The organism is Microvirga sp. GCM10011540, assembly GCF_042650665.1.
Classification (GTDB): Bacteria; Pseudomonadota; Alphaproteobacteria; order Rhizobiales; family Beijerinckiaceae; genus Microvirga; species Microvirga lenta.
In genome coordinates this window covers 55,839-111,248 of the sequence record NZ_JBHSBQ010000140.1, presented here as the reverse complement: position 1 = coordinate 111,248, position 55,410 = coordinate 55,839, and the positions used below count along the sequence as shown (strand labels likewise).

The 55,410-nt window shown below is 66.8% G+C and carries 54 protein-coding genes (1 of these 54 cut by a window edge); 22 read left to right on the top strand and 32 right to left on the bottom strand.

Going from position 1 to position 55,410, the window contains the following annotated elements:
* The 11 genes from thiL to ACFOYU_RS22915 form a co-directional block, all read right to left on the bottom strand.
* Window positions 1-765, bottom strand: the 5' portion of a protein-coding gene (gene thiL, locus ACFOYU_RS22965; protein WP_377035358.1) for a thiamine-phosphate kinase. 219 nt of this gene lie to the left of the window's left edge; only the first 765 of its 984 coding nucleotides appear in the window; it begins with the start codon at window positions 763-765; the stop codon falls past the left edge of the window.
* Between the two features lie 8 nt (window positions 766-773).
* Window positions 774-1,256: a transcription antitermination factor NusB gene (gene nusB, locus ACFOYU_RS22960; RefSeq protein ID WP_377035357.1), complete on the bottom strand. Its 483-nt coding sequence runs from the start codon at window positions 1,254-1,256 to the stop codon at window positions 774-776.
* A gap of 2 nt (window positions 1,257-1,258) precedes the next feature.
* Entirely contained in the window at window positions 1,259-1,750 is a 492-nt protein-coding gene (gene ribH, locus ACFOYU_RS22955) for a 6,7-dimethyl-8-ribityllumazine synthase (RefSeq protein ID WP_377035356.1), read from the bottom strand.
* 125 nt (window positions 1,751-1,875) lie between these two features.
* Complete coding sequence (locus ACFOYU_RS22950) at window positions 1,876-2,508, bottom strand: riboflavin synthase (RefSeq protein ID WP_226741894.1); 633 nt, start codon at window positions 2,506-2,508, stop codon at window positions 1,876-1,878.
* Window positions 2,509-3,648, bottom strand: a complete 1,140-nt coding sequence (gene ribD / locus ACFOYU_RS22945) for a bifunctional diaminohydroxyphosphoribosylaminopyrimidine deaminase/5-amino-6-(5-phosphoribosylamino)uracil reductase RibD (protein ID WP_377035355.1) — start codon at window positions 3,646-3,648, stop codon at window positions 2,509-2,511.
* On the bottom strand, window positions 3,648-4,154 hold the full coding sequence (nrdR, locus tag ACFOYU_RS22940; protein WP_226741892.1) for a transcriptional regulator NrdR: 507 nt from the start codon (window positions 4,152-4,154) through the stop codon (window positions 3,648-3,650). Before nrdR ends, ribD begins: the two co-directional genes overlap by 1 nt.
* Window positions 4,155-4,169: 15 nt before the next feature.
* The gene (gene glyA, locus ACFOYU_RS22935; RefSeq protein WP_377035354.1) at window positions 4,170-5,474 is read right to left on the bottom strand and encodes a serine hydroxymethyltransferase; all 1,305 of its coding nucleotides are present in this window, start codon (window positions 5,472-5,474) and stop codon (window positions 4,170-4,172) included.
* Between the two features lie 211 nt (window positions 5,475-5,685).
* On the bottom strand, window positions 5,686-6,948 hold the full coding sequence (locus tag ACFOYU_RS22930; RefSeq protein WP_226741890.1) for a murein L,D-transpeptidase: 1,263 nt from the start codon (window positions 6,946-6,948) through the stop codon (window positions 5,686-5,688).
* 295 nt (window positions 6,949-7,243) lie between these two features.
* Window positions 7,244-7,447 (bottom strand): hypothetical protein, encoded by a 204-nt coding sequence (locus ACFOYU_RS22925; protein ID WP_377035353.1) that lies wholly within the window; start codon window positions 7,445-7,447, stop codon window positions 7,244-7,246.
* Window positions 7,448-7,643: 196 nt separating this feature from the next.
* Window positions 7,644-8,099 carry a DUF6163 family protein gene (locus ACFOYU_RS22920; RefSeq protein WP_226741888.1) on the bottom strand — a complete coding sequence of 152 codons (456 nt, stop codon included), beginning with the start codon at window positions 8,097-8,099 and terminating at the stop codon, window positions 7,644-7,646.
* A complete protein-coding gene (locus tag ACFOYU_RS22915; RefSeq protein ID WP_377035352.1) occupies window positions 8,099-9,151 on the bottom strand; it encodes an enoyl-CoA hydratase/isomerase family protein in 1,053 nt (350 codons plus the stop codon). The genes ACFOYU_RS22920 and ACFOYU_RS22915 overlap by 1 nt, the downstream gene beginning before the upstream one ends.
* Before the next feature lie 190 nt (window positions 9,152-9,341).
* On the opposite strand from ACFOYU_RS22915, the gene hemB reads away from it, so the two are divergent.
* The 5 genes from hemB (at window position 9,342) to ACFOYU_RS22890 (ending at window position 14,361) form a co-directional block, all read left to right on the top strand.
* The gene (gene hemB, locus ACFOYU_RS22910; protein WP_377035351.1) at window positions 9,342-10,385 is read left to right on the top strand and encodes a porphobilinogen synthase; all 1,044 of its coding nucleotides are present in this window, start codon (window positions 9,342-9,344) and stop codon (window positions 10,383-10,385) included.
* 13 nt (window positions 10,386-10,398) lie between these two features.
* A complete protein-coding gene (locus tag ACFOYU_RS22905) occupies window positions 10,399-11,748 on the top strand; it encodes a hypothetical protein (RefSeq protein WP_377035350.1) in 1,350 nt (449 codons plus the stop codon).
* 28 nt (window positions 11,749-11,776) lie between these two features.
* On the top strand, window positions 11,777-13,018 hold the full coding sequence (locus ACFOYU_RS22900; RefSeq protein ID WP_377035349.1) for a threonine ammonia-lyase: 1,242 nt from the start codon (window positions 11,777-11,779) through the stop codon (window positions 13,016-13,018).
* 10 nt (window positions 13,019-13,028) lie between these two features.
* Complete coding sequence (locus tag ACFOYU_RS22895) at window positions 13,029-13,511, top strand: RDD family protein (protein WP_377035348.1); 483 nt, start codon at window positions 13,029-13,031, stop codon at window positions 13,509-13,511.
* Window positions 13,512-13,614: 103 nt separating this feature from the next.
* The gene (locus tag ACFOYU_RS22890) at window positions 13,615-14,361 is read left to right on the top strand and encodes an arginyltransferase (RefSeq protein WP_377035347.1); all 747 of its coding nucleotides are present in this window, start codon (window positions 13,615-13,617) and stop codon (window positions 14,359-14,361) included.
* Between the two features lie 53 nt (window positions 14,362-14,414).
* Here the strand turns inward: ACFOYU_RS22890 and parC are convergent, their stop codons facing one another.
* Together parC and recO are read right to left on the bottom strand one after the other, a co-directional pair.
* Window positions 14,415-16,661, bottom strand: coding sequence for a DNA topoisomerase IV subunit A (parC, locus tag ACFOYU_RS22885; protein WP_377035346.1), 2,247 nt, complete (start codon window positions 16,659-16,661; stop codon window positions 14,415-14,417).
* 66 nt (window positions 16,662-16,727) lie between these two features.
* Entirely contained in the window at window positions 16,728-17,459 is a 732-nt protein-coding gene (recO, locus tag ACFOYU_RS22880; protein WP_226741878.1) for a DNA repair protein RecO, read from the bottom strand.
* A 193-nt stretch (window positions 17,460-17,652) separates the two neighbouring features.
* Between recO and ACFOYU_RS22875 the strand changes: the two genes are divergently transcribed.
* Complete coding sequence (locus tag ACFOYU_RS22875) at window positions 17,653-19,671, top strand: OmpA family protein (RefSeq protein ID WP_377035345.1); 2,019 nt, start codon at window positions 17,653-17,655, stop codon at window positions 19,669-19,671.
* Between the two features lie 57 nt (window positions 19,672-19,728).
* On the opposite strand, the gene ACFOYU_RS22870 is transcribed toward ACFOYU_RS22875, so the two are convergent.
* The 6 genes from ACFOYU_RS22870 to ACFOYU_RS22845 form a co-directional block, all read right to left on the bottom strand.
* Entirely contained in the window at window positions 19,729-21,504 is a 1,776-nt protein-coding gene (locus tag ACFOYU_RS22870) for an adenylate/guanylate cyclase domain-containing protein (protein WP_377035344.1), read from the bottom strand.
* Window positions 21,505-21,662: 158 nt separating this feature from the next.
* The gene (gene era / locus ACFOYU_RS22865; RefSeq protein ID WP_226741875.1) at window positions 21,663-22,577 is read right to left on the bottom strand and encodes a GTPase Era; all 915 of its coding nucleotides are present in this window, start codon (window positions 22,575-22,577) and stop codon (window positions 21,663-21,665) included.
* Window positions 22,564-23,274, bottom strand: a complete 711-nt coding sequence (gene rnc, locus ACFOYU_RS22860) for a ribonuclease III (RefSeq protein WP_377035343.1) — start codon at window positions 23,272-23,274, stop codon at window positions 22,564-22,566. The genes era and rnc overlap by 14 nt, the downstream gene beginning before the upstream one ends.
* A gap of 4 nt (window positions 23,275-23,278) precedes the next feature.
* Window positions 23,279-24,055 (bottom strand): signal peptidase I, encoded by a 777-nt coding sequence (gene lepB, locus ACFOYU_RS22855; RefSeq protein WP_226741873.1) that lies wholly within the window; start codon window positions 24,053-24,055, stop codon window positions 23,279-23,281.
* Between the two features lie 99 nt (window positions 24,056-24,154).
* Complete coding sequence (acpS, locus tag ACFOYU_RS22850) at window positions 24,155-24,556, bottom strand: holo-ACP synthase (RefSeq protein WP_226741872.1); 402 nt, start codon at window positions 24,554-24,556, stop codon at window positions 24,155-24,157.
* A gap of 31 nt (window positions 24,557-24,587) precedes the next feature.
* The gene (locus tag ACFOYU_RS22845) at window positions 24,588-25,334 is read right to left on the bottom strand and encodes a pyridoxine 5'-phosphate synthase (RefSeq protein ID WP_377035342.1); all 747 of its coding nucleotides are present in this window, start codon (window positions 25,332-25,334) and stop codon (window positions 24,588-24,590) included.
* 360 nt (window positions 25,335-25,694) lie between these two features.
* Between ACFOYU_RS22845 and rpsF the strand changes: the two genes are divergently transcribed.
* From rpsF to ACFOYU_RS22790, 11 genes are all read left to right on the top strand, one after another.
* Entirely contained in the window at window positions 25,695-26,105 is a 411-nt protein-coding gene (gene rpsF, locus ACFOYU_RS22840; protein ID WP_226741870.1) for a 30S ribosomal protein S6, read from the top strand.
* A gap of 2 nt (window positions 26,106-26,107) precedes the next feature.
* Window positions 26,108-26,362, top strand: coding sequence for a 30S ribosomal protein S18 (rpsR, locus tag ACFOYU_RS22835; protein WP_114769591.1), 255 nt, complete (start codon window positions 26,108-26,110; stop codon window positions 26,360-26,362).
* Window positions 26,363-26,489: 127 nt separating this feature from the next.
* Window positions 26,490-27,461 (top strand): DUF2232 domain-containing protein, encoded by a 972-nt coding sequence (locus ACFOYU_RS22830; RefSeq protein WP_377035341.1) that lies wholly within the window; start codon window positions 26,490-26,492, stop codon window positions 27,459-27,461.
* A 25-nt stretch (window positions 27,462-27,486) separates the two neighbouring features.
* On the top strand, window positions 27,487-28,050 hold the full coding sequence (gene rplI, locus ACFOYU_RS22825) for a 50S ribosomal protein L9 (protein WP_226741858.1): 564 nt from the start codon (window positions 27,487-27,489) through the stop codon (window positions 28,048-28,050).
* Window positions 28,051-28,317: 267 nt separating this feature from the next.
* On the top strand, window positions 28,318-29,811 hold the full coding sequence (locus ACFOYU_RS22820) for a replicative DNA helicase (RefSeq protein WP_226741857.1): 1,494 nt from the start codon (window positions 28,318-28,320) through the stop codon (window positions 29,809-29,811).
* Window positions 29,808-30,971: an alanine racemase gene (gene alr, locus ACFOYU_RS22815; RefSeq protein WP_377035340.1), complete on the top strand. Its 1,164-nt coding sequence runs from the start codon at window positions 29,808-29,810 to the stop codon at window positions 30,969-30,971. Before ACFOYU_RS22820 ends, alr begins: the two co-directional genes overlap by 4 nt.
* Complete coding sequence (gene radA / locus ACFOYU_RS22810) at window positions 30,971-32,371, top strand: DNA repair protein RadA (protein ID WP_226741856.1); 1,401 nt, start codon at window positions 30,971-30,973, stop codon at window positions 32,369-32,371. The genes alr and radA overlap by 1 nt, the downstream gene beginning before the upstream one ends.
* 154 nt (window positions 32,372-32,525) lie before the next feature.
* Complete coding sequence (locus tag ACFOYU_RS22805; RefSeq protein WP_377035339.1) at window positions 32,526-33,776, top strand: calcium-binding protein; 1,251 nt, start codon at window positions 32,526-32,528, stop codon at window positions 33,774-33,776.
* Between the two features lie 252 nt (window positions 33,777-34,028).
* Window positions 34,029-34,652: a CvpA family protein gene (locus ACFOYU_RS22800; RefSeq protein ID WP_226741854.1), complete on the top strand. Its 624-nt coding sequence runs from the start codon at window positions 34,029-34,031 to the stop codon at window positions 34,650-34,652.
* A gap of 113 nt (window positions 34,653-34,765) precedes the next feature.
* Entirely contained in the window at window positions 34,766-36,253 is a 1,488-nt protein-coding gene (gene purF / locus ACFOYU_RS22795; protein WP_377035338.1) for an amidophosphoribosyltransferase, read from the top strand.
* A 6-nt stretch (window positions 36,254-36,259) separates the two neighbouring features.
* Entirely contained in the window at window positions 36,260-37,003 is a 744-nt protein-coding gene (locus ACFOYU_RS22790) for an SDR family NAD(P)-dependent oxidoreductase (protein WP_377035337.1), read from the top strand.
* A 94-nt stretch (window positions 37,004-37,097) separates the two neighbouring features.
* Here ACFOYU_RS22790 and der read toward each other — a convergent pair whose 3' ends face one another.
* From der to ACFOYU_RS22775, 3 genes are all read right to left on the bottom strand, one after another.
* Window positions 37,098-38,444, bottom strand: a complete 1,347-nt coding sequence (der, locus tag ACFOYU_RS22785) for a ribosome biogenesis GTPase Der (protein ID WP_377035336.1) — start codon at window positions 38,442-38,444, stop codon at window positions 37,098-37,100.
* Window positions 38,445-38,467: 23 nt separating this feature from the next.
* Window positions 38,468-39,139: a tetratricopeptide repeat protein gene (locus tag ACFOYU_RS22780; RefSeq protein ID WP_377035335.1), complete on the bottom strand. Its 672-nt coding sequence runs from the start codon at window positions 39,137-39,139 to the stop codon at window positions 38,468-38,470.
* A gap of 165 nt (window positions 39,140-39,304) precedes the next feature.
* Window positions 39,305-39,898, bottom strand: a complete 594-nt coding sequence (locus ACFOYU_RS22775; protein WP_226741849.1) for an NnrU family protein — start codon at window positions 39,896-39,898, stop codon at window positions 39,305-39,307.
* Between the two features lie 317 nt (window positions 39,899-40,215).
* Here ACFOYU_RS22775 and ACFOYU_RS22770 point away from each other — a divergent pair, with 317 nt between their 5' ends.
* Window positions 40,216-40,842 carry a TRAP transporter small permease subunit gene (locus ACFOYU_RS22770; protein ID WP_377035334.1) on the top strand — a complete coding sequence of 209 codons (627 nt, stop codon included), beginning with the start codon at window positions 40,216-40,218 and terminating at the stop codon, window positions 40,840-40,842.
* A 44-nt stretch (window positions 40,843-40,886) separates the two neighbouring features.
* Window positions 40,887-42,788, top strand: coding sequence for a TRAP transporter large permease subunit (locus ACFOYU_RS22765; protein ID WP_377035333.1), 1,902 nt, complete (start codon window positions 40,887-40,889; stop codon window positions 42,786-42,788).
* A gap of 75 nt (window positions 42,789-42,863) precedes the next feature.
* Here ACFOYU_RS22765 and ACFOYU_RS22760 read toward each other — a convergent pair whose 3' ends face one another.
* Genes ACFOYU_RS22760 through ACFOYU_RS22745 form a run of 4 tightly spaced genes read right to left on the bottom strand, consistent with a single transcriptional unit; the run spans window position 42,864 to window position 46,907 of the window.
* Window positions 42,864-43,607 (bottom strand): hypothetical protein, encoded by a 744-nt coding sequence (locus ACFOYU_RS22760; protein WP_377035332.1) that lies wholly within the window; start codon window positions 43,605-43,607, stop codon window positions 42,864-42,866.
* Window positions 43,608-43,641: 34 nt separating this feature from the next.
* Entirely contained in the window at window positions 43,642-43,998 is a 357-nt protein-coding gene (locus ACFOYU_RS22755; protein WP_377035331.1) for an ArsC family reductase, read from the bottom strand.
* Between the two features lie 4 nt (window positions 43,999-44,002).
* A complete protein-coding gene (gene guaA / locus ACFOYU_RS22750; protein ID WP_377035330.1) occupies window positions 44,003-45,559 on the bottom strand; it encodes a glutamine-hydrolyzing GMP synthase in 1,557 nt (518 codons plus the stop codon).
* 49 nt (window positions 45,560-45,608) lie between these two features.
* A complete protein-coding gene (locus tag ACFOYU_RS22745) occupies window positions 45,609-46,907 on the bottom strand; it encodes an RsmB/NOP family class I SAM-dependent RNA methyltransferase (RefSeq protein WP_377035329.1) in 1,299 nt (432 codons plus the stop codon).
* Window positions 46,908-47,030: 123 nt separating this feature from the next.
* Between ACFOYU_RS22745 and ACFOYU_RS22740 the strand changes: the two genes are divergently transcribed.
* Window positions 47,031-47,180, top strand: coding sequence for a hypothetical protein (locus ACFOYU_RS22740; protein WP_226741842.1), 150 nt, complete (start codon window positions 47,031-47,033; stop codon window positions 47,178-47,180).
* Window positions 47,181-47,223: 43 nt separating this feature from the next.
* Here ACFOYU_RS22740 and ACFOYU_RS22735 read toward each other — a convergent pair whose 3' ends face one another.
* Window positions 47,224-47,655, bottom strand: coding sequence for an MAPEG family protein (locus ACFOYU_RS22735; RefSeq protein WP_226741841.1), 432 nt, complete (start codon window positions 47,653-47,655; stop codon window positions 47,224-47,226).
* Window positions 47,656-47,663: 8 nt separating this feature from the next.
* Entirely contained in the window at window positions 47,664-49,157 is a 1,494-nt protein-coding gene (guaB, locus tag ACFOYU_RS22730; RefSeq protein WP_226741840.1) for an IMP dehydrogenase, read from the bottom strand.
* A gap of 177 nt (window positions 49,158-49,334) precedes the next feature.
* Here guaB and ACFOYU_RS22725 point away from each other — a divergent pair, with 177 nt between their 5' ends.
* Entirely contained in the window at window positions 49,335-50,771 is a 1,437-nt protein-coding gene (locus tag ACFOYU_RS22725; RefSeq protein WP_377035328.1) for a DHA2 family efflux MFS transporter permease subunit, read from the top strand.
* A gap of 104 nt (window positions 50,772-50,875) precedes the next feature.
* The gene (locus tag ACFOYU_RS22720; RefSeq protein ID WP_226741838.1) at window positions 50,876-51,730 is read left to right on the top strand and encodes a dienelactone hydrolase family protein; all 855 of its coding nucleotides are present in this window, start codon (window positions 50,876-50,878) and stop codon (window positions 51,728-51,730) included.
* A gap of 94 nt (window positions 51,731-51,824) precedes the next feature.
* Here the strand turns inward: ACFOYU_RS22720 and ACFOYU_RS22715 are convergent, their stop codons facing one another.
* The 4 genes from ACFOYU_RS22715 to ACFOYU_RS22700 form a co-directional block, all read right to left on the bottom strand.
* Window positions 51,825-52,331: a calcium-binding protein gene (locus ACFOYU_RS22715; RefSeq protein WP_226741837.1), complete on the bottom strand. Its 507-nt coding sequence runs from the start codon at window positions 52,329-52,331 to the stop codon at window positions 51,825-51,827.
* A 280-nt stretch (window positions 52,332-52,611) separates the two neighbouring features.
* The gene (locus ACFOYU_RS22710) at window positions 52,612-53,547 is read right to left on the bottom strand and encodes a Gfo/Idh/MocA family protein (RefSeq protein ID WP_226741836.1); all 936 of its coding nucleotides are present in this window, start codon (window positions 53,545-53,547) and stop codon (window positions 52,612-52,614) included.
* 41 nt (window positions 53,548-53,588) lie between these two features.
* A complete protein-coding gene (locus ACFOYU_RS22705) occupies window positions 53,589-54,287 on the bottom strand; it encodes an RlmE family RNA methyltransferase (protein WP_226741835.1) in 699 nt (232 codons plus the stop codon).
* Complete coding sequence (locus ACFOYU_RS22700; protein WP_377035327.1) at window positions 54,284-55,405, bottom strand: Ppx/GppA phosphatase family protein; 1,122 nt, start codon at window positions 55,403-55,405, stop codon at window positions 54,284-54,286. The genes ACFOYU_RS22705 and ACFOYU_RS22700 overlap by 4 nt, the downstream gene beginning before the upstream one ends.
* Window positions 55,406-55,410: the final 5 nt, after the last annotated feature.

Sequence of the window (55,410 nt, the reverse complement as noted above, 5' to 3'; positions counted from 1 at the left end):
CTGCTCGACCGCCCTGCGAACGGCCGGCGACAGGGGAACCAGCTCCGCCTCCACCACGGCCGAGACGCCGCTGACGCGCATCATCTTGGCGAGATCCCCCGCCAGACCGTCCGAGACGTCCATCGAGGCCCGGGCGAATCTTCGCACGGCAGGCGCCAGGAGATGGCGCGGCCGGGGGTGCAGGTAGCGATCCGCCAGGAACTCTCTCTCCTCCGGCGACAGTCCCGCGGCCCAGCCCGGCTGGGAGCGCAGCTTGAGCCCCAGAGCCGCATCGCCGACGGTGCCGGTCACGCAGATCACGTCCCCCGCCTGGGCTGCGGTGCGCCGGACCATGGTGCCGGCCGGCAATTCCCCGATTGCGGTAACGGAGAGGGTGAGCGCTCCCCTCGCCTTCACCGTGTCTCCGCCGAGGAGCGGGCAGGAGAAGTCGCGGGCGGCCTCCCCGAGCCCGGCGGCGAAATCTTCGAGCCAGGCTTCGGTCCAGTCATCCGGCAGGGCCAAGCTGAGGAGAAAGCCCTTCGGGTCCGCCCCCTTGGCGGCCAGATCGGAGACGTTGACCCCCAGGGCCTTGCGCGCCACGGAACCGGGCGCGTCTCCGGGCAGGAAGTGAACCGACTCGACGACGGCGTCGGTCGTGAGGACGAGATCGTGCCCCGGGGTCGGGGACATGGAGGCCGCATCGTCCTTGAGCCCATGCCCGCCTTCCGCGGCCAGGGGCGCGAAGAAGCGGGCAATCAGGCTGTCCTCGCCGGGGCGTCCGCTCATGCCGGACGCTACCGCTTCGTCTGTCCCGCCGCCTTGCGCTCGAGCTCGCCGGCGCGAACCTCGCGAGCAAGACTGTCGAGAACCGCGTTCACGAGGCCCGGTTCATCCTCGCTGTAGAAGCCATGGGTCACGTCCACGTATTCGGTGATGACCACGCGCACGGGCACGTCCTTACGGAACATCAGCTCGTAGCAGCCGGCACGCAGGATCGCGCGCAGGACGGCCTCGATCCGCTTGAGGGGCCAGCCGGCGGCGAGCGCCTTGTCGATCCTCACGTCGATGTCGCGCTGGTTATTGACCACGCCCGAGAGGATGTTGCGGAAGAAGTCGTTGTCGGAGGGCTGGAACTCGATGCCTTCGACCTCGCGGCCGATCCAGAACGCCTCGAATTCGGCCAGGGCATCGACGACGCTCTTGCCGGACAGATCCATCTGGTACAGGGCCTGAACTGCGGCGAGACGAGCAGCCGAGCGCTCTGCGGGCTTCGTCATGGTCAGGCCTCCTCGACGTGTTGTTTGATGCGAAGCACGGCGAGCGCCGCGTCCACCGCTCCCCCGCCCTTATTCAATTCATTCACCCGCGCACGGGTCCAGGCCTGCTCGTCATTCTCCACGGTCAGGATGCCGTTGGCGAGCGGGATCCGCCGCGCCACCGACAGGTCCATCAGGGCCCGCGAGCTCTCGCCCGCGACGATGTCGTAGTGCCCGGTCTCGCCGCGGATGACGCAGCCCAGGGCCACGACCGCGTCGTACGGCCGGCCTGCCTCCTCGGCGGCATCGAGCGCGATGGCGATGGTGGCGGGGATTTCGAGCGCCCCGTCGACCGTCAGCACGTCCATCGTGGCCTGCGCCGCTTCGACGACCCCGCGGGCTCCCCGCAGCAGCTCGTCGGCAATGTCGTCGTAGAAGCGCGCCTCGACCACCAGGATGCGGGCTCCGGGAACGGGCGGACGGTTGTTGGGAGACTTGGCGGAATGCGAGACCATGGAAAACCGTTTCGGACCTGAAACGCACCCTGTCTCGTCCCGATGCGCAGCCGCGTGGCTGCGCCTTCTGGAAGAAAGAGGGTGCTCTGGAGATGTTCTTCGGACGGGTTGAACGTTGTGGGTCCCTACCCCGCCCGGCGCGCGTCCGCAAGCCGTGCCGCGTAGCGGGCCATGAGATCGACTTCGAGGTTGAGGCTGTCGCCGACCTGCCGCTCGCCCCAGGTGGTCACGGCGAGGGTGTGCGGAATGATGAGGACGGAGAAGATGTCGTCGTTGACCGAGTTCACGGTCAGAGAAGTGCCGTCGAGGCAGACGGAGCCCTTTTCGGCGATGAAAGGCGCCAGCGCGGGCGGCGCCTTGATGACGAAGCGCGCGGTCGGTCCCCAGGGATCGTCGCCTGCGGTGATCGCCTCCTTGGCGACGATGGTGGCGACGCCGTCCACATGCCCCGTGACGATATGGCCGCCGAGCTCGTCCCCGATCTTCAGAGACCGCTCCAGATTGACCCGCGTGCCGGCCTGCCAGTCGCGGACGGTCGTCCGCTCCAGGGTCTCGGCGGCGGCATCGACCTCGAACCAGCAGCCGTTCCCGCGCGGCTCGACCGCTACGACGGTCAGGCAGGGGCCGCCGCAGGCGATGGAGGCGCCCAGCGCGATCGTCGCCGGGTCGTAGGTGGATTCGATGCGGATGCGGCGGAGCGTTTCCCCCTCCGAGACGGCGCTGATCTGCCCCACATCCGTGACGATGCCCGTGAACATCTAAGATTTCTCCCAAAACATGAAGAGATCGGATCCGATCTGCTCGTCTCCCACGAGGCGCAGATCGTCCATCCTGTCCTGCAGCGCGAGCCCGAGGGCCGGCACGTCGCCCTCGCCCCGGGCGGATCGGCCGGTGACGAGAACGAGTTCGTCCACGAGATCGGCCTTCGCCAGCGCATCGGCCAGACCCGGTCCTCCCTCGCAGAACACCCGGGTCAGCCCCCGGGAGCCGAGGAGCTGCAATGCCTCGTCGAGCGCGACGTGCCCGTTCGCGTCGGGCGAGATCCGGAGCACCTCCACGCCGTGCGCCGCCAGCTCCCTTTCGGCCTCGACCGGCGCCGCCGCCGTGGCGACGATCCAGGTCGGGATGTCTCGAGCTCCGGTGACGATGCGCGACCCGGAAGGCGTTCGCAGGCGGCTGTCGATGACGATGCGCACAGGCGAGCGCGCCTCCAGCCCCGGCAGGCGAACGTTCAGGAGCGGATCGTCGGCGAGGATCGTGCCCACTCCCACCATGATCGCATCCGCATGGGCGCGCATGAGATGCATGCGGGCATTGGCCGTCTCGCCCGTGATCATGAGACGCGGCCCCTGTCGGGTGCCGGCGAAACCTTCCGTGGTGCGGGCGAGCTTCAGGGTCACCATCGGCCGTCCCTTCGTCACCCGGGCGATATGGCCGCGATGGGCCTGCCGGGCCGCCCCGGCGAGGCAGCCGACCGTGACCGGAATTCCCGCGGCCCGGAGCCGGGCATGGCCACGCCCCGCCACCCGAACATCCGGATCCTCGATGGCCGAGACCACTCTGGCGATTCCGGCCTCCACCACCGCGTCGGCGCAGGGTGCCGTCCTGCCGTGGTGCGAGCAGGGCTCCAGGGACACGTAGAGGGTCGCTCCCCGGGCCCGGTCGCCGGCGGCGGCAAGCGCCACCCTTTCCGCATGCGGCCTGCCGCCTTTCTGGGTCGCACCCTGCGCGACGATGACCGGCCAGTCGCCGCTCTCGTCCACCACGACGGAGCCCACGGAAGGGTTCGGCCAGGTCAGCCCCAGATTGCGCTCGCCCAACCCGATGGCAAGGCGCATGAGGCGCTCGTCATGGGCGGAAGGCTCTGGCGACGTCTCATGGAGCGGAGCGGACGCCATCACTCGGACTGCGCCGCGTTGCGCCTGGGCGCAGAGGCATTGCCGTCGTCCGTCTCCCCTTCCGCCAGCTTGTCGAGAATCGCCTCGAAGTCCTTGGCCTCGCGGAAGTTCTTATAGACGGACGCGAAGCGCACATAGGCCACGTCGTCGAGGCCCTTCAGCCCCTCCATGACCAGCTCGCCCACGGTTTCGCTCGGAACATCGGTGTCCCCCATGCTCTCGAGCTGGCGAACGATGCCGTTGAGCATCCTCTCCACGCGCTCCGGATCGACCGGGCGCTTGCGCAGCGCGACCTCCACGGACCGCTCCAGCTTGTCCCGGTCGAACGGGACCCGGCGGCCGGACCGCTTGACCACGAACAGCTCACGCAGCTGGACACGCTCGAAGGTCGTGAACCGGCCGCCGCAATCCGGGCAGATGCGGCGGCGGCGAATGGCCGAGGAATCGTCGGTCGGCCTGGAATCCTTCACCTGAGTGTCCAGGCTCCCGCAATAGGGGCAACGCATGTGATGGAGCGGCCTTTAAGCGTAGATCGGGAAGCGCCGGGTCAGCTCGTGCACGCGCTGACGGACCGAATCCTCGACCCCGGCATTGCCCTCGTCGCCGCTCTTCGCCAGCCCGTCGAGGGTCTCGACGATCAGCTCGCCCACTTTGCGGAACTCGGCGACGCCGAAGCCGCGGGAGGTGGCGGCCGGGGTGCCCAGGCGCACGCCCGAGGTCACCATCGGCTTCTCGGGATCGAAGGGAACGCCGTTCTTGTTGCAGGTGATGTGAGCCCGGCCGAGGGCGGCCTCGGCCGCCTTGCCGGTGAGCTTCTTCGGCCGCAGGTCGACCAGCATCAGGTGGTTGTCGGTGCCGCCCGCAACGATGGCATAGCCGCCCGAGAGCATCGTGTCGGCCAGCACCTTGGCGTTCTCGACCACGGAACGGGCATAGAGCTTGAATTCGGGCCGCAGGGCCTCGCCGAAGGCCACCGCCTTGGCGGCGATCACATGCATGAGCGGGCCGCCCTGGAGGCCCGGGAAGATGGCGGAATTCACCTTCTTGGCGATGTCCTCGTCATTGGTGAGGATCATGCCGCCGCGCGGGCCGCGCAGGGTCTTGTGGGTGGTGGTGGTGACCACGTGGGCGTGGGGGAACGGCGACGGATGGGCGCCGCCCGCCACGAGACCGGCGAAATGGGCGATGTCGACCATGAAGAAGGCGCCGACCTCGTCCGCGATCTCCCGGAAGCGGGCAAAGTCCCAGAAGCGGGAATAGGCCGAGCCGCCGGCCACGATCACCTTCGGCTTGTGCTCGCGGGCGAGACGGGCGACCTCGTCCATGTCGATGATCTGGTCGCTCTCGCGCACCTTGTAGCTCACCACGTTGAACCACTTGCCCGACATGTTGACCGGGGAGCCGTGGGTCAGGTGGCCGCCGCAGGCGAGATCGAGGCCCATGAAGGTGTCGCCGGGCTTCATGAGCGCCATGAAGACGGCCTGGTTGGCCTGGGAGCCGGAATTGGGCTGCACATTGGCGAACTTGCAGTCGAACAGGCGCTTGGCGCGGTCGATGGCGAGTTCCTCGGCGATGTCCACGAACTGGCAGCCGCCATAGTAGCGGCGGCCCGGATAGCCCTCGGCGTACTTGTTGGTCATCACCGAGCCCTGCGCCTCGAGCACGGCGCGGGAGACGATGTTCTCGGAGGCGATCAGCTCGATCTCGTCGCGCTGCCGGCCGAGTTCGAGTTCGATGGCGCGGGCGATCTCGGGATCGCTGTCGGCGAGGCTCGCCGAGAAAAAGCTGTTGGACAGATGGCTGCGTGCCGCTTCACTCGCGCTCATGGTAACCCTCGCCTCCTGTGAGCGGCCGGTCCGGCGGTTCCTGGCGTCGCGCCCGGACGAAGACGGCAACTCGATCTGAATGTGTCCGTGGCCTTTATCATGGGCCGGCGAAGGGCGCCAACCCGTTCAAAACACATGCCTACCCGGCGCCGGAAATGCAACAGCCCGCCATGTGAGGCGGGCTGCTGTCGAGACCTGGCGTGCCCCAGGTTCAGTTCTGCAGGAACATCTCGGCGTCCGGCTCGGTCGGAACGCGGCTCGCGACCGGGATCGCGCTGCCGAGGCCGTCCTTGTTGTAGATGTCGTCCCGGAACTGGACGAGGCCGTCGGGGGTGGCCCAGGCGGTGACGTAGACCCAGTGGATCGGAACCGGCTGCGTCAGCCGGGCGTCGATCCGCTCGCCGGACTTGAAGGCCGCGTCGATCTGCTCGCGGGACCAGCCGGGGGTGTCCTTCAGGAGCCACTCGATGTAGTCGCGCACGTTCTGGACGCGGATGCAGCCCGATGACACGAACCGGAAGTCGTCGCCGAAGATGCCCTTGGACGGCGTATCGTGCATGTAGACGCCGTGCTGGTTCGGGATGTTGATGCGCACGAACCCCATGGAGTTCAGCTCGCCGCCCGGATCCTGGCGGAACCGGTAACGGGTCGCCTCGTCCGAGAACCAGTTGACCTGGGACGGCGGGATCTCCTGGTCGCCCTTGAAGATGCGGATCTTGTTGTCCGTCAGGTAGTTCGGCTCCTTCTGCATCTTCGGGATCAGGTCCTTGCGGATGATCGAAGCCGGAACGGTCCAGAACGGGTTGAAATTGACCTCGACGACCTTGGAATTGAGGATCGGCGACTGACGGTCGATCTTGCCCACGCCGGCGGCGTGGCGGGTGTGGACGACACCGCCCTCCACCGTCTCCACCAGGGCGGCCGGGATGTTCGCCACCACGTAGCGGTGGCCCAGATTGCCCGAGAGCGAGCGTAGGCGCACCACATTGATCTCGAGCTGACGGATGCGCACGTCGACCGGCACGTTCATGGCGGCGACGGTCGCCGCCGTCATCGTGCCGGTGGAGCTGAGGCCGTGGCGGGCCTGGAAGCGGCGGACGCCGGCCTCGACGTAGGAATCGTAGATCGGCGACTCGCCCGCCGCCGGATCGAGGTCGCCCGTGGTGATGAGACGCTGACGCAGGGCGATGACCGCCGGGCTGTTGGAGCCCACGCGCATGCCCTCGACGCCGCGCACCGGCTGCCAGCCGCCGCGCGCCGAGATGTTGCGGTAGTACTCGATCATCTGCTCGGTCGCCGCGAGCGCCTCGGCCGACAGCATCGGCGTGGACGTCCGCTGGACACGGGACCGAGAGACCGCCTCGTAGTTCTGCGACCACTCGGCCTGATTCCCGGCGAATTGCTGGGCCAGAGCCGCTGCCGGAGTGAAGACAAGGGCAAGCGATCCTGTCAGGAGGGAACGGCGTGAGACCATGAAGTGCAAGCTCTCGGTTTGTGTTTCCTGGGAACGGGAACGGAGAAGACCTCCACGCCCGGACCGTTCTCGGCACGAACATGCCGAGGGACGATTAATGAAGGGTATTCAAAACGAGGAACAACGCGGCGATATTAAGGCACATCGGATTCCCACAGGATTGCTGCCGCGGTGCCGCAATCGTGATCGCCCGGACGGCGCAAGCCGAACCAAGCCGGTCGGAATCACCCGCTGCCGCCGTAGTATCCGGGCCGGTTGCCACCCGAATCGTTCGGCCTCCGATACTGGGGCTGTCTCACCGGCTCGGCTTGCCGGCAGCCCTGCGGGCGGGAGCCGTTTTTCCGTCGTAAGCCGGCGCGACCTGGGGCGCGGGCGCAGGGCTCTGCGCCCGTCCGATCGCATTGATCACCGGCCCCAGAGGAAAGGATTGTGCCAGAACCGGCTGGGAAGCCAGGAACGGCAACGCGAGCAGGTTGCAGAGAAGAAAGCGACGAAACATGGTTAAATCCCCTTTTGATCCATGCAGGCGCAATTTGCCCGCACGCGGCAACCAAGCTCCCACTTGCGCACCGTGACGCGAAACTTTCCGTGCCGTCCGGAGGATTGGTCACCTATCGTTATATCAGGGCATAACCCTACGTCCCCTCCCCGTTCGAAGAGGGGCGGCAACTTTCTAGAGGATGACGGGCGCGCGGCTATTTCTCGTGGGCTGCGAGCCAGGACAGGGCGAGATAGGTCACGATGAACGCCACGAACGCGATCATGACCGCAGTATTGGCCTGGACGATGCCGGGGAAGAACGCCGCCAGGATGAGGTGGCTCATGATCGCCAGCAGCCACATGATCCCGCCCCAGGTGCTCGCCATCCAGAGCCCCACGGCCGCGATGAGGTCGATGAGCGCGAAATAGATGATGGTGGCCTGGTACCCGGTGGAGCGGATCTCGAACTGGCCCACCGGAGTCCAGATTCCCAGGATGACCGCCCAGGCGCTGAGCCCCTTCATGATCCAGAAGATCGCCAGGATGCGCATGAACACGGTCAGGGCCAGGTTCCAGCGCACGGCACGGGGCGTGGCGGGCCGCTCCTCGATCCGGTCGGAGATGTAGTCGCGCGTCGTCTCGGAGGAATGCCTCGGGCCGTGGGTCCGCATCAGGCGATCTCCAGGTCCCGTTCGCCGAGGCTGGCGAAGTGACGGTCGATGGCGGCGGGATCGACCTCCTCGAGGGAGGCCGGCTGCCAGCGCGGCTGGTTGTCCTTGTCCACGAGAACGGCCCTCACCCCCTCGTAGAAATCGTGACCGTCGAAGATCCGGGAGACGATCCGGAATTCCGTCCTCATCGCCTCCTCGAAATCCATCTCCGCCCCGCGACGGACCTGCTCGAAGGCGATGCACATGCTCGTGGGCGATTTGGTCCGCATTCCCGCCGCGGTTCTGGCCGCGAAATCCGAACCCTTTTCCGCAGCCTCGTCGAGACGCTGGAGGATGGCGGAGACGCTCCCGGCCGAGAAACAGGCGTCGATGACCGCCCTCTGATCCGCGAGGGGGGCCGCACCCGGATCGACGGAGACGCGCATCAGGGCGTTCTCCACGGGCTCCCCGTCGACCAGGGCCTGGCGCAGGGCACCGAAATCCTTGCTGTCGATCGCATGGGTCGCCAGGCCGAGCATCTTCGCGTCGGCCCGTTTGACCCGCTCGCCCGTGAGCGCGAGGTACATGCCCGTCTGTCCCGGCAGGCGCGGCAGGGCGTAGGTCCCGCCCACGTCGGGAAAGAAGCCGATTCCGACCTCGGGCATGGCGAAGAGATAGCGCTCCCCGGCCACCCGGTGGGAGCCGTGGAGCGAAACGCCGACACCGCCGCCCATGACGATGCCGTCGACGAAGGAGATGTAGGGCTTCGGATAGCGCTTGATGAAGGCGTTGAGCTGGTACTCCTCGCGCCAGAAGGCCAGCCCCTCCGCCTTCTGCCCGGCGCGGCCGAGATCGGTCAGCCGCCGGATGTCGCCCCCTGCGCAGAACGCCTTCTCGCCGGCCCCTTCCACCACGATCCGCGACACGGCGGGATCCGCCGCCCAGGCGTCGAGCGCCCGGCGCATCTCCCGCACCATGGTCAGGGTCAGAGCATTGAGCGCCTTCGGCCGGTTGAGGGTGATCACCCCCGCCGCTCCGTGACGTTCGCAGACGACTTCCACGCTCTCGTCCATTCCGTGCTCCTTGATCCTCTGGGGCGGCTTAAACAGGGTAGCCCGTCACCCGTCAATGCGTGTCGGAAGGAGAGGTATTTCACACGCGAATGGCTTGCATGCGACCTCGAACCCTTTTTTAGAGTCATTTAAATGTGCTAACTCTTGTCCTGTCCGCCGGCGCAGCGAAGCCGGCTTTGGATCAGGATTCATGTCGAAGCTGTCGCCGTTCCCCCGTTCCGCCCCCATGGATGCTCCTTCCTCCGCGCTGGCCCTCTCCCAGCGCCCGAGGCGCAACCGGAAGGCCGAATGGTCGAGGCGGCTCGTGCGCGAGAACGTGCTGACGGCCGACGACCTGATCTGGCCGATCTTCCTCATCGAAGGCGCTTCGGGCCGCCAGGCGGTGGCGTCCATGCCCGAGGTCGAGCGGCTGACGATCGGGGAGGCCGTGCGGGAGGCCGAAAGGGCCGCCTCCCTGCGTATCCCGGCCATCGCCCTCTTCCCGAACACCGACCCTTCCCTGCGCGACGAAACGGCCTCGGAGGCCCTGAACACCCGCAATCTCGTCTGCCGCGCCGTGCGCGAGATCAAGCGCGCGGTGCCGGAGATCGGCATCATCACCGACGTGGCGCTCGATCCCTATACCAGCCACGGCCATGACGGCGTGATGCAGGGCGACCGGATCCTCAACGACGAGACCGTCGCCATCCTGTCGCGTCAGGCCGTGATCCAGGCCGAGGCCGGCTCGGACGTCATCGCCCCCTCCGACATGATGGACGGCCGCGTGGGCGCCATCCGCAGCGCCCTCGACGAGGCGGGCTTCCAGGACGTCCAGATCATGTCCTATGCGGCGAAATACGCCTCCGCCTTCTACGGCCCGTTCCGGGACGCCATCGGCACCAACGCCACGCTCGTGGGCGACAAGCGCACCTATCAGATGGACCCGGCTAACACGGACGAGGCCATGCGCGAGGTCGCCCTCGATCTGGAGGAGGGCGCGGACATGATCATGGTCAAGCCCGGCCTGCCCTATCTCGACATCGTGGCCCGGGTGAAGGAGACCTTCGGCATCCCGACCTTCACCTATCAGGTCTCCGGCGAATACGCGATGATCCGGGCCGCCGCCGCCAACGGCTGGATCGACGGCGAGCGCGCGATGATGGAAAGCCTCCTCGCCTTCAAACGCGCGGGGGCCGACGGCATCCTCACCTATTTCGCCCCCCGGGTGGCCGAAAAGCTGAAGGCCCAAGCTTAGAACCGGGTCCTTCATGGCCCGCTCCGGCCTCGTGCGGACATGGCGGTTCGCCGCCTGTCTCCTGGGGCTGTGCCTTCTCGCGGCCTGCGGGCTGTCGGTCGATGCCGAACAGACGCGGGTGTGCCGGACCGCCCTGCCCGCCCTGAATCCCGGCGCCCGGATCACCGTCACCCGGGTGCAGAACGGCCCTTCGCCCCGCACGCTTCTCCTGGAATACACCGCGGAATATCCAGGCCGTCCCGTCCAGGACCGCGCCGTGATCTGTGCGTTCGCGGCCGAGGGCCTGTCCCCGAACAAGGCCGAGCTGACGGGCATCCTCACCGAGCGCGGCCCGATTTCCGGAGCGAGCCTGTATTTCCTGAAGAACTACTATATCGACACCCCGGAGGGCGTGGCCGGAGATCCCGGGAGCCGGGTGGATGCCGGCGTGCTGGAAATTCCCGCCGCTTCGGCCTACTCGCTCCAGCAGTTCCTGGTCAGCCTGCCGCGAACCGCGATCTATGCGCTGCTCGCGGTGGCCTACGCCCTCGTCTTCGGACTGAGCGGCCGCATCAATCTGGCTTTCGGGGAGCTGGCGGCCGTCGGGGCAGCGGGCACCGTCGCAGGCGCCTCCCTGGCGATCGTCTCCGGGGTCACCTCGCCCCTCCTCGGCCTCGGGGCGGGCCTCGCCGCCGCCCTTTTCGCCGGCGCCATTCACAGTGCTGTGGGCGGCTATTTCACCGTCGGCCGCATTCCAGGCGCCCAGGCCAGCCTCATCGCCACCGTGGGCCTCTCCCTCTTCCTGATGGAGTACCTGCGGCTGGTGCAGAGTCCGGTCACCGTCTGGCTGCCTCCGATCTGGTCGGAGCCTTGGCCGCTGGCCCGGTCGGGCGATTTCCTCGTCAGCCTGACGCCGATCACCCCGACCACCACCGGAATCGGCCTCGTCGTCGCCCTCCTCCTCCTCCGGCTCATGAAATCCACAGGTTTCGGCCGTGCCTGGCGCGCCTATGCGGACGACGCGCAGGCGGCGGCCCTGTTCGGGATCGACGGCCCCCGCCTCCTGCTCCAGACCCTCGCCCTGGCGGGCGCCATGGCGGCTCTGGCGGGCCTGCTCATCGTGGCGCAATATGGCGGCCTGGGCTTCGCAGGAGGGTTTCAGTACGGCCTGAAGGCGCTGATCGCCGCCATCATCGGCGGGATCGGCTCGATTCCAGGGGCGCTCCTGGGCGGTTTCGCCGTGGGATTGTTCGAAACGCTCTGGTCGGCATATTTACCCATCGAGGCGCGCGACATCGCTTTATATGTCGCGCTCGTCGTCTTTCTGATCTTCCGTCCCGGCGGGCTGTTCGGCACGAGGGATCCAACACCACGACCCATCTAAGGGCGATCAAGACCAACCGGAGGCACCATTGGCCGATTACGCCATCACCGTCGAGGACGTGAAACGCGCCGCGGCGACCATTCAGGGGCAGGTTCTCAGGACCCCTCTCGTCCCCGCTCCCCGCCTGTCCCAGCTCACCGGCGCGACCGTCTGCGTGAAGCACGAGAACATGCAGCCGACCGGCTCCTTCAAGGAGCGCGGTGCGGTCACGAAGCTGGAGAGCCTCACCTCGGAGGAGCGCAGGCGCGGCGTCATCGCCATGTCGGCGGGCAACCACGCCCAGGCGGTGGCCTACCACGCCCGGCGCCTCGGCATTCCGGCCACCATCGTGATGCCGGAGAGCGTTCCGCTGGTGAAGGCCGAGAACACCCGCGCCTATGGCGCCCGGGTGATCCTTCACGGGGAGACCCTCTATGAATCGGCCGACCGGGCGCGGCAGATCGCGGCGGAACAGGGGCTGGTCTTCGTGCATCCCTACGACGACCCCAGCGTCATAGCCGGCCAGGGCACCGTCGCGCTCGAAATGCTGGCGGATGCGCCGGATCTCGACCAGATCGTGGTGCCCATCGGCGGCGGCGGCCTGATCTCGGGCATCGCGGTCGCCGCCAAGGCCCTGAAGCCTTCCATCGAGATCGTCGGCGTCGAGGCGGCCCTCTACCCGTCGTTCCAGAACGCGATCCGGGGCGAGGACCGCCCCATCGGCGGCGCCACCCTGGCGGAAGGCATCGCGGTCAAGACCGTGGGGCAGCTCCCCCTGCCTGTCGTGCGGGACCTCGTCTCCGACATCGTGCTGGTGGACGAGCCGGTGATCGAGCGGGCGGTCAACGCCTATGCCACGCTGCAGCGGACCATGGCCGAGGGCGCGGGCGCGGCAGGTCTCGCGGCCATGCTGGCCGAGCCGAAACGGTTCGAGGGCAAGCGGGTCGGCCTCGTGCTCTGCGGCGGCAACATCGATGCGCGCATTCTCGCTTCGGTGATGGTGCGCGAACTGGAGCGCGACGACCGCATCGCCTCCTTCCGCATCACCTCCAACGACCGCCCAGGCTTCCTGGGCCGGGTGGCGAGCAGGCTCGGCAGCCTGGGCGCCAACATTCTCGAGGTTTCCCACAGCCGTTTGTTCCTGGACGTGCCGGCCAAGGGGGTTTCCATCGACATCACCATCGAAACCCGGGACAGAAAGCATACATTGGAGGTGTTCGATGCCCTGGCGGCGGACGGCCTCGCTCCCCAGCGGATCGATTGGCGCTGTCTGTCGGAAACGGCCTATTGAGGAGCAGATCATGGCGAACCGTTCTTCCCTGCCGCCGATGAACTACAATTCCTACGAGGTCGACACGCGGCTGACCGAAGGCGTCATCAACCGGCGCTTCTGGGCCTACCTCATCGACCTGTTCGTGGTGGCGGTCTGGATCGTGCTGATTTCCATCGCGATCTTCGTCTTCGGGCTGCTCACCCTCGGTCTCGGCTGGGGCCTGTTCGTGTTCCTGCCGCTCACCGCCCTCACCTTCATCCTCTACAACGCGGTGACCATCGGCGGCCCCTCCCAGGCGACTGTGGGTATGCGCTACATGGGCCTGCGGGTGGTCGATCCGAGCGGACGGCCGGTGTCCATGCTCGCGGCAGCGGTCCACGCGCTCCTGTTCTACGTGGCCGTCTCCACCTTCCTGCTCTGGGCCTGCGACGTGCTGGTCGGCTTCTTCCGCGACGACCGCCGCTTCGTGCGCGACCTGCTGACGAACATGATGGTCATCCGCTCCGCGTGAGCGAGATGCGGCATCCGGGCCTCTTTTGCTGGACGTCGGTGGCACCAATGTTATCCTTGAGCGTTAAGTCAATGCTCAAGGTTCCTCCACAAGGCGATCAAGCTTGACGAGTCAGCCGCGCGACGCACCGCAGTTCTACCTGACCTCTCCTTCCGCCTGCCCCTACCTGCCGAACAGGGAAGAGCGGAAGGTCTTCACTCACATCGTCGGACGACGCGGGCGGGAGCTCAACGAAATCCTGACCCAGGGCGGCTTCCGCCGGTCGCAGACCATCGCCTACCGACCCGCCTGCGACACCTGCCGCGCCTGCGTTTCGGTGCGCGTGCTCGTGAACGAGTTCGAGCCATCCGGCAACATGAGGCGGGTCCTGAAGGCGAACGAGGACCTGATCGGCAATGCCATGCCGAACCGGCCCACCTCGGAGCAGTACTCCCTGTTCCGGCGCTATCTCGACGCCCGGCACACGGATGGCGGCATGGCCGACATGACCGTGCTCGACTATTCGATGATGATCGAGGATAGCCATGTGGACACGCGGCTGATCGAGTATCGCCGCCGCGGGATCGACAGCGGCATCACCGGCAAAGGCACCGGAGACCTGATCGCCGTGTGCCTCACGGACGAGATGAGCGACGGCCTGTCGATGGTCTACTCGTTCTACGATCCGGACCAGCGGGACCGCAGCCTCGGCACGTTCATGATCCTCGACCATATCCGTCGCGCGAAGGCGATGGGCCTGCCCTATCTCTATCTCGGCTACTGGGTCGAGGGTTCGAAGAAGATGGGCTACAAGGCCCGCTTCACCCCGCAGGAGCGCCTGCTGGCTCCGGGCTGGGTGCGGGTGGACTAGCCCCGCGGATCGGCGTTTCCGGGGCGCATCGGAGGCGCCCCGGAAAGCGGTTCTTACTCGCCGAAGGTGTTCGACTTCGGGAAGCCCTTGGGCGGCAGGCGCCCGGCTTCGGTGCGATCGCCCATCCAGTCGCGCAGGTCTTCCTTCGCCACGGTCCAGGTGCGGCCGGACGTGTCCTTCCAGGTGAGGCCTTCCTTGAGCTTGAAGACCTTGGCGTCGGACACGCCGCCATCCTTGTAGCGCTGGAGGCGCACACCCTTGCCGCGGGTCATCTCGGGAACCTGCTTCAGGGGGAAGATCAGAAGCTTCCGGTTCTCGCCGATGATCGCGACGTGGTCGCCCTCGGCCTCCGTGCACACCACCGCTTTCGCCGGGGCGTCGAGGTTGAGGATCTGCTTACCCTTGCGGGTATTGGCCACGATGTCGTCGGTCGGGACCACGAAGCCGCGCCCGTCGGAGCCGACCACGAGGAGCTTCGTTCCGGCCTTGTAGGGGAAGGCCGCGATGAAGTCGGCCCCCTCCTCCAGATCGACCATGAGGCGGATCGGATCGCCGAAGCCGCGCCCGCCCGGGAGCTTGGAGGCTTCCAGGGTGAAGAAGCGCCCGTTCGTCGCCACGACGACGATCTTGGACGTGGTCTCCGCGAAGAAAGCCGTCTTGAGCTGGTCGTCGCCCTTGAACTGCACGGCCGAGAGATCGGCCTGGTGCCCCTTCATGGCGCGGATCCAGCCCTTCTCGGACACGATGACCGTGATCGGCTCGCGCTCGACCATGGCCTCCGCGAAGTCGATGTCGGAGGTGTCCGGCGCCTCGGCGAAGGTGGTCCGGCGCTTGCCGAGAGCCGTCTCGGGACCGAAGGTCTTGCGGACCTCGCGGATCTCCGCCGTCACGGCCTTCCACTGCGCCTTCTCGGAGCCGAGGAGGTTCTCGATGGTGGCCTTCTCGTCCTGCAGGTTCTTCTGCTCGCGCTTGAGCTCCATCTCCTCCAGCTTGCGCAAGCTGCGCAGGCGGGTGTCGAGGATGGCGTTGGCCTGGATCTCCGTGAGCTTGAAGACGCGCATCAGCTCCTGGCGGGGCTCATCCTCCTCGCGGATGATTTTGATCACCCGGTCGAGGTCGAGATAGACGATGAGGAGGCCGCCGAGGATTTCGAGGCGCCTGTCGATGGCCGCGAGGCGGAAGCCGGAGCGGCGGATCAGGACCTCGCGCCGGTGGTCCAGCCACTCGCGCAGGCATTCGGCGAGGCCGAGCACCTTCGGCACCTTGCCGCCGGCGAGCACGTTCACGTTCATGGGAATACGGCTCTCGAGCTCGGTGAGCTTGAAGAGCGATTCCATGAGGATGATGGGATCGACGGTCTTGGCGCGGGGCTCCAGCACGATGCGGATGTCCTCGGCGGACTCGTCGCGCACGTCGGCCAGGAGCGGCAGCTTCTTTTCCTGCAGCAGCTCGGCGATCTTCTCGATCAGGCGGGACTTCGGCACCGCATAGGGGATTTCGGTGACGATGATGTTCCAGACGCCACGCTTGACCTCCTCCTTGTGCCAGCGGGCGCGCACGCGGAAGGAGCCGCGTCCGGTCCGGTAGGTCTCGGCGATGGAGGCCGGCGTGTCGACGATGATGCCGCCGGTCGGGAGGTCGGGGCCGGGAACGAAGCTCAGGAGCTGCTCCGACGTGGCCTTCGGATGGCCGATGAGGTAGAGCGCCGCATCGCAGAGCTCGGCCGCGTTGTGGGACGGGATCGAGGTCGCCATGCCGACCGCGATGCCCTGGGAGCCGTTGGCCAGCAGGTTCGGGAAGGCGGCCGGGAGCACGACCGGCTCCTCGTTGGTCTGGTCGTAGGTCTCTCGGAAATCGACCGCGTCCTCGTCGATGCCCTCCAGGAGCAGCCGGGCCACCTCCGTCAGACGCGCCTCGGTATAGCGCATGGCGGCGGCGTTATCGCCGTCGATGTTGCCGAAATTGCCCTGCCCCTCCACCAGCGGATAGCGCTGGGCGAAGTCCTGCGCCATGCGGACCAGGGCGTCGTAGATCGACTGGTCGCCGTGGGGGTGGTACTGGCCCATCACGTCGCCGACCACGCGGGCGCATTTCTTCGGGGCCGACCGGGGGTCGAGCCGGAGAAGGCGCATGGCATGAAGAATGCGGCGGTGGACCGGCTTCAACCCGTCTCGTGCGTCGGGCAGCGCCCGGTGCATGATGGTGGAGAGCGCGTAGGCGAGATAGCGCTCCTCGAGCGCATCCTTGAGATTGATCGTCTCGATTTCGCCGCCTGACGGTGGATTGACCGGCTTACCCATGAATCGAAAACCCTAACTGCGAATCAGTTCTTATCATTTGAAATGAGAACATAACAGAAACAAACCCTACTCGTCCCCAGCTGTCGCCAGTGCGACGAAACGCGCCCGCTCTGCCGGCGCCGCCTGCCCCCGCGGCTCGAAGACGTTCTGATGCAGGAAGAAGTCGGTGAGTGCAAATCCGGCACGGATGTCCTCGTCCCGCGGCCGGTTGGTGCGCATCTGGCCGATGAGGAAGCCCGGCAGCCTGAGAAGGCGGTCCTTGTAGGGCTCCCCGGCCCCGGCGCTGACCGCGCGCCCGCTCTTCGGCGACACGTAGATGAGATCGTCCCGGGTGCCCGTTGCGGCGCAGGAGGACAGGTCCAGCCCGAAGCCGAACTCCGCCAGGATCGCCAGCTCGAAGCGCACGAACAGCGCCGGCGCGAGATCGGGATCGTCCAAGTGATCCACCAGCACGGACAGGGTCTCGTAGAGGGCGGGATGAGGGTCTCGTTCGGGAAGATAGCGCAGCAGGTGGGACAGGGTGGCGAGGCCGTAGAGCGCCATCGGCGAACCGATGAAATGGGCCGCCCGCAGCTGCGAGGCTTCGACCTGGTAGGTGCCCAGATGCTCGTCGAGCCGCGCGCGCCAAGTGGCGTGGACGCTGTTCCCGGCCTGCAGCACCGGCTGAAGGGTCTTGGAGCGGCCGCCATGGACCAGGCCGAGATGGCGGCCGTGCTCACGGGTCATCAGCTCGAGGATGACGCTCGATTCGCCGTGTTTCCGGACGCCGACAACGATGCCTTCATCGGTCCATTGCATGGAATTGGGGTACTCGCGTTCAGCAGTGCCGTACATGCCGCATGTAAGCATTCGGGCGCAAATTTTCCATATTTTCCAAGGTTACCGGCGCATTTTCCCGGGAGCTTTTCCGCCTCTCACGCATTCCATAAGGGAACCAAACACACGGCTACGTTTTGTCGGTGTTCATGTTGCCCAGGGTACGAGTTAAATCATGAAAATTACTTCCCGGTTTCTGACGAGCGCCGCCATACCGCTGATGCTGATCGCGTCTCCGGTCGCGGCTTCACCCCAATCAGCCCCCCTGAAGCCCTTCGTCGTTGCCCAGGCGACGCCGGACGCGGACGAGGAACTGCCCCGCCGGGGCCGTCCCGACCGCCCGGCCCGGCCGGATGCGGATTCCGCGTCTCCGAGCCGCGGCGAGCGGCCCGATCGTGGCCCGCGCCCCGCGGCGCAGGGTCAGGATGGCGATGCCCGGCAGCCGGAGGGCCGCGGCCCTCGCCGCGGCGAGGGTCCTGGCAATGCCTCGGACGCGCCCCGCTCCCCCCGCGCCGTGACCCCGGGCGACGCGCAGGACACGCCCCGTGCGCCTCGCGGAGCCCCCGGCGGCGACCGGGAGCCGCCGCGCTCGCCTCGGGCGGCGCCCGCCGAGGACGCTCAGGACGCCCCGCGCCGGCGTCGGGATCCCAGCCCCGCGACGGAACGGCCGACGCCGCCTTCGGGCACGGCTCCGGCACAGCCCGCGCGCCCGGCCCAGTCGCCCGAGCGCCCGCAGCGCCCCTCCGCCCAGGAGCGGACGCCCGATGCGCCGTCGCCTGCCGAGCAGAGAAGGCGGCAGCCGGGGGCTGACGATGCCCCGGCCACGCGCCCGACACCTCCCGCGGCCACGCCGGCCACCCCAGCCACCCCGGCGGCTCCCGCCGAGAGAACGGCCCCGCGGAACCGGACCGACGACGATACGCCCGGCGGACGCCAGCGCGGACAGCGTCCGGACCGACCGGCCACTCCGCCGGCAGCGACCGAGACGGCGCCGACGGCTCCCGCCCAGACGGCCCCGGCTCCGACCGCCCCGGCCCAGAGCGCTCCCGCAGCCCCGACCCCGCAGGCACCCGCGACCCAGCCTGCGCCGACCACGCAGCCTGCTCCGGCTGCACCTGCGACGCAGCCGACGGCTCCCACGCAGACGGCTCCCCAGGCCCCTGCACCGGCCCAGGCTCCCGCGCAGACGGCACCGCAGACCCAGTCCGGTCCGCGTACGGCTCCCGGCGGCGTCCGCCCGGCCTTCGATCCCGGCGTGAACGTGCGCATCGAGGATCTTCGCAATCAGCGCCGTCAGCGTGTCGAGGAAGGCGGTCGGAGGGTCATCATCGAGGAGCCGGGTGCCCGCACCATCATCCGCGAGGGTGACCAGGTCATCATCCGCCACGACGAAACCGAACGCTTCCGGCGGGCCTATCGCGACGCCGACGTGCGCGTGGAACGGCGCGGCGGGGGCGAAGAGGTCACCATCGTGGAGCGTCCCGACGGCACCGAGATCGTCACGGTCCGCGACGAGTACGGCAATCTCCTGCGCCGCATCAGGCGCGAGCCCGCGGGACGCGAGGTCATTCTCATCGAGAACCGCCGCGGCGACATCCGGCCCGGCGTCGGACGCGGCTTCGGCTATGTCCGTGAGGACGTGGTCCGCCTGCCGCCGCCGGTCGTGCGGATCCCGCGCGAGGAGTACATCGTCGAGGTGGAGGATGCGTCCCAGGAGGAGCTCGTGGAGGCCTTCACGGCGCCTCCGGTGGAGCGCATCGAACGTGCCTACACCCTCGACGAGGTCCGCCAGAGCCAGCCGCTGCGCGAGCGCATGCGCCGGGTCGACCTCGACACCGTTACGTTCGACTTCGGCTCCTGGGCCCTTCCCGAGGAGCAGATCGGCGCCATGACGGGCATCGCCCAGGCCATTCAGACCGCGCTCCGGAACAACCCGAACGAGATCTTCCTCGTGGAGGGCCATACGGACGCCGTCGGCTCGGACGAGGACAACCTGACCCTCTCGGACCGGCGAGCGGAAGCGGTCGCGGCGGCCCTGACGCAGCGTTTCGGCATCCCGGCCGAGAACCTGACGACGCAAGGCTACGGCGAGCAGTATCTGAAGGTCAACACGGAGAACCCCGAACGGCAGAACCGCCGGGCGACGATCCGCCGGATCACTCCGCTCCTTCAGGGACAGGCGACCCAGCAGTAAGGCGGTCCCGTCCCGCAACACCGACCATGAACGGCCCGGCTCCCGCCGGGCCGTTTTCTATTCCGGCAGTCCCGCGAGGCGCAGTCCCTCGGCGATGCGGCCCAGGACCTCGTCGGTGAAGGCGAGCGCGCTGGTGACGTCCGAGATCCGCATCCCCGGATAAGCCTTGAGGAGCTCCCTCACGCTTTCCGCCGCCTTGCCCCTCTGTCCGGCAAGGGCATAGGCCGGCGCCAGGTTGCGGTGGATCCAAGCGGAATTGGGATGGGCCATCAGGGCCTTTTCCTGCCAGGCGATGGATTCCTCGTAGCGCCCGGCGATGAAGTGGGCGGCCCCGATGCCCATGTCGCAGTTGAAGGCCATCGGGTCGAAGGGGCTCAGGCGCAGGGCCCGCTCGAAATGGCTGATCGCGGTTTCCGCATCGCCGCGGTAATCGTGCAGCCAACCGCTGCGGTTCCAGGCCCAGGCCGAGTTCGGGTCCAGCGCCAGCGCGCGGGCGAGCACGGCGGCGGCGCTTCCGAACTCCCTCGTGATCGAGAGGGCCGCGCCCAGCACCGCGAGCGTGAACGGATCGTCCGACGACAGGGACACCGCCGCCTGCGCCTGGCGCAAGGCCTCCTGTCTCTCCTCCTCGGGGCGCTCGGTCCAGTTATAGACGACCCGCTGCCCCCGGCACCAGGCCAGCAGCGAAAGCGCCAGCGGATAGGTGGGATCGAGACGCAGGGCCTCCTCGAGCAGATGCGTCGCCTCCAGATTGCTTTCCCGCTCCAGCGCCCAGACCAGTGGGAGCGCACGCATGACGAGGTCGTAGGCGTCGAGGCTCTCGGGGCGCTTTCGCTTCGCCCGCTCGATCTCGGCCGCACGGATGGAGGGCTGGATCGCCCCCACCACGCTGGCGGTAATCTGGTCCTGGAAATCGAACAGGTCCTCGACGACCCCGTCGTAATGTTCCGCCCAGAGGTGGGTGCCCTCCGTGGCATCGATGAGCTGGGCCGATATCCGAACCCGGTTGCCCGCCCTTCTCACGCTCCCTTCGAGGGCGTAGCGAACGCCGAGCTCGCGGCTGATCTGCTGGAAATTAACGGCCCGCCCCTTGTAGGCGAACGCCGAGTTGCGGGCGATGACGAAGAAGGACCGCACCCGGGAGAGGGCCGAGGTGATGTCCTCGACGATCCCGTCGGCCAGGTGCTCCTGCTCCGGATCGCCGCTGATGTTGACGAAGGGCAGAACGGCGATGGACGGGCGATCCGGCAGCGCCAGGGACGGCGACGCATCCATGGCCAGCTCCGGCGGTCCCTGGGCGCCGTTGAGGCAGTAGATGCGGATGGGCCGCGCGATGTTCCTGACCTGCTGCTCGCCCCTGTCCTCGAAGGCGTAAGGGACCTTGCCCCTCACCTCCTCCCAGACCTTGCCCGAAATGCAGATGCCTCCCGGCACGGCGATCTGCTCCAGGCGAGAGGCGACATTGACCCCGTCCCCGTAGACGTCTCCATCCTCGTCGATGATGATGTCGCAGAGATTGATGCCGATCCGGAGCCACAGCGTCGTGGCCGGGTCCTCGGCGGCGATCGCCGCGAGCGCCTCCTGGATTTCCGCCGCACAGCGGACCGCCTCCACGGGACTCGAGAACTCGATCAGGAACCCGTCGCCGGTGGTCTTCACCAGGCGGCCGCCATGGGCCTGGATGGTCGGGACCACGACCTCCCGCCGCAGATGCCTGAGGCGCAGGAGGGTTCCCTCCTCGTCGAGGGACATGAGGCCCGAGTAACCTGCCACATCGGCAGCAAGAATGGCTGCGAGACGCCTCTGCGACTTCTGGTCAGAAGGACCGGGCATGTCCATCTCCAGCTCGACGTCGGCAGGATCGGCCGTGCGGCATCGGGAAAGCTGCACACGGAGATGGTGCGCTCGCTCGAAACCCTTAGGCTATAACGCGGAGAAGCGTAGTTTGGGCCAATTCGGACCCACAGAAGCGGGATTTTGTGAAACTGGGCTCAGCCGCGAGGGAACTCCAGCCCCATCTCCCGGTAGCGTTCAGGATCGTCGCTCCAGTTCTCGCGGACCTTCACGAAGATGAAGAGATGGACCGGAGCCTCGGCGATTTCGGCGATTTCCTTGCGTGCCGCCTGGCCGATGGCCTTGATGGTCTGGCCGCCCTTGCCGAGCACGATCTTGCGCTGGCTGTCCCGCTCCACGAAGACCGTCTGCTCGATGCGCACGGAGCCGTCCGGGCGCTGTTGCCACTGGTCGGTCTCGACCGTGGACTGGTAGGGCAGCTCCTCGTGCAGGCGCTCGTAGATCTTCTCGCGGGTGATCTCGGCCGCCAGCATGCGCAGGGGCGCGTCCGAGATCTGGTCCTCGGGATAGAGCCAGGGACCTTCCGGCATCATTTCGGCGAGCTGGCGCCTCAGGGCCGCCAGCCCGTCTCCCTTGAGGGCGGAGATCATGAAGGTGTGGGCGAAAGCCACCTTCTCGTTGAGGGTCTGGGCGAGCTCCAGGAGCTTCGAACGCTCGATCAGGTCGATCTTGTTGAGGATCAGGATCTTGGGCCGGTTCAGCTCGGGCAGCTTGCCGAGAATGGCTTCGGCCTCCTCGTCGATGCCCTTGCGGACGTCGAGAAGAAGAGCCACCACGTCCGCGTCGGCGGCGCCGCCCCAAGCGGAGGTGACCATCGCCCGGTCGAGCCGGCGCTTGGGCTTGAAGATGCCGGGCGTGTCGACGAACACCATCTGGGCCTCGCCTTCGATGGCGATGCCGCGCACCAGCGCCCGCGTGGTCTGAACCTTGCGCGACACGATGGAGACCTTGGAGCCGACGAGCGAGTTGAGCAGGGTCGACTTGCCCGCGTTGGGCGCGCCGATCAGGGCGACGAAGCCGGCTTTCGTATTGGTTTGTTCAGGCGACGCCATGCTCTTCCTCCGTCCAGACACCCTCTTGTAAGAGAAGGCTTCGCGCCGCCGCCTGTTCCGCGATGCGCTTCGATGTGCCGAGCCCGAAGGCGGTTTCCTTGCCCTTCACCTTGACCATGATCCGGAATTTGGGCGCATGGTCCGGGCCGGTCTGTTCCACCACCGTATAGGTCGGGGGCGGCAGTCCCTGCCCCTGCGCCCATTCCTGGAGGGCGCTCTTCGGGTCCCGAAGCGGGCGCCGGGGCGTTGCCAGGAGGTCCTTGAAGGAGCGCTCGACGAGGGCCTTGGCCGCATCGTAGCCGCCGTCGAGGAACACCGCGCCGATGATCGCCTCGCTCACGTCGGCCAGGATCGTTTGGTTCCGGCGCTCGCCGGAATGAGCCTCGCCGGCGCCGAGTTTCACATAGGGGCCAACGTCCCAGGCTTCGGCGACCTCGGCGCAGCTTTCGCGGCGCACCAGATCGGCGAGGCGCCGGGACAGCTCGCCCTCCGGAGCGCCGGGAAACGTCTTGTAGAGCATCTCCGCGATGGCGAGGCCGAGGACCCGGTCGCCCAGGAATTCCAGCCTTTGGTAGCTCTGCCCGCCGGCATTGGGTGCGCTGACATGGGTCAGCGCCTCGTCCAGAAGCTCCGTCCGCTCGAAGCGGTAGCCGAGCCGGCGGAGCAGGTCGTCGATATTGGGCTTGCGGCGGGCCACGGGCTTACTTGATCCGCTCGAACATGCGGTTCCAGCGAATGTATCCGGGCCATTCCCACGGACGCCACAGGGACGCGTTCTCGTCGATGGAGAAGAAGATGATCTCCGCCCGCCCGACCAGATTCTCCGCCGGAACGTCGCCCACATTGGCCTCGTCGCGGGAATCGGTGGAGTTGTCCCGGTTGTCGCCCATCATGAAGTAATGGCCCGGCGGGACGGTGTAGACGTTGGTGTTGTCCCAGTAGCCCCGGTCGCCGTCGCGCTCGATCACGTAGTGGGAGGTGCCTTCGGGGAAGGTCTCCTTGTATCGGGGAACGGAGATCGTGCGGCCGTAGAGATCGGTCGTCTGGAAGTCCTCCACCCGCTCGCGCTGGACCGGCTGGCCGTTGATGTGCAGCACGCCGCCGATCACCTGGATGCGGTCGCCGGGCAGCCCGACCACCCGCTTGATGTAGTCGGTGGAGTTGTCCTTCGGCAGCTTGAAGACCGCGATGTCGCCGCGCTTCGGCTCGGAGCCGAAGATGCGGCCCGAGAACACGGGCGGGCTGAAGGGGATGGAGTGCTTCGAATAGCCGTAGGAATACTTGGAGACGAAGAGATAGTCGCCGATCAGCAGGGTCGGGATGAGGGAGCCCGAGGGAATGTTGAAGGGCTGGAACAGCACGGTGCGGACGACCACCGCGATCAGCAGCGCCTGGACGATGACCTTGATGGTCTCCCAGAGGCCGCTTTCGTCCTTCTTGACGCTGTCGCCGGCGTACTTCTTGGCGTTGTCGCTCACGTAATTCGATCCATGCTTGAGGAATGCTGCGGCTCGAAGCCGTCTCAAGTCGTTGCGGCGGTCTAGCCCAATGCGCGTTCTGCCGCAACGCGGCCCAACTTACTTTATGGGGCGTGCCTCGATGATCACGAAGGCCTGGGCCAGAGGTGGGTCATCCGTAAGAGACACGTGAACCACCGCCTCGTGCCCTTCCGGCGTCAGGCGCCTGAGTCGTTCCAGGGCCCCTCCCGTCAGGCGCAGGGTCGGCTGGCCGGTCGGGAGGTTGACCACCTCCATGTCCCGCCAGAAGACACCGTGGCTCAGCCCGGTTCCCAGGGCCTTGGCACAGGCCTCCTTCGCGGCGAAGCGGCGGGCATAGGAGGGGCCGCGTGCGGCACGGCGGTCGCTGCGGGCGCGCTCCCCTTCCGTGAAGATGCGATGGGTGAAACGGTCCCCGAAGCGCTCGAGGGAGCGCTCGATGCGACGGATGTCGCACAGGTCGGACCCGATTCCGAGAATCATGAGATGTCCTTGGTGGCGGAAAAGGCTAGGCTCACGTTATCTGGGCCCGCCCCTCGTCCATTGCGACCCGCATGCAGCGAACCGCCTCATCCAGACCCATGAAGATGGCCTCGCCCACGAGGAAGTGACCGATATTGAGCTCGACGATCTGCGGGATCGCGGCGACCGGGCGCACCGTATCGAAGCTCAGGCCGTGGCCCGCATGGATCTCCAGCCCGATCTTGGCCCCATGCTCCGCCGCCCGGCGCAGGCGCTCCAGCTCATGGGCCCGCTCCTCCTCGTCCCCGACCTCGCAATAGGTCCCGGTATGAAGCTCGACCACGGGCGCCCCCAGCTCGCAGGCGGCGTCCATGACCTCGACCTCCGGCTCGACGAAGAGGGAGACCCGGATGCCCAGATCCTTCAGCTCCTGGATCACCGGCCGCAGATGCGCGCCCTGGCCGATGATGTCGAGCCCGCCCTCGGTCGTGCGCTCCTCGCGCTTTTCCGGCACGAGGCAGCAGGCATTGGGGCGGATCCGCGTCGCGATCTCGACCATCTCGGCCGTTGCGGCCATCTCGAAATTGAGCGGCACGAACAGGTTGCGCTTGAGCCGCTCCATGTCCTGGTCGCGGATGTGCCGCCGGTCCTCGCGCAGGTGGGCCGTGATCCCGTCGGCCCCGGCCAGAACCGCCATGTTGGCGGCCCGGATGGGGTCCGGGTGGAAGCCCCCGCGGGCATTCCGGACGGTTGCGACATGATCGATGTTGACGCCGAGGCGAAGAGGAGGAGCGTTCATGAAGCTGTTTTATCCCAGCCTCGCTCTTTGACCAGAGTTCTTCCGGCCACGCTGGAACGCTATCAACCGCAATCGGCGTTTCCCGGCCGGTGCGGCAGCCGGGGCAGGCTGCCGTCCCTTGCCTTGCCGGAACAAATGGACTATAGCGCCCGCTTCGCGTTCGCTCCGGCCGGGGGCTGAACGGACGGCATGGTCTTCCATGCAGGGTCTTTAGCAGGTCCCGTCGTCCCGTGTCTCCGCCTTCGACAACCGCTCGGGCCTTGCAGGCTCGAAGGGCTTGGCGCCGATCGGACGCGCGAAACCGGCTCACGGCATTCACCCGAATCCAGAGCCTGAACCCAAACCTGAGAAAGGCCCACTATGCCTCTCTACGAGCATATCTTTCTGGCTCGCCAGGACGTGACGTCCCAGCAGGTCGAAGCAATGGTCGACCAGTACAAGGACGTCATTCAGCAGAATGGCGGCACTGTCGAGAAGACCGAGATGTGGGGCGTGAAGTCCCTCGCCTACCGCATCAAGAAGAACCGCAAGGCGCATTTCACGATGTTCAACCTCAGCGCCCCCGCTCAGGCGGTGGCCGAGATGGAGCGTCAGATGCGCATCAACGAAGACATCCTTCGTTTCATGACCATCCGCGTCGACGAGCTCGAGACCGAGCCGTCCGTGATGATGCAGAAGCGCGACCGCGACGAGCGCAAGGACCGCGAGCGCCGCGAGCGCGACGGTGACGGCGCTGGCTTCGGCGGCGGCAACGAAGGCGAGGAGGCTTAATCATGGCATTTGGTGCTGGTGGCGCCGGCGGCGGCCGTCGTCCTTTCTTCCGTCGTCGTAAGACCTGCCCGTTCTCGGGCCCGAACGCTCCGAAGATCGACTACAAGGACACGAAGCTTCTGTCCCGCTACATCTCGGAGCGCGGCAAGATCGTTCCTTCGCGCATCACGGCCGTCTCGGCCAAGAAGCAGCGTGAGCTCGCCCAGGCGATCAAGCGCGCCCGCTTCCTGGGCCTGCTGCCCTACGTGATCCGCTAAGACCATCGAGGCGGGCCGCCGAGAGGCGGCCCGCTTTTCCCGTGACGTCGCCCGTCGGTGCAAATCCGCCGGGTCAGCTGGGGCAAGAGGCCCCTAACCCTGCAATGAGCAGCGGGACAGCGAGACCATGAATTTCGTCGTTACAGGCATAGGCGCGGGCCTCGTCTCGGCCCTTCTCACGGCAGTCGTCGTCAAGGCGACACCGCTGGCGGCCGTCCTGTATCTGCTTGCCCCCATTCCCGTCCTGATCGTCTCCCTCGGCTGGAACCACCGGTCCGGCCTCGTCGCCGCCGTCGTGGGCGGCCTTGCGATCGCGGCTTTCCTGTCTCCTCTGAGCGGCCTCGGCTTCGCGGTCGTCACCGCCCTGCCGGCCTGGTGGCTGGCCTATCTCGCCCTCCTCGGCCGCCCCGCCGCGGACGGGACCATCGAGTGGTATCCGCTCGGGCGGCTCCTAGCCTGGGTCGCCGGGACGGCGGCGCTCACCATCGTGGCGACGGCCGTCATCTCGACGGGGGGCGATTACGACGCGTTCTTCGGGAATGCCCGCGAAATCTCGGAAGCCTTCATCAACCTGCAATTCCCGCCCGGCGGCGAAGAGGCGGCCGACGCGGCGGAGCGGGGAGAGCTGATCGACGCCTTCGCCCGGGCGACCCCGTTCCTTTCGGCGCAGGGCTTCACCACCGTCCTGGCCCTGTACCTCTGGGCCGCGGGCAGGATCGTGCTGCTGTCCAAGCGGCTGCCCCGCCCCTGGCCGGAGGTTCCGGAACTCCAGATGCCGCGCCGGGTGGCCCTGCTTCTGGTCGTCGCCATCGGCCTCGCCATGATCGACGGCTTCATCGGCGTCTTCGGCTTTGCCCTCGCGGGCGCGCTGTTCATGGCTTTCGCCCTGCAGGGGCTGGCGGCCATCCACGACCGCACCCGCGGGAAGCCGGCCCGCCTCTTCCTGCTGACGGGCCTCTACGTGCTCGTCTTCATGACCCAGGGACTCCTGCTGGTGCCCCTGTCCCTGTTCGGCATCGCCGACAGTGTTTTCGGCCTCCGCCACCGGTTCGGATCCGGCAAGGCGGGACCGAGGCAGCCTCCGACCCTTTCAACCTGATCACGAACGTCAAAGGAGAAAACAGATGGAAGTGATCCTTCTCGAGCGCGTCGCCAAGCTCGGCCAGATGGGCGAGACCGTCAAGGTCCGTCCGGGCTACGCACGCAACTACCTCCTGGCCCGCGGCAAGGCCCTGCGCGCCACCAAGGCCAACAAGGAGCACTTCGAGGCTCAGCGCGCCCAACTCGAGGCCCGCAACCTCGAGCGCCGCAAGGAAGCCGAAGCCGTCGGCGAGAAGCTGGACGGCCAGAGCTTCACCATCATCCGCCAGGCCGGCGAGACGGGCGTCCTCTACGGTTCGGTCTCGACCCGCGACCTCGCCGAGATCATGACGGCCGGCGGCTTCACCGTCGACCGCAACCAGGTCGTCCTCAACCAGCCGATCAAGACGCTGGGCCTGCACGCCGTGCCGGTCTCGCTCCACCCGGAGGTCGAGGTCCAGGTGACGATCAACGTCGCCCGCAGCCCCGAAGAGGCCGAGCGCCAGGCTCGCGGCGAAGCCGTCAGCACCCGCGAGGAGACCAACCTCGACGATCTCGGCCTCGAGGTCGGCGCGGCTCTGGCGGATGCCGGAGACGTCGAGCTCTAATCGGCTACGGTTGTTAGAGTTCTCGTTTTGTTCTAAAATGGCGCTTCCCATCGATTCGATGGGGAGCGCTTTTTCGTTGGCGGCTGCGCAGGCCGGGGAGTCAAGCGAGGCCGTCCGCGAAAAGGTGCGTCGTGTGAGAATCGAGGACAATGAGGACAAGAGAACCGGATTGGGCAGGAGTCTTAATCTGTGTCCGGCCGGTCACCTTTCGGTAGCGGAATCCCGCTAAGAAGACCGCAACCCCTTCCCTCGTTTACGGAGCGCCAGATGGCCACCGCCAACGCCCTGATCGCCCGCATTGAGGCTGCCGAGCCGCAATATCGCGCGCCGCCGAGCAACATCGATGCCGAACAGGCGCTTCTGGGCGCGATCCTCGTTAACAACGACGCCTATTACCGGGTTTCCGACTTCCTCCTCGCCGAGCACTTCATCGAGGATCTGCACCGGCGGATCTACGAGGTCGCGACCGATCTCATCAAGGCCGGCAAGATCGCGACCCCGATCACCATGAAGACCTTCCTGGGCGACCAGGATCTCGGCGGCACGACCCCCTACCAGTACCTGGTCCGCCTCGCGGGCGAGGCCACGACGGTGATCAACGCCGAGCATTACGGCCGCACGATCTACGACCTCGCCATCCGCCGCAAGCTCATCGGCATCGGCGAGGACATGGTGAACGTCGCCTACGACTCACCCGTCGACAGCCCGCCGCGGGAGCAGATCGAGGATGCCGAGCGCCGGCTCTACGAACTGGCGGAATCGGGCCGCTACGACGGCGGCTTCCAGCGCTTCTCGGACGCCCTCACAGCAGCCATCGACATGGCGGCGGCGGCCTACAAGCGCGAGGGCGCGCTCTCGGGCATCTCGACCGGCCTCATCGACATGGACCGGACCCTCGGCGGGCTCCAGCCTTCCGACCTGATCATCCTGGCGGGACGTCCGGCGATGGGTAAGACATCGCTCGTCACCAACATCGCCTTCAACATCGCCAAGGCCTACCAGGCCGAGAAGCAGCAGGACGGCAGTCTCAAGACCGTGAATGGCGGCATCGTCGGCTTCTTCTCCCTCGAAATGTCGGCCGAGCAGCTCGCGACCCGTATCATCGCCGAGCAGTCCGGCGTCCCCTCCTACAAGATCCGCCGCGGCGACATGCGGGAGGACGATTTCTACAAGATCACCGAAGCCGCCCGGGAGATGCAGTCGATCCCGTTCTACATCGACCAGACCGGCGGCATCTCCATCGCGCAGCTCGCGGCCCGCGCCCGCCGCCTCAAGCGGCAGCGCGGCCTCGACGTGCTGATCGTCGACTACCTTCAGCTCCTCTCCGGCTCGTCCAAGAAGGGCGAGAACCGCGTGCAGGAGCTGACCGAAATCACGACGGGCCTCAAGGCGCTCGCCAAGGAGCTCTCGGTCCCGCTGATCGCCCTGTCCCAGCTCTCCCGTCAGGTGGAGGCCCGCGACGACAAGCGGCCGCAGCTCGCGGACCTGCGTGAATCGGGCTCGATCGAGCAGGACGCCGACGTGGTCATGTTCGTTTACCGCGAGGAGTATTATCTGAAGAACAAGGAGCCGAAGCCCGGCACCGAGGAATACTTCAAGTGGCAGGCCGAAATGGACCAGGTCCACGGCAAGGCGGAGGTCATCATCGGCAAGCAGCGTCACGGACCGACCGGTACCGTGCAGCTCGCCTTCCAGGCCGACATCACCCGCTTCACCAACCTGGCGGACGAAGACAAACTCCCTGAACGGATGGGCGATTGAACAGAGTTTCCGTACCAACAGACCCGCAGGGCCGCATTCCCGAAAACGCGGCCGGCGGCCTCCTCCAGATCGATCTCGATGCCCTGGCTTCGAACTGGCGCGCCCTGCGGGAGCAGGCCGCCGGGTCGGAGACGGCTGCCGTCGTCAAGGCCGATGCCTACGGCACCGGCATCGAGCAGGCAGTCCCGGCTCTCCAGCGCGCCGGCTGCGGCACCTTCTTCGTCGCGCATCTGAGCGAGGCGATCCGCGCCCGCGCGGCGGCGCCCGGTGCCGCCATCTACGTGCTCAACGGCCTTCTCGCAGGCACCGGCCCCGCCTACGCCGATCACGACCTGCGTCCCGTTCTCGGCTCCTCGGAGGAGATCGAGGAATGGGCGGGGTTCTGCCGCGCGCAGGGGCGGCGCTTCAAGGCGGCCGTCCACGTGGATACGGGCATGAACAGGCTCGGCCTCACCGTGCGGGAGGGCCTGGTCCTCAAGGACAGGCCCGAGCTGAAGGATTTCGAACCCGCCCTGCTCATGAGCCATTTCGTGAGCGCGGAGGAGAGCGACAATCCGCTGAACCGGCGCCAGATCGAAGCCTTCCAGGCGGTCCGGCAGACCCTGCCCGGGCTTCCGGCCTCGCTGGCGAATTCCTCCGGCATCTTCCTGGCCGCGAAGCCGCATTTCGATCTCGTGCGGCCGGGCTATGCGCTCTATGGCGGCAACCCCACACCGGACCGGGACAATCCCATGCGCCCGGTCGTCGGGCTTAAGGCGCGCATCGTCCAGCTGCGCTGGATCGAGCCGGATGAGACCGTGGGCTATAACGGCCGCTGGACCGCCCTCGAAAGGCGCCGCGTCGCCACCATCTCCGTGGGCTATGCGGACGGCTATCCCCGCTCGGCCAGCAACCGCGGCAACAGCGGCGAGACGGTGCTGGCCGGCATGGCGCTCGTCGCCGGCCACCCCTGCCCCTTCGCGGGCAACGTCTCCATGGACCTGATCGCGGTGGACGTGACGGAGGTGGCGGGCCGGGTGAAGCGCGGCGACACCGTCACCCTGATCGGCGGGACCCTCACGGTGGACGAGGTCGGCCGCCGGGCCGGCACCATCGGCTACGAGATCCTCACCGGCCTCGGCCCCCGCTATACCCGCACCTATCGCGGAGGAGAAGGCTGATGGCGAAGCGTCAACCCTCCTTCGCCTGCCAGAGCTGCGGCGCCGTCTACAACCGCTGGAAGGGCAAGTGCGAGGCCTGCGGCGGGTGGAACACCATCGTCGAGGAAACGGGCTCGGCCAATCCCATGGTCGGCCCGGTCGCCACGCGCCCCTCCCGCGCCAAGGGACGGGTCTTCCCCCTCGAGGGTCTCGCCGGAGAGGCCAAGGAGGCGCCGCGCGTGGCGTCCGGCATCGCCGAGCTCGACCGGGTGACCGGCGGCGGCTTCGTGCACGGCTCCGTCATCCTGCTCGGCGGCGATCCCGGCATCGGCAAGTCCACGCTTCTGATGCAGGCCACCGCCGCCCTCGCCAATCGGGGGCACCGGGTCGTCTACATCTCGGGCGAGGAGGCCGTGGCGCAGGTCAGGCTCCGGGCCGAACGCCTCGGCCTCGCCAACGCTCCCGTCGAGCTCGCCTCCGAAACTAATGTGGAGGACATCGTCGCGACCCTGACCCAGGGCCCGCGCCCGGCGCTCGCCATCATCGACTCGATCCAGACCATGTGGACCGAGACCGTGGAATCGGCCCCCGGCACCGTGACCCAGGTGCGCGGCAGCGCCCAGGCGCTGATCCGCTTCGCCAAGACCTCGGGCACTGCCGTCATCCTCGTCGGCCACGTCACCAAGGACGGGCAGATCGCGGGTCCGCGCGTGGTCGAGCACATGGTGGATGCGGTGGCCTCCTTCGAGGGCGATACCGGCCACCATTTCCGCATCCTGCGCGCCGTGAAGAACCGCTTCGGCCCCACCGACGAGATCGGCGTGTTCGAGATGTCGGACCAGGGCCTGCGCGAAGTGCCCAATCCGTCGGAGCTGTTCCTCGCGGGGCGCGACCTCGCCACCCCGGGCACCGCCGTCTTCGCGGGAATGGAGGGCACGCGCCCGCTCCTCGTGGAGATCCAGGCCCTCGTGGCGCCCACCTCCCTCGGCAATCCGCGCCGCGCGGTCGTCGGCTGGGACCAGAACCGGCTCTCCATGGTGCTGGCGGTGCTGGAGGCCCATGGCGGGCTCAAGCTCGGGATGCACGACGTCTACCTCAACGTCGCCGGCGGCCTGCGCATCACGGAGCCCGCAGCGGATCTCGCCGCAGCCGCCGCCCTCGTCTCATCCCTGTCGGGCAATCCGCTCCCGCCCGACACGGTCTATTTCGGCGAAATGGGCCTCTCCGGCGCCATCCGTCCGGTGGCCCAGGAACAGGCGCGCCTGAAGGAAGCCGCCAAGCTCGGCTTCTCCAACGCAGTCTCACCTGCGCCGCGCGCCGACAAGAAAGGCAAGGAACGCCTCCCGCTCCCGGCCTCAGCCATCGGGCACATTACGGATCTGGTGGCGGGAATTGCCGCGAGGCGGCGGAAGGCCTCGTGAATATGAACCATTTCAAGCCTAGGCCATTCAGCCGATTTGATTCATAGGAATTTTATAACGTATACGTCATGCTGCCAGCCTAGCCACTCCTCGCACCAGTCGAATGCAGAACTGTGGAGAGACAGGCGCAATAGGCCCGATGGAGGAAACCGGCATGACTATTACGATCAATCTCTCAAGCACAGACGTTCAGGAATCATACTATAGTTCCCATGAAACGGTCGGCATTCTCACCGTAAGCGGCCTGGCAGAGGGCGAGACGCTAACCGGCTTCGTGATCGAGAACAACTATAGCGGGGAGTACGGGCACAATATCTTCTTCGTCCAGTATTCCGAGGGACAGTACCTTCTGAAAGCTCTCGGTGGTGAGATCGACTTCGAGAATGCCAACCTCAACAGGTTCCCGCTCACCATCAAAGCCATGGGCGCCAACGGAACGACACTTCAAACGTCGTCCTTCACGATCAATGTAACGGATGGGAATGATAATCCTACCGGCATCGATGTTAGCGGCGGCACGATTTCGGATACGGCGGCTGTCGGAGACGAAGTTGCGACCCTGTCTGCCGTTGATCAGGACGCCAACGATTCCCACACATACATCCTGGTCGACCACACCGGTTACAACACGCCCCTCAACCATCCCTTCTTCAAGATCGAGAACAATAAGATCGTCCTGAAGGCGGCTCTGGGCGAAGCTCAGGTTGGCACACACGACTTGTGGGTCCAGGTGAAAGACAGTGAGGGTCTGTCGAGATCGGAAAGAATTACGATCACGGTCACGGACGGCGGAACGACGCCTCCGGACAACCCTGCGCCCGTGCCCGCCCCCACCAACGGCACGCCGAAGAACGACCGGCTTTCCGGCACGGAGGGCGCCGACGTTCTCAACGGCCTCTCCGGCAACGACAAGATCTTCGGCCTGGGCGGCGACGACATCATCAACGGCGGCGCCGGCAAGGACCAGCTCTATGGCGGCGCGGGCATGGACACCTTCGTGTTCGACAGCCGCGCGAAGAAGGGGCAGTTCGACCACGTGAAGGACTTCGTCTCCGCCGACGACACCCTGCAGTTCGACCTCTCGGCCCTCAAGTCGTTCAAGGTCAAGAGCCTGAAGAAGGACCTGCTGGCCTTCGCCAAGAAGGGCAAGGGCAAGGACGACATGGGCAAGCCGGACAAGAAGAAGGTCTCGGTCGGGCTCGACAAGGTGTTCAAGGAAGGCAAGCTCGACAAGAAGTTCTTCAAGATCGGCAAGCCGAAGGACGTCAACGACTTCGTCACCTACGACAAGAAGAAGGGCGTGGTTTATCTGGACGTGGACGGCTCGGGCAAGGCCAAGGGCATCGAGATCCTGAAGGTGAAGCCCGGCACCACCATCACGGCGGACGACTTCCTGTTCATCTGATCGCCGGCCCTGCCGCAAACGAACCGAACCCCGGCGGCCCTCCGCCGGGGTTTTTCCATGCCTGTCCGGCGCTTCGCGCGGCCCTGCGACCGCCCGCGTTCACAAGGTTCGGGGCCGGTCCGAAGACTTGGCTCCTAAGTCGGCCAAGCTTCCGACAGCCGTGGGGTGACGAACCGCATTCTTGAGGGTATACAGCCCGAGCCCTGAACCCGCGAATGCGGCCCCACCCTGTTCTCTGCGTAGGCTTGGCTTATGTCCTTTTCGGTTCTGGATCTGGTCGTCATCGGCGTCGTCATCATCTCGGCGCTCCTGGCTGCGGTGCGCGGCTTCACGCGCGAGGTGCTCGCGATCGTCGCCTGGCTGGTGGCCGCTGCGGCAGCCTGGTACCTGCACCCGATGGCCCTGCCCCTGGCGCAGCAATACATCAGCAGCAACACGGTCGCGCTGGTGGCCGCCATCGGCGGCATCTTCGTCATCACCCTCATCGTCGTGTCCATCATCACGGTCCAGATCTCCGACCTGATCCTCGATTCCCGGATCGGCGCCCTGGACCGGACCCTGGGCCTGGTCTTCGGCGCGGCACGCGGCTTCCTGATCTGCGTGATCGGCTGGGCCTTCATGAGCTGGCTGCTCCAGGGCAAGAACCCAGAATGGGCCACGGCTTCGCGCACCCGGCCGGCCATGGAGGATACGCGGGACAGCATCATCGCCATGCTGCCGGAAAACGCGGAAGCCCTGATCCAGCGGCTGCGGGAGCGCGGCGCCCCGGATGCGGAACCCGCCGAGCCGGTCGAGCCCGATCCGCAGCGCGGCACGGCCCCGGCGGCGCCGGGCGCTCCGGCCCCTGCGACCCAGCCTCCCCCGCGCCGCGGCTGAGCCATTCGGCTCGCGCATCGGGGGGCGACAGGAATAGACATTGGCTAACGGTTTGAGAGTCACTACATAGCGCTCTCACGCCGTTGGTGTGGCGTGCACCCAAGGAAAAGATGATGGCTGCTCTGTCTGAGACGTGGCAGGTCCAACCGAAGCAGGTGGACCTCGACCTCGACGGCGATACCCTGCGCGAAGAATGCGGCGTGTTCGGCATCTACGGCCACCCGGATTCGGCGGCCATTACCGCGCTCGGTCTCCATGCCCTCCAGCATCGCGGCCAGGAGGCGGCGGGCATCGTCTCCTTCGACGGCCACGTCTTCCATTCCGAGCGCCGGCTCGGCCTCGTCGGCGACAGCTTCTCCGACCGGGCGATCATCGAGCGCCTGGAGGGCCTCTCGGCCATCGGCCACGTGCGCTATTCCACCACCGGCGAGACCGTGCTGCGCAACGTGCAGCCTCTCTTCGCCGAGCTTGACGGCGGCGGCTTCGCGGTGGCCCACAACGGCAACCTCACCAACGGCCTCACCCTGCGGCGCAACCTCATCCGCGACGGCGCCATCTGCCAGTCCACCACCGATACGGAGGTGATCGTCCACCTGGTCGCCCGCAGCCGGCAGGACCGGGTCGTCGACCGCTTCGTCGAGGCGATCCAGAAGATCGAGGGGGCCTATGCCCTCGTGGCCCTGACCAACAAGAAGCTGATCGGCGCCCGCGACCCGCTGGGCATCCGCCCGCTGGTGCTGGGCGAACTCGACGGCCGCTACATCCTCACCTCCGAGACCTGCGCCCTCGACATCATCGGCGCCCGCTTCGTCCGCGACATCGAGAACGGAGAATGCGTGGTGATCTCGGACGAGGGCATCGAGTCCTTCCGCTTCGCGCCCAAGCAGGCGCCCCGCCCCTGCATCTTCGAATACATCTATTTCGCCCGTCCCGATTCCATCGTGAACGGCAAGAGCGTCTACGAGGTGCGCAAGGGCATGGGCCGCGAGCTGGCCCGGGAAGCCCCGGCCGATGCGGACGTGGTCATTCCGGTGCCGGATTCCGGCGTGCCGGCGGCCCTGGGCTTCGCCCAGTCCTGCGGCCTGCCCTATGAGCTCGGCATCATCCGCAACCACTATGTCGGCCGCACCTTCATCCAGCCGACCCAGTCGGTGCGCGAGCTCGGCGTGCGCATGAAGCACTCGGCGAACCGCTCGGCCATCGAGGGCAAGCGGATCGTGCTCGTGGACGACAGCCTGGTGCGCGGCACCACCTCGGTGAAGATCGTGCGCATGATGCGCGAGGCCGGCGCCAAGGAGGTCCATTTCCGCATCGCCAGCCCGCCGATCACCCATCCGGACTTCTACGGCATCGACACGCCCGAGAAGGAAAAGCTGCTCGCCGCGACCCACAATCTCGAGCAGATGCGGGAATATATCGGCGCGGATTCGCTGGCCTTCCTGTCCATCGAGGGCATCTACCGGGCCATGGGCGAGGAGGGCCGTAATCCGGACCAGCCGCAATTCACGGATCATTGCTTCACCGGCGACTATCCGACCGCGCTGACCGACCTGACCGTGGCCACCCCGCGCCGCCTCGCCCTTCTTGCCGAAGCCGACTGAAGACTCATGGACAAGCCTCTCTCGAACCGCGTTGCGGTCGTCACCGGCGCCTCGCGCGGCATCGGCCGCGCGGCGGCCCTCGCCCTGGCCGAGGCCGGCGCGCACATCATCGCCCTCGCCCGCACCCAGGGCGCACTGGAGTCGCTCGACGACGAGATCCGCGCCAAGGGCTCCACGGCCACTCTCGTTCCGGTAAACCTCAAGGACTTCGAGGCCATCGACCGCCTGGGCGCCGCGATCTACGAGCGCTGGGGCAAGCTCGACATCCTCATCGGCAATGCGGGAATCCTGGGCGAACTCGCCCCGATCACCCATGTCGACCAGCCGGTCTGGGACGAGGTGATGGCCATCAACGTCACGGCGAATTACCGCCTGATCCGCTCCCTGGATCCGCTGCTGCGCGCGTCCGATGCTGGCCGGGCCGTCTTCGTGACGTCGGGCGCCGCCCACAAGTGCAAAGCCTATTGGGGCGTCTATTCGATCTCGAAGGCCGCCCTCGAGGCCTTGGTCCGCACCTATGCCGCCGAGACGGTCACCACCCCGGTCAAGGCCATGCTGCTGAGCCCCGGGGCGCTTCGCACCAACATGCGCCGCGCGGCGATGCCGGGAGAGGACCCGCTGACGCTGAAGACGCCGGAAGACCTCGCCCCCCATTTCGTGAAGCTCGCCCTGCCGAGCTGGAACGAGACCGGCAAGATCTACGACTTCACCCTCGGTGGAAAGGTGATCGAGCCGCAGATGCCGGCTTGAGCGAAAGACCCCATCAGCAAAAATGGCCGGGCATCGTCCCGGCCATTTTCGTTCGCAGGCTCTGAATTCCGGCTGCGGAGGAAGCCCGGCGCTTCTACTTCCGCCCCTTGTCGAACGGGTTCTGCCCCATCCGGAGCGACACGCGGATCGGCACGCCCGGAAGCTCGAAGGCTTCCCGGATGCCGTTCACCAGATAGCGGGTGTAGCTCTTCGGCAGGGCATCGAGCTGGTTGCCGAAGATGGCGAAGTGCGGCGGTCGGGACTTCACCTGGGTCATGTAGCGGATCTTGATCCGGCGTCCGGAGACGGCCGGAGGCGGGTTGGCCTCGATCGCCTCTCCGAGCCACTGGTTGAGCCGCGCGGTCGAGATGCGGGTGTTCCAGGTCTGGTAGACCTGCATGACCGCCTTCATGAGCGGATCGATGCCGCTGCCGGCGAGGCCGGAGACCGGCACCACGGGGGCGCCCCGCACCTGCGGCAGCAGGCGGGTGGCCTTTTCCTTGAGGTCCTTCAGCAGGCCCGGCTGATCGGCCACCAGATCCCATTTGTTGACGCCAATCACGAGGGCGCGGCCCTCCTGCTCGATGAGATCGACGATGGAGAGGTCCTGCTTCTCGAACGGAATCGTCGCATCCAGCAGCACGACGACGACCTCGGCGAACTGCACGGCGCGCAGGGCATCGGCGACGGAGAGCTTTTCCAGCTTGTCCTCGACCCGCGCCCGCTTGCGCAGCCCCGCCGTGTCGAACAGCTTGATCGGTCGGCCGCGCCACTGCCAATCGAGAGAGATGGAATCGCGGGTGATGCCGGCCTCGGGGCCGGTCAGCAGCCGCTCCTCGCCCACCATGCGGTTGATGAGGGTGGACTTGCCCGCATTGGGGCGACCGACGATGGCGACCTTGAGCGGCTTGTTGGGATCCTCCTCGTCTTCCTCGCCCTCGTCGGGCTCGGGGAAGTGAGGCATCAGGGCCTCGAACAGATCGGCAAGACCCTCGCCATGTTCGGCCGAGAAGGGAATCGGATCGCCCAGGCCCAGCGAGAAGGCATCGTAGGCCCCGGCCATGCCCGCGCCGCCCTCGGCCTTGTTGGCGATGAGGATGACGGGTTTGCCGGAGCGGCGGACCATCTCCGCGAAAGGCCGGTCGGCGGGCAGGATGCCGACGCGGGCGTCGATGACGAAGAGGATCACGTCGGCATCGCCGATGGCGGCTTCGGTCTGCGCACGCATGCGGCCAAGGAGCGATTCCTCCGTCGCCTCCTCGAGCCCCGCCGTGTCGACGATGCGGAATTCCAGGTCGCCGAGACGCGCCTCGCCTTCGCGCCGGTCGCGGGTCACGCCCGGTCGGTCGTCCACGAGGGCGAGCTTCTTGCCGACGAGGCGGTTGAACAGGGTCGATTTGCCGACATTCGGCCGCCCGACAATGGCGACGGTAGGCGTCATGTCCTGCCTCTCCCTTTTGTAAACTACTGCGTGACCTGAACGGCGCCGCCAGCCACCAGGGCGGTGTAGATCGCGAGGCGCTGCCTCAGAGCCGAGGGCGTCTCGCGGTCGGCCGCGATCTGGTCGAACCACCGGCCGGCGTAATCCATGTCATTGGCTTTCAAGCCTGAGAGGCCAAGAAGTTCCCTTGCGGAATGGCGCCATGCATTCGTCGGCACGGCCAAACGCTCCAGGGCCGGGCGCAGTTGCGCCGGATCCGCCGTGTCGAACCGGAGCCACGCGGCGCGCAGGCGCGCCAGATCCTGCCAGAGCGGGCTCAGGCTGGAATCGTTGGCAAGGGCCTCATAGGCCGACGCGCCGTTCTCGGCGTTCTGGCTTCCGAGTTCGGCCGCGAGACGGAAGCGGGAGAGGAAGCCGTATCCGCTGCCGTCTTCCTTCGCGAGGGCTTCCAGGGCGGCCTGCGCCTCCTGGTTCTTTTCCTCGCGGGACAGCTGCAGAGCTTCCTCGTAGCGCAGGGCGGCCGCCTGGGATTGGGTTTCCTGACGGTACTGCCAGTAGCGCCAGCCGCCGACGGCGACGACCACGAGAAGCGCAATGCCGATGATCACACCGCTGTAGCGGTTCCAGATCTGGGCCATCTGGTCGCGGCGATATTCCTCGTCGACCTCGCGGATGAACTCGTCTTTCGGAGCCATACTTGTTCTGCGGCCTCGGGGCCGCCTCCTCCATCGAAGTGGGTCGCCTAGCACACGCCCCCGCCCAAGGCGAGAGGCCGATCGCATCGCAGGCTTTTTTCTTGAAACCCTTCAATAGGGATGGCGCGGGCCCGAGAAAAGCCCTGCGGCGCAGGATCCGGCGGCTCAGGCCGCTCCGGGCAGGACTGGGACGCCGATCAGGAGCGGGTGGAGCCAGACCACGAAGGCGATGTAGACGACCGTGCCGATGGCGATGGCGAGAGCGTCGTTCCGCAGGCCCGCTGGCGGCTCCAGGGGCGCCCCGTGGGGAACGGCCTCGTCGCGGCGCTTCACGCTGATGCGCGCCGCCACCGCCCAGGCCAGGAAGGACCCGAACAGCACGATGGAGCCGAGGTCGCCGTTGGCGAGGAGATGCGCCAGCGCCCAGACCTTCACGCCCGCGAGCATGGGATGCTTCAGGGTCCGCTTGATCCGCCCGGGCAGATAGGCCGCCACGAAGAAAACGAAGGCGAACCAGACCAGGAGCAGCGCCAGGTGGCGGGTCCAGACCGGCGGGTCCCACACCGGGATGTAGCCCGACCCGCGGTATTGCCCGTAGCCGATGGAGATCAGCACGATTCCCGCCAGCGACAGCAGGGAGTACAATCCCTTGTACGGCCCCTCGCCCAACCTTGCGACCAGCGAGGCGCGGCTCTTTCGCGCCATGCTGAAGGCGTGGGTGCCGAGAAAAACGATCAGGCCCAGAACAAGCAGCGTCACGGTCGCCCCCTTGAGGTCAGGCTCTTATAGCCGCGCCTGCGGCAAGACACCACCACCGCCTTGCTCCCTTCGCCTGCTCACTTGTGGCCCTGCAGCATACCGGAAGCAGGATCGGCAGCGGACCTGCCCGCAAGTTTCGGCTCTCCCGGAAAGCCTTGGGCTGCCTAAACTTTTAACAACGGGGTATCTTGCGACACGAAAGTATCCCCGCTACTGACCCGGAACCATTCATTAGACTATTGCGGCACTAGCGAAGCCGGAGCATCTCCGATAGCTAGGCTGCAATTTCAAACCAATAACGACAGGGGGGAAGACAGGTGGCAGCGCTCCTTCAGCTATCCCGCATCATCGACGCCATCAACGAGCGCGTCGGCAAGACCGCGGCCTGGGCCATCGTGATCGCGATCCTGGTCTCGGCCATCAACGCCATCATCCGGCGTCTCTTCGGCGTTTCCTCGAACGCCTGGCTCGAGCTGCAATGGTATCTCTTCGGCGCGGTCTTCATGCTCTGCGCGGCCTGGACCCTGAGGGTCAACGAGCACATCCGCATCGATATCATCTCGAACAAGCTCTCCAAGCGGGGACGGGACATGATCGACCTGATCGGCCATCTGTTCTTCCTGTTCCCCTTCGTGGCGCTGATGCTCTACCTCTCGGTGCCCTACTTCATCCGCTCCTACGAATCCGGCGAGGTCTCCTCCAACGCGGGCGGCCTGCTGATCTGGCCGGCGAAAGGCCTCATCCTCCTGGGGTTCATCTCGCTGGCGCTCCAGTGGCTGAGCGAACTCATCAAGCGCATCGCGATCATGCGGGGCCAGCTCGTCGACGAGCATGCCGCGACCGGTCACCACAGCCCTGAAGTGGAGGCGGAGCGGCTCATCGCAGAACTGGCCGAGAAGAACGCCACTTCAGGCGGCGAACCTCCGGGCGACGGCATCCGCTGACCCCGTAGAGCGCCCTGTTATTCGTATTCCGGAGTTTTCCGTCCATGGCTGAGCTCATCGCCCAGAACCTCGCGCCGATCATGTTCGTGGCGCTCGTCGTCTTCCTGCTCCTCGGCTACCCGGTCGCCTTCGCCCTGGCGGCCAACGGCCTGCTGTTCTTCTTCATCGCGGTGGAGCTCGCCCCGCTGGCGCCGGAGACCATCAACCTCTCCTGGCCCCTCCTCCAGGCCATGCCGGACCGCGTCTACGGCACCATGTCCAACGAGGTGCTGCTGGCGATCCCGTTCTTCACCTTCATGGGATACATCCTGGAACGCTCCGGCATGGCGGAGGACCTGCTCGACACCATCGGGCAGCTCTTCGGCCCGGTGCGCGGCGGTCTCGCCTATGCGGTGGTGTTCGTGGGCGCCCTGCTCGCCGCCACCACGGGCGTGGTGGCCGCTTCCGTCATTTCCATGGGCCTGATCTCGCTGCCGATCATGCTGCGCTACGGCTACGACCGGCGCCTCGCCTCCGGCATCATCGCGGCATCGGGCACCCTGGCCCAGATCATCCCGCCCTCCCTCGTCCTCATCGTCATGGCCGACCAGCTCGGCCGCTCCGTGGGCGACATGTACGAGGGCGCGTTCCTTCCGGGCCTCATCCTGTCGGGCCTTTACGCCAGCTACATCTTCCTCGCCTCGATGATCAACCCGAAGGCCGCGCCCGGACTGCCGCTGGAGGCCATCGGTTACCGTGAGCCCAACGGCTCGCGCGGCGTCTGGCAGCTCGGCGTCCTCGTCCTGTTCTCGGGCCTCGTCGGCTACTACGTCCTGTCCCAGACCGAGACTCGCGCGGGTGCGGACTTCGTGATCCTCACGATCTGCGTCAGCACGGTGGTGGCCCTGATCTGCGCGCTCATGAACAAGGCCTTCGGCGCACGGCGGCTCGTCGGGTCGGTCGTGGTGACGGCGGCTCTCGTCGGCCTCTACCTGTTCCTGCAGCAGCAGAACAACGAGGCCCTCGCCCTCACCACGGAAATGGTGGCTGCCGGCGCGGTCTACGCTCTCGCGGTCGGCCTGATCGAGCGCTTCACGGGCTTCCGCCTGATGTCGCGGATGGCGGAGCAGGTCACCTTCGTCATGGTGCCCCCGCTCCTGCTGATCTTCCTCGTGCTCGGCACCATCTTCATCGGTCTGGCGACGCCGACCGAGGGCGGCGCCATGGGGGCGCTCGGCGCCGTGCTTCTGGCCGCGGCCAAGCGCAGGATCGACAACAACCCCAACCGCTTCAACTTCACCATCATCCGTCAGGCCACCGAGGCCACCGCGAAGCTCTCCGCCTTCGTGCTCTTCATCCTCATCGGCGCCCGCGTGTTCTCGCTCACCTTCTACGGCGTGAACGGCCATATCTGGGTGGAGCACCTGCTGACCTCGCTCCCGGGCGGTCAGGTGGGCTTCCTGGTCTTCGTGAACATCCTGGTGTTCTTCCTGGCCTTCTTCCTCGACTTTTTCGAGCTGGCCTTCATCATCATCCCGCTCCTGGGACCGGCGGCGGAGAAGCTCGGGATCGACCTGATCTGGTTCGGCGTCATGCTGGGCGTGAACATGCAGACCTCGTTCATGCACCCGCCCTTCGGTTTCGCCCTGTTCTTCCTGCGCTCGGTGGCCCCGAAGGTGCCTTACGTCGACCGGGTGACCGGCAAGCGCATGGAGCCGGTGACCACGGGCCAGATCTACTGGGGTTCGGTGCCGTTCGTGTGCATCCAGCTCATCATGGTGGCGATCGTCGTGCTCTTCCCGCAGATCGTGATGCACTACAAGGCGGCGGGCCCGGTGGTCGATCCGGAAGCGGTGCAGCAGAAGCTCGACGAGCTGCTGATCCCCGGCCTCGGCGCCCCCGGCGAGCCCGGCGGCCTGCCGGGCCTCCCCGGCCTCAACTTCGACGAGCCGCCGAAGATTCAGTAAGGCGGACGTCGCAACAAAAAACAAAGGGCAGGCCCCAAGGCCTGCCCTTTTCGTTGGACGGATCGAAACGGCGGCTTACTTGCGGCGATACAGTCCCGTGAAAGTCACGTTCGCTCCGCCGCACATTCCGTTGTCCTTCACCAGCAGGTACGAACCGAGGCGGCGCATCTGGACCTTGCAATCCACGTCGTCGGCCTCGTCGAAGGGAAGCGTGCCGTTTTCGCCCATGCCGAAGGAGAGGCTCGCGCCCTCGGCCTGCGTCTCTCCCTCCAGGGTGCCGATATGGACTCCGCCGCGCTCCACGCGCCCGGGATCCAAGGCGCCCCAGGTCGCATCCCCCTCGATCCTGAAGGCGTCGGGCCGCGCCCCCGGCGCGATGCGGATCGTACTTTCGGGACCGCTGCGCCATTCGCCGATCCAGTCGCCTTTCCGGACTGCCCCTGGATCCTCCACCCGTGTCACAGCGGCTCGGGGAAACCATCCATAGGTCGTGCGCCCCTTGCGGTCGGCATAGCTGACGCAGACGAATTCGCCCGAATTGCCGGTGACGACCACCTCGTCGCCGGGAACGAGATAGGCCTTGTCCTGGCAGACGGCGCTGCTGTTGGGGCAGCCTTTCTGGAGAACGCCGAGCTTCACGAACCTCACCCGCGGGGAGAGGTCGTTCACCTTCCCCAAGGGCACATCCACGTCCGGTCCGAGATTGTCAAGCCCGGAACCGAACGGGAAGCAGTCGGGACTCTCCGCGATCGCGGCATCGGCCCCGAAAACGCCGAGGAACGCGAAAGCCGCCGCTCCGATTCCATGCCGTGCGATCATGGTCTTCCTCCGGACCGGACCTGTTCTTCGCGGGTCAGCGCACCGCCTGCTCGTACTGTTCCGCCTTGAACCCGACGACGAGGCGGCCGTCGAGGTCGAGCACGGGGCGCTTGATCATGGAGGGTTGATCGAGCATGAGCGCGAGCGCCCTGCCCTCGTCCAGGCCGGTCTTGTCGGCGTCCGGGAGCTTGCGGAAGGTGGTGCCGGCGCGGTTGAGAAGGGTCTCCCAGCCGAGGCTGCGAACCCAACTCTCGAGCCGGGCCCGGTCGATCCCTTGAGCCTTGTAGTCGTGGAACACGTAAGGCACGCCGTTGGCATCGAGCCAGGCGCGCGCCTTCTTCACCGTGTCGCAGTTCTTGATGCCGTAGAGCGTCGCGGATGACGTCGGCATCGGCTCACTCCCACTCGATGGTGCCGGGGGGCTTCGAGGTGATGTCGTAGGTGACGCGGTTGATGCCCTTGACCTCGTTGATGATGCGGGTGGCCACCTGGCCGAGGAACTGCATCGAGAACGGGTAGAAATCCGCCGTCATGCCGTCCACCGAGGTCACGGCGCGAAGCGCACAGACATGGTCGTAGGTGCGCCCGTCGCCCATCACGCCCACGGTCTTGACCGGCAGCAGCACGGCGAAGGCCTGCCAGATCTCGTCATAAAGGCCGGCCTTGCGGATCTCATCGAGATAGATCGCATCCGCCTTGCGCAGGATGTCGAGCTTCTCGCGGGTGATCTCGCCGGGCACGCGGATGGCGAGGCCCGGCCCCGGGAACGGGTGGCGGCCGACGAAGGCCTCGGGCAGGCCGAGCTCGCGGCCCAGCACCCTCACCTCGTCCTTGAACAGCTCGCGCAGGGGTTCCACGAGCTTCATGTTCATGCGCTCAGGGAGACCGCCTACGTTGTGGTGGCTCTTGATGGTCACCGACGGGCCGCCCGTGAACGAGACGCTCTCGATCACGTCCGGATAAAGGGTGCCCTGCGCCAGGAAGTCGGCGCCGCCGATCTTCTTGGCCTCCTCGTCGAACACGTCGATGAAGAGCCTGCCGATGGTCTTGCGCTTGACCTCGGGATCGGACACGCCTTCGAGCGCCCCGATGAACAGGTCCTGCGCCTGCACGTGGACCAGCGGGATGTTGTAGTGATCCCGGAACAGGGTGACCACCTGCTCGGCCTCCGCCGCGCGCAGCAGCCCGTGGTCGACGAAGACGCAGGTGAGCTGGTCGCCGATGGCCTCGTGGATGAGGACCGCCGCCACCGCCGAGTCGACGCCGCCCGAGAGGCCGCAGATCACCCGGCCGGTTCCGACCTGGGCGCGGATGCGCTCGATGGCCTCCTCGCGGAAGGCCTTCATGGTCCAGTCGCCCTTGCAGCCCGCGATATCGCGGACGAAGTTGCGGATGAGCTGCGCGCCTTCCGGCGTATGCACCACCTCCGGGTGAAACTGGACGCCATAGAACTTGTGCGCCTCGTCCGCCACCACGGCGAAGGGGGCGTTCTCGGACCTGGCCAGCACCTCGAAGCCCTCGGGCAGCCTGGTGACCCGGTCGCCATGGCTCATCCAGACCGGATATTTCTTGCCGACCTGCCACACGCCCTGGAAGAGCGGGCTCTCGGTCAGCACCTCGACCTCGGCCCGGCCGAATTCCGAATGGTGGCCGCCCTCGACCTGCCCGCCGAGCTGCGCCGCCATGGTCTGCTGGCCGTAGCAGATGCCGAAGACCGGCAGGCCGGTCTCGAACAGGTCCTTCGGCGCGCGGGGCGAGGCATCGGTCGTCACCGATTCCGGTCCGCCGGACAGGATCACGCCCTTCGGCTTCATCTCCCGGATGGCCTCGGCGGCTTTCTGGAACGGCACGACTTCGGAATAGACGCCGTCCTCGCGGACGCGCCGCGCGATGAGCTGGGTCACCTGCGATCCGAAGTCGATGATGAGGATCTTGTCGTGGGATTGGGTCATGGCGCGGTGCTTACGGCGTTGGAACTGACAACAATGGGATGAGGCTCGCTTACGGGCTTCGCCTCAAAACAGCAACGTAAAAGCCGTCAGTGCCCGTCCTGAGCGGCGTCATCTGCAGCCCGTGGAGGGTCGGACGGACCGATCCTTCGAGGTCCTTCAGGCCCGCGGCCTCCAGAACCTCGGAGACGGGAACCGGAGCAAAGCCCGGGTGGCGCTCCATGAAGCTTGAGAGCGCATCGTCGTTCTCTTCCGGCAGGATCGAGCAGGTGATGTAGACGATCCGCCCGTCCGGCCTCGCCAGGGAGGCAGCCCGGTCGAGCACCGCCGCCTGCTCCTTGAGGCGCGTTTCAAGGCTGCCGGGGCGCAGGCGCCACTTGGCGTCCGGGTTGCGCCGCCAGGTGCCGACGCCGGTGCAGGGCGCGTCGACGAGAACGCAGTCGATGCGCCCGTCGAGATCGGAAACGGCATCCGCCTTGCCGCGCGGCGTGCGGACCTGGACGTTGCGGACCCCTGCCCGCGTCAGGCGGTCATGGATGGGCGCGAGGCGGCGGGCGTCGTTGTCGGTGGCGTAGATCTGCCCATGATTGTCCATCATGGCGGCAAGAGCGAGCGTCTTGCCGCCGCCGCCCGCGCAGAGGTCCACCACCTGCTCGCCCGGCTTCACGGCCGAGAGCAGGGCCGCGAGCTGCGAGCCTTCGTCCTGGATCTCGACCCAGCCCTTCAGGAATTCGGGCTCCGCCTGGACGGCGGGGCCGCGACCGTCCTCGCTGGGGGCGATGCGCAACCCTAAGGGCGAGAGCGGGGTCTCGACCGCGCCGAGATGGGGCAGCGCGTCATGCGCCTCGTCCCGGGTCGGAACCTTGAGCGCGTTCACCCGCAGGTCGAGAGGCGCACGGGCGGTCAGGGCCTGGAGTTCCGGCACGAGCTCTTCGCCGAAGAGACGGCTCAAGGACGGTGCGATCCAGTCGGGGAAGTCGCCCGCGACATGGGCCGGGGCCTCGTCGAGGCTGGCGCTCCCGAGCCGCTCCCGCTCCGTCTCCGTCAGAGGTTCGGGGGCGAAGCGCTCGCCCGAACAGAGAGCGGCGATCTGTTCGACCGTGAGGCCGCGCTGGAGGCGCAGCATTCCGAGCACGACGCTCCGGGGAGAACTGTCCCCCATGATCCAGGCGGCGGACGCCTTGCGGCGCAGGGCGTCGTAGACGAGGCTCGCGATGGCGGCCCGGTCCTTCGAGCCGGCGAAGCGGTGGGACAGGCCCCAATCCTTGAGGGCGTCGGAAGCCGGGCGACGACGGGTCTCGATATCGCCGAGAACCTCGATGGCGGCGGAGATGCGTGCGGCAGGTGTCATCGGAAAGTCACACCCAAGCTTGGCCGTATATTCGACACAATGTTACCTTGCTTCGATCCAGATGCGCCACGAAAGCAGAGCCGTGCGCGCATCCCGCGCGCTGCTTTTCTGGAGCCCTTCTCGATGTTGACCAGTCTGACTCGCATTGTCGCTGTCGGTCTCACTCTTGCAATCGCGGCCTGCGCCACCACGCCTCCGCCCGCCGTCGATCTCACCCCGCCGGCGCGCAAGGCCTACGATGCCAAGACCCAGCTCGAAAGCGGCCGGATGTAGTTTGCAGGAACGGGGTGGGCGCAACGCCCACCCCGCCCCCGGATCAGATGGCGGCCTCGGCCGCGAAGATCTGCACCGCGAAGATCACCCACATCAGCATGAGGATCAGCGCGCCGATCAGGAAGACCTGGAAGCGCCAGGAGACCTTGTTGACCGTGGCGTAGATGTAGGCATGGACCAGCCGGGTCGCCACGTAGAGCCAGGACAGGACCACGAAGGTCAGGTCCGCCTTGCGGGTCACGAGCGCCAGCGCCACCAGCACATAGAACAGAACCGGCAGCTCGAACTGGTTGTGGAAGGTGTTGACCACCTGCTGCGTCTGCCGCGGCCAGTTGCGCTCACCGAGCGCGATGTCCTTCACCTTCACCTCGCCCGATCTGATGACGGAGATGCGCGACCGTCCCATCCAAAAAAGCAGGAAGAAGGTCAGGGCGACCTGGACGAAGACCGGCAGGAGAATGGAGGTGACGCTCATGGATCGGCTCAGCTGCGGGTGGGGTAGTTCGGGCTTTCCCGCGTGATCGTCACGTCGTGGACGTGGCTCTCGCGCAGGCCCGCATTGGTGATGCGGATGAACTGGGCCTTCTCGCGGAACTCCGCGAGGTTCGGTGCGCCCACATAGCCCATGGAAGCGCGAAGGCCGCCTGCGAGCTGGTGCAGCACCGCGGAGACCGGGCCCTTGTAGGCCACCTGCCCCTCGATACCTTCCGGCACGAGCTTGAGCGTGTCGCGCACCTCGGCCTGGAAGTAGCGGTCCGCCGAGCCGCGGGACATGGCGCCCACCGAGCCCATGCCGCGATAGGCCTTGTAGGAGCGGCCCTGATAGAGGAACACCTCCCCGGGGGTCTCATCCGTGCCCGCGAGCAGGGAGCCGACCATGGCGCATGAGGCGCCCGCCGCCAGCGCCTTGGCGAGGTCGCCGGAAACCTTGATGCCGCCGTCGGCGATCACCGGCACATCCGCCTCGGCGGCGGCCTCGACCGCCTCCATGATGGCGGTGAGCTGGGGCACGCCCACGCCCGCCACGATGCGGGTGGTGCAGATGGAGCCCGGCCCGATGCCGACCTTGACCGCGTCCGCGCCCGCGTCGATGAGCGCCTTGGCGCCTTCCCGGGTCGCCACGTTGCCGGCGATCACCTGGACGGCGTTCGAGAGCTTCTTCACCCGGGTGACGCTTTCCAGCACCTTCACCGAGTGGCCGTGGGCCGTGTCGACCACGATCACGTCGCAGCCCGCGTCGATAAGGCGCTCGGAGCGCTCGAAGCCCTGTTCGCCGGTCGTCGTGGCGGCCGCCACCCGCAGGCGGCCCTGCTCGTCCTTGGCGGCATTGGGATAGGCGACCTGCTTCTCGATGTCCTTGACGGTCACGAGGCCGATGCAGCGGAAGTGATCGTCCACGACGAGGAGCTTCTCGATGCGGAACTGATGCAGGAGCCTCCGCGCCTCCTCCTGGCTCACCCCTTCGCGGACCGTGATGAGCCGGTCCTTGGTCATCAGCTCGGAGACCGGCTGGTTGGGGTTGTTGGCGAAGCGCACGTCCCGGTTCGTCAGGATGCCGACCAGCTTGCCCTTGGAGCCGCCGGGGCCGCGCTCGACCACCGGGATGCCCGAGATGCCGTTGTGCTTCATCATGGCGAGCGCGTCGGCAAGGGTCTCGTCCGGGTGGATGGTGATGGGGTTCATCACCATGCCGGACTCGTAGCGCTTCACGAGGCGGACCTGCTCGGCCTGGACGTCCGGCTCCAGATTGCGGTGGATAACTCCGAGGCCGCCGTTCTGGGCCATGGCGATGGCCATCCTGGCCTCGGTCACCGTATCCATGGCGGAGGCGATGATCGGAAGGTTGAGGCTGATCGTGCGGGTCAGGCGGGTCGCGATATCCACATCGCCCGGGAGCACCTCGGAGCGGCCGGGCCGAAGCAACACGTCATCGAAGGTCAGTCCCTCGATGAGCCGATCGGCGAATATGGAGGCCATGGCCAACTCCTTGAATCAATGGGTAACGGATGGGGCTTTGCAGCGGCTGGAAGTTGGCGAGGGTCCGTAGCACGGGCGCCGCACTTTCGCAAAGGGGCCCGCAGCGCATTCCCAGAAGACCAGCCCTGCGTCAAAAGCCTTTGCGACTCTCGAGGGGAGCGCTAAGTCCCACGAGTCATGCGTCAATCACGCCTCCTCCCCCTGATCATCGCCACCGCTCTCTTCATGGAGAACACGGACTCGACGGTGATCTCGACCTCGCTGCCGATGATCGCGCAGGATCTGGGGGAGGACCCTATTGCCCTCAAGCTCGCCATCACCTCCTACCTCGTGAGCCTCGCCATCTTCATCCCGATCTCGGGCTGGATGGCCGACAAATACGGATCGAGGACCGTGTTCCGGGCGGCGATTGCCGTGTTCATGGCGGGCTCCCTCGCCTGTGCGTGGGCGAACTCCCTGGAAGGCTTCGTTCTGGCGCGGTTCCTGCAGGGGATGGGCGGGGCCATGATGGTGCCGGTGGGACGCCTCGTCCTCCTGCGCAGCGTACCCCGCAACGAGCTCGTCCAAGCGCTCGCGACGCTGACGATCCCTGCCCTCGTCGGGCCCGTGGTCGGCCCGCCGCTCGGCGGCTTCATCACCACCTATTTCGACTGGCGCTGGATCTTCTTCATCAACATCCCCATCGGCATCCTCGGGATGGTGCTGGCGACGATCTATGTCCCCAACATCAAGGAAAGCGACACCCCGCCCCTCGACTTCGTCGGCTTCCTCCTTCTCGGCATCGGCCTGTCCCTGGTCATGCTGGGCCTCGCCTCGGGCGGGCGTCACCTCATTCCCCTCGGGGTCTCGGTGGGCTGCACCGTGGTCGGCACGATCTGTCTGGTCCTGTATCTCCTCCATGCCCGCCGCACGCCTCATCCCGTCCTGAAGCTCGGCCTCCTGAAGATCCCGACCTTCCGCATCAGCGTCCTGGGCGGAGGCCTGTTCCGGGTAGGCGTGGGCTCGATCCCGTTCCTGTTGCCCCTCATGCTCCAGATCGGCTTCGGCCTGAGCCCCCTCGCCTCCGGTTCGCTGACCTTCATCGCGGCGGTCGGCGCCCTGTTCATGAAGACCCTGGCGAAGCGCATCCTGGAACAGACCGGTTTCCGGATGCTGCTGACGATCAACGCCGTCATCGGCGCACTCTTCATCGCGGCCAACGGCCTCTTCACGCCCTCGACGCCCTACTGGCTGGTCATGGCGGTCCTGTTCGTCGGCGGCTGCTTCCGCTCGCTCCAGTTCACCAGCCTGAACGCCATCGCCTATGCGGACGTCTCGAAGCGGGACATGAGCTATGCCACGAGCCTGTCGAGCGTGGCGCAGCAGCTGGCGCTGAGCATGGGCGTGGCCCTTGGAGCCTTCGCGCTCGAGACAAGCGCCACCTCCCATGGCTCGGGCGAGATCACGGCGGCCGATTTCGGCCCGGCGTTCTGGACGGTGGCCATCATCTCGGGTCTGTCGGCCTTCTCGTTCTTCCGGCTCCATCCGAGCGCCGGCGCCGAGATGTCGGGCCACAAGGCGGTGGAGCGGAAGGTGCCGTCGACGGGCATGGGCGACGGGATGAACGGCCGCTAGGCCGACCCGAGGCCGAGGAGCTCCAACACGAGAGCGTGATCGGCCGACCGCTGACAAGCTTCCGGACTGCGCTATTGTGTCAGACGTCTCAGGCGGAGGCTTCCATGGACCAGCGCATCATCGACCTCTACGACGACTTCACTCACGGCGGCATGAACCGCCGCACCTTCCTCGACCGGCTCGCGGCCCTGGTCGGGAGCGCGGCCGGTGCGACGGCCATCCTGCCGATCCTGCAGAACAACTACGCCCATGCGCAGACCGTGCAGGAAAACGACCCCCGCATCACGACCCAGATGGTCGACATCCCGGGAGCGCAGGGCCTCAAGGGCTATCTCGCCAAACCGGCGACGGGCACCGACCTTCCCGCCGTGATCGTCATTCACGAGAACCGCGGCCTCAACCCGCACATCAAGGACGTCACCCGCCGCATGGCGACGGAAGGCTTCCTGGCGCTCGGCGTGGACTACCTCTCCCCCATGGGCGGCACGCCCGCGGACGAGGACAAGGGCCGCGAGATGATCGGCCAGCTCAAGCAGCCGGACGTGATCTCCTACGGCAAGGCCGCGGTGGACTACCTGCAGCAGCACCCGGACAGCAACGGCAATGTGGGCGCGGTCGGCTTCTGCTGGGGCGGCGGCGCGGTCAACACCCTGGCCGTGAACGAGCCGGACCTGAAGGCGGGCGTCGCCTATTACGGCCGCCAGCCGGACCCGGACGACGTAGGGAAAATCCAGGCGCCGCTCATGCATCATTACGCAAGCCTGGACGAGCGGATCAATGCGGGCATCCAGGCCTTCGAGACTGCGATGAAGCAGGCGGGCAAAACCCTCGAGCTCCATATGTACGAGGGCGTCAACCACGCCTTCAACAACGATACGAACGCCGCCCGCTACGACAAGGAAGCCGCCGACCTGGCCTGGCAGCGCACGGTGGCGTTCTTCAAGAAGCACCTGACCTGAGGGCCGGGCGCATCGAGCCTTGGGAAACTCCTGAAACGTCATGGCCGGGCAAGCCCGGCCATTCGCTCTTCCGCCCCTTCGACGACGGCGGGTATCAGACGTACCAGAAGGCGCCGGTGTAGTTTTCCAGCACGAGGACGTGCTGAATGCCGGCATAGGTGCCGAAGTCGATCACCGTGTTCGCACCCGATTGATAGGCGACGAAGCCGTAGCCGTTCGTGTCGATGACGTCGAACTGGTTGAAGCTGTAGTCCCGGACGGTGTCGATTCCGGCCCCGAAGCCCGAGAACGCGAAGGCGTCGGCCCCGGCGCCGCCCCTCAGGACGTCGTTGCCGATTCCGCCGTCGAGATAATCGTCGCCATCCTCCCCGGACAAGCGGTCGCGCCCGGCTTCGCCGAACAGGGCGTCGCCCTCCGTGCCGCCGCGCAGGGTATCGTTGCCGTCCCCGCCCGCGATGAGATCGTAGCCCGCGCCCCCGACGATGGAATCGTTGCCGGACAGGCCGTAGAGATCGTCGCTTCCGCCGAGTCCGCTGATCGTGTCGGCCTCGAACGTGCCGACGAGCAGGTCAGGGAAGTTGGTTCCTGTGATGGTTGCCATGATACTTCTCCGTCACGCCCACAGCACCTGCTCGCAAATCGAACATGCGAATGGGGACTGAAGCTCCCGCCGAGCGGACGGACACCCTTCGAAGGGCAAACATCAGGCTGTTGTCGATTCCCGTGAGACGTCGGCAATGTCGATGGTTGTGGTGCGCGGCTTGGCGGCGCTTGTCTCCTTGGGTCAGGGCCAAGCCCATTCTACTCCCGCCGAAACGGCGGAAAAGGGCCTGAAATAAGGAAAATCCTGAATTTTCCACTCTGCGCCGGGAGGCGCCGCCTCAATCCTCGAACGGCTCCACCTGGACCCGCCGCCCGACCATGAAGGCATCGGCGACGAGCCGGAACGGAGCGTCGTCCACGAGAGAACGGCGCTCGCTCAGCAGGGCGTCGAAGCAGTCGTAGATGCCCTCGTATTCCCGCGATGCCTCGTCCACCATCAGCTTGCCGCCGATTTCGAGCTTGCTGCCGCCCTCGCGCAGCTTGAGGACCATGCCCGTCTCCGTCTCGACCTCGATGTCCCAGGTCTGGGGGCCGGTCTGGCGCCAGTCGAAGACGGCGCGCAGATCGCCCGCGCCGTGGGCGGCAGAGAACTGGATGTCGGCGGCGATGGGGGCATCCCGGTTGGAGGGGAACTGCAGGTCGGCCTGCTTGATGAAGACCGGCTCCGGCATGATGCGGGTGACGATGGAGAGCGCGTTGATGCCCGGGTCGAAGACGCCGAAGCCGCCCGCCTCCCAGATCCATTGCTGGCCCGGATGCCAATGGCGCACGTCCTCCTTCCACGTGACCTGGAGACGCTTGATCTCCCAGCCCGCGAGAGCCTTCTTCGCCTCCTCCACGGCCTTGTTGTACTGGGCGTGCCAGGTGGTGAAGAGGGTGAGACCGGCCTTATCCGCCATCAGCCTCAGGTGTTCGAGCTCGCTCAGCGTGGCCGCGGGAGGCTTTTCCAGAAGCACGCTCCTCCCGGCGAGCAGCACGTCGCGGGCGATCTCGTGACGCACCTGCGGCGGCGTGCAGATGGCGACCGCCTCCAGGTCCGGCACGGCCTTGAGCATCTCCCGGTAGTCCTGGAAGGCGTGCTTGGCCTCGTCGGGCTTGAGCCCCCGCTGGCTCGCCACGGCGACAAGCTCGAAATCGGGGTTCTTCCTGATGCTCGGGAGATGCTGATCCTGCGCGATCTTCCCGAAGCCGATGATTCCGATCTTGTGTGGCATTCGCCTCCCCCGTGTTGCTCGCCTGAGGGAGATAGCGCCCGTCAGGTCGAAGGCGACTGAGCCGCCGCCCCCCGGAAACCGGTTGCCAACACATAGAGTTCCGCCGAGTCGGAGCGGCTGGCGGCGGGCTTCACATGGCGAACCACCGCGAAGTCCCGTTTCAGGTCGGCCAGGAGCTGGCTTTCCGTGCCGCCCTGGAACACCTTGGCGACGAAGACGCCTCCCGGGGCCAGGATCTCGCGGGCGAAGTAGATCGCGGCCTCGGCGAGCCCCATGATCCGCAGGTGATCGGTCTTCTTGTGGCCGGTCGTGTTGGCGGCCATGTCCGACATGACCACGTCCGCAGGCCCGCCCAGCATCTCGATGAGCTTGTCGGGCGCGCTCTCGTCGAGAAAGTCGAGCTGGATGAACTCGACCCCGGGCATCGGGTCGATGGGGAGCAGGTCGATGCCGACGACCTTGCCCTTCGCGCCGACCTTGCGGGCGGCGATCTGCGACCAGCCGCCGGGCGCGGCGCCGAGATCGACCACGCGCTGGCCGGTCTTCAGGATGTTGTACTTCTCGTCGATCTCGAGCAGCTTGAAGGCCGCGCGCGAACGGTAGCCCTCGCGCTTGGCGCGGGCGACGTAGGGATCGTTGAGCTGGCGCTCAAGCCATTTCTGCGAGGAGAGGGAGCGCTTGTTCGCCGTCTTCACGCGCTGCTTGAGGTTGCGGGTGCCGGAGCCTGACTTGGTGCTCAACGGGCACCTCCCTGCCGCCAGACACTGTCCTCTCTCATCATGTTCATCAAGATTCCTTCGCGCAGCCCGCGATCCGCGATGCGCAGGCGATCGGACGGGAAGGCCCGGCGGATCGCTTCGAGAATGGCGCAGCCCGCCAGCACCAGATCGGCCCGTTCCCGCCCGATGCAGGGATTCGCGGCGCGCTGCTCGAAATCGGAGTACAGCAGCCGGTCGATCACCGTCGAGATGTCCCCGTTTCGCATCCACATGCCGTCCACCCGGCGCCGGTCGTAGCGGGCCAGTCCCAGGTGAATACCCCCGACGGTGGTGACGGTTCCCGACGTGCCCAGAAGATGGAAGTTCGAGGCCAGGCCCGCCTTGGCGGCCACCATGGCGAAATCGAGCAGGAGTTCGGTCACCTCCTCGACCATGCCCTCGAAGCTTTCCTGGGTCACGTCGATGCCCCCATGGCGCTCCGCGAGCGTCACGACGCCCACCGGCAGGGAATCCCATGCCCTGATGCGCTTGCACGGATCCGCGAAGGCATGGGGCGCGGCACCGTCGAGCCAGGCGATCTCGGTGGAGCCGCCGCCGATGTCGAAGATGATGACCGACTCGGCCTTCGGGTCGGCCAGGGCGGCGCAGCCCGTCACCGCCAGGAACGCCTCCGTTCTGCGGTCGACCACCTCGAGTTCCATGTCCAGCTCGCGCCGGACGCGCTCGATGAAGGCCGCTCCGTTCTCGGCCAGACGGCACGCTTCCGTTGCCACGAGGCGGGCGCGGGTCACGTCCTTCGCGGTCATCTTGTCCCGGCACACCCGCAGGGCCTCGATGGTGCGCTCGATGGCATCCTCGCTGAGCAGGTTGCCCAAGCCGAGCCCTTCGCCGAGACGGACGATGCGGGAAAACGCATCGACGACGCGAAAGCCGAAATGTGCAGGCTCGGCAATGAGAAGGCGGCAGTTGTTGGTGCCGAGGTCGAGCGCCGCATAGCTGCGGGAATGGCGCTGGCGCCGGTTTTTCGCACCCGTGATCTGCACGCGATCCGCGAGCAGGGACGGTCCGGCGTCAGATTCCGCAAGCGGTTCCGTCCGGCGCTCCCCTGGCACAGCAGTCGCGTCGTATTTCACGGTCAAAACAC

What these genes read in the sequence shown, in the direction of transcription:
- nusB (WP_377035357.1), bottom strand. Translation starts at nt 1,256, where the DNA reads ATGACGAAGCCCGCAGAGCGCTCGGCTGCTCGTCTCGCCGCAGTTCAG.
- ribH (WP_377035356.1), bottom strand. Translation starts at nt 1,750, where the DNA reads ATGGTCTCGCATTCCGCCAAGTCTCCCAACAACCGTCCGCCCGTTCCC.
- ACFOYU_RS22950 (WP_226741894.1), bottom strand. Translation starts at nt 2,508, where the DNA reads ATGTTCACGGGCATCGTCACGGATGTGGGGCAGATCAGCGCCGTCTCG.
- ribD (WP_377035355.1), bottom strand. Translation starts at nt 3,648, where the DNA reads ATGGCGTCCGCTCCGCTCCATGAGACGTCGCCAGAGCCTTCCGCCCAT.
- nrdR (WP_226741892.1), bottom strand. Translation starts at nt 4,154, where the DNA reads ATGCGTTGCCCCTATTGCGGGAGCCTGGACACTCAGGTGAAGGATTCC.
- glyA (WP_377035354.1), bottom strand. Translation starts at nt 5,474, where the DNA reads ATGAGCGCGAGTGAAGCGGCACGCAGCCATCTGTCCAACAGCTTTTTC.
- ACFOYU_RS22930 (WP_226741890.1), bottom strand. Translation starts at nt 6,948, where the DNA reads ATGGTCTCACGCCGTTCCCTCCTGACAGGATCGCTTGCCCTTGTCTTC.
- ACFOYU_RS22925 (WP_377035353.1), bottom strand. Translation starts at nt 7,447, where the DNA reads ATGTTTCGTCGCTTTCTTCTCTGCAACCTGCTCGCGTTGCCGTTCCTG.
- ACFOYU_RS22920 (WP_226741888.1), bottom strand. Translation starts at nt 8,099, where the DNA reads ATGCGGACCCACGGCCCGAGGCATTCCTCCGAGACGACGCGCGACTAC.
- ACFOYU_RS22915 (WP_377035352.1), bottom strand. Translation starts at nt 9,151, where the DNA reads ATGGACGAGAGCGTGGAAGTCGTCTGCGAACGTCACGGAGCGGCGGGG.
- hemB (WP_377035351.1), top strand. Translation starts at nt 9,342, where the DNA reads ATGTCGAAGCTGTCGCCGTTCCCCCGTTCCGCCCCCATGGATGCTCCT.
- ACFOYU_RS22905 (WP_377035350.1), top strand. Translation starts at nt 10,399, where the DNA reads ATGGCCCGCTCCGGCCTCGTGCGGACATGGCGGTTCGCCGCCTGTCTC.
- ACFOYU_RS22895 (WP_377035348.1), top strand. Translation starts at nt 13,029, where the DNA reads ATGGCGAACCGTTCTTCCCTGCCGCCGATGAACTACAATTCCTACGAG.
- parC (WP_377035346.1), bottom strand. Translation starts at nt 16,661, where the DNA reads ATGGGTAAGCCGGTCAATCCACCGTCAGGCGGCGAAATCGAGACGATC.
- recO (WP_226741878.1), bottom strand. Translation starts at nt 17,459, where the DNA reads ATGCAATGGACCGATGAAGGCATCGTTGTCGGCGTCCGGAAACACGGC.
- ACFOYU_RS22875 (WP_377035345.1), top strand. Translation starts at nt 17,653, where the DNA reads ATGAAAATTACTTCCCGGTTTCTGACGAGCGCCGCCATACCGCTGATG.
- ACFOYU_RS22870 (WP_377035344.1), bottom strand. Translation starts at nt 21,504, where the DNA reads ATGCCCGGTCCTTCTGACCAGAAGTCGCAGAGGCGTCTCGCAGCCATT.
- era (WP_226741875.1), bottom strand. Translation starts at nt 22,577, where the DNA reads ATGGCGTCGCCTGAACAAACCAATACGAAAGCCGGCTTCGTCGCCCTG.
- acpS (WP_226741872.1), bottom strand. Translation starts at nt 24,556, where the DNA reads ATGATTCTCGGAATCGGGTCCGACCTGTGCGACATCCGTCGCATCGAG.
- ACFOYU_RS22845 (WP_377035342.1), bottom strand. Translation starts at nt 25,334, where the DNA reads ATGAACGCTCCTCCTCTTCGCCTCGGCGTCAACATCGATCATGTCGCA.
- rpsF (WP_226741870.1), top strand. Translation starts at nt 25,695, where the DNA reads ATGCCTCTCTACGAGCATATCTTTCTGGCTCGCCAGGACGTGACGTCC.
- rpsR (WP_114769591.1), top strand. Translation starts at nt 26,108, where the DNA reads ATGGCATTTGGTGCTGGTGGCGCCGGCGGCGGCCGTCGTCCTTTCTTC.
- ACFOYU_RS22830 (WP_377035341.1), top strand. Translation starts at nt 26,490, where the DNA reads ATGAATTTCGTCGTTACAGGCATAGGCGCGGGCCTCGTCTCGGCCCTT.
- rplI (WP_226741858.1), top strand. Translation starts at nt 27,487, where the DNA reads ATGGAAGTGATCCTTCTCGAGCGCGTCGCCAAGCTCGGCCAGATGGGC.
- ACFOYU_RS22820 (WP_226741857.1), top strand. Translation starts at nt 28,318, where the DNA reads ATGGCCACCGCCAACGCCCTGATCGCCCGCATTGAGGCTGCCGAGCCG.
- radA (WP_226741856.1), top strand. Translation starts at nt 30,971, where the DNA reads ATGGCGAAGCGTCAACCCTCCTTCGCCTGCCAGAGCTGCGGCGCCGTC.
- ACFOYU_RS22805 (WP_377035339.1), top strand. Translation starts at nt 32,526, where the DNA reads ATGACTATTACGATCAATCTCTCAAGCACAGACGTTCAGGAATCATAC.
- ACFOYU_RS22800 (WP_226741854.1), top strand. Translation starts at nt 34,029, where the DNA reads ATGTCCTTTTCGGTTCTGGATCTGGTCGTCATCGGCGTCGTCATCATC.
- purF (WP_377035338.1), top strand. Translation starts at nt 34,766, where the DNA reads ATGGCTGCTCTGTCTGAGACGTGGCAGGTCCAACCGAAGCAGGTGGAC.
- ACFOYU_RS22790 (WP_377035337.1), top strand. Translation starts at nt 36,260, where the DNA reads ATGGACAAGCCTCTCTCGAACCGCGTTGCGGTCGTCACCGGCGCCTCG.
- der (WP_377035336.1), bottom strand. Translation starts at nt 38,444, where the DNA reads ATGACGCCTACCGTCGCCATTGTCGGGCGGCCGAATGTCGGCAAATCG.
- ACFOYU_RS22780 (WP_377035335.1), bottom strand. Translation starts at nt 39,139, where the DNA reads ATGGCTCCGAAAGACGAGTTCATCCGCGAGGTCGACGAGGAATATCGC.
- ACFOYU_RS22765 (WP_377035333.1), top strand. Translation starts at nt 40,887, where the DNA reads ATGGCTGAGCTCATCGCCCAGAACCTCGCGCCGATCATGTTCGTGGCG.
- ACFOYU_RS22760 (WP_377035332.1), bottom strand. Translation starts at nt 43,607, where the DNA reads ATGATCGCACGGCATGGAATCGGAGCGGCGGCTTTCGCGTTCCTCGGC.
- ACFOYU_RS22755 (WP_377035331.1), bottom strand. Translation starts at nt 43,998, where the DNA reads ATGCCGACGTCATCCGCGACGCTCTACGGCATCAAGAACTGCGACACG.
- guaA (WP_377035330.1), bottom strand. Translation starts at nt 45,559, where the DNA reads ATGACCCAATCCCACGACAAGATCCTCATCATCGACTTCGGATCGCAG.
- ACFOYU_RS22745 (WP_377035329.1), bottom strand. Translation starts at nt 46,907, where the DNA reads ATGACACCTGCCGCACGCATCTCCGCCGCCATCGAGGTTCTCGGCGAT.
- ACFOYU_RS22740 (WP_226741842.1), top strand. Translation starts at nt 47,031, where the DNA reads ATGTTGACCAGTCTGACTCGCATTGTCGCTGTCGGTCTCACTCTTGCA.
- ACFOYU_RS22735 (WP_226741841.1), bottom strand. Translation starts at nt 47,655, where the DNA reads ATGAGCGTCACCTCCATTCTCCTGCCGGTCTTCGTCCAGGTCGCCCTG.
- guaB (WP_226741840.1), bottom strand. Translation starts at nt 49,157, where the DNA reads ATGGCCTCCATATTCGCCGATCGGCTCATCGAGGGACTGACCTTCGAT.
- ACFOYU_RS22725 (WP_377035328.1), top strand. Translation starts at nt 49,335, where the DNA reads ATGCGTCAATCACGCCTCCTCCCCCTGATCATCGCCACCGCTCTCTTC.
- ACFOYU_RS22720 (WP_226741838.1), top strand. Translation starts at nt 50,876, where the DNA reads ATGGACCAGCGCATCATCGACCTCTACGACGACTTCACTCACGGCGGC.
- ACFOYU_RS22715 (WP_226741837.1), bottom strand. Translation starts at nt 52,331, where the DNA reads ATGGCAACCATCACAGGAACCAACTTCCCTGACCTGCTCGTCGGCACG.
- ACFOYU_RS22710 (WP_226741836.1), bottom strand. Translation starts at nt 53,547, where the DNA reads ATGCCACACAAGATCGGAATCATCGGCTTCGGGAAGATCGCGCAGGAT.